This is a genomic window from Sphingomonas panacis (genome assembly GCF_001717955.1).
Taxonomy (GTDB): domain Bacteria; phylum Pseudomonadota; class Alphaproteobacteria; order Sphingomonadales; family Sphingomonadaceae; genus Sphingomonas; species Sphingomonas panacis.
The window spans coordinates 1935975-1991891 of sequence record NZ_CP014168.1 but is presented as its reverse complement, the minus strand read 5'-3'; the positions used below and the strand labels follow the sequence as shown (position 1 = coordinate 1991891).

Sequence of the window (55917 nt, the reverse complement as noted above, 5' to 3'; positions counted from 1 at the left end):
GACAAGACGTTGGTGGTCAACGATCCCGCCAGCGTGCGCAATGCGCCGGAGAAGGTGTTCGTGCTCGATTACGCGCACTTCATGCCGCCCACGCTCGTCACGCGCAGCCTCAACGAAGCGCGCGCCTTCCTCGCCAAGCACGGCGAGATCGTCATCAAGCCGCTCCACGGCAACGGCGGCAAGGCGATCTTCAAGGTCGGCAGCGACGGCGCCAACCTTTCGGCGCTGATCGAGGTGTTCAACACCGCCTGGCGCGAGCCGCACATGGTGCAGGCGTTCCTGCCCGACGTGGCGAAGGGCGACAAGCGCATCGTGCTGGTCGACGGCGTCGTCGCTGGTGCGATCAACCGTTTGCCAGGCGAAGGCGAGATCCGCTCCAACCTCGCGGTCGGCGGCTCGGCGGTGAAGACCGTGCTGACGCCCGAGGAAGAGGCGATCTGCGCCGAACTCGGGCCGGAACTCAAGCGGCGCGGGCTGCTGTTCGTCGGCATCGACGTGATCGGCGGCAAGTGGCTGACCGAGATCAACGTCACCTCCCCCACCGGCATCGTCGCGATCGAGACATTCGACGGCACCGATGTGGCGGGGCTGATCTGGGATGCAATCGAGGCGCGGGTGGCGGCACGCGGCTGACGCCGTTCAGGCGACGATGCCGCCCGCCCGCAACGCGGCAATCGCCGCATCGTCCAGCCCCAGCATCTCGCGCAAAATCGCGTCGCTATGCTCGCCGAGATCGGGCGGGGCGGCTGGCTTCGGCATCGTCTCACCCGGAAACCGGAACGGCCGGTTGACGATCGGGATGCGCCCCAGGGTGCGGTGATCGACCTCGACCACCATCTCGCGCGCCACCGCCTGCGGCTGCGCGAGCGCTTCGCCAACGCCGAGGATCGGCGCGTTCGGCACCTGATGCGCGCTGAACAGCGCGACCAGTTCGGCGACGGACCGCGCTTCGGTGAACGCCGAGATCAAAGCATTGACCTCGCCCCGCGCGTCGCGCCGCCGCTCGGTGGTGGCGTACCGTGAGTCGGTCGCCAGTTCGGGCTGCCCCAGCGCCGCGCAGATCCGTGCCCAAAATGCATCGGTCAGGCAGGCGATGATGATCGACCCGTCGCTCGCGGGAAACGCGCCGTAAGGCACCAGATTGGGATGCTGTGACCCCTGCGGCGTCGGGTCTTCGCCAGTGAAGAAGGCGAGCTGCGCGAGATAGCTCAGCATTCCGAACATCCCGTCGAGCAGGCTGATGTCGATCAGCCGCCCTTTGCCGGTCGCGTGCCGCTCATGCAGCGCGGCGAGGATCGCGATCGGCCCGTTGACCCCGCCAACGAGATCGCCGAGCGGAATCCCCAGCCGGCTCGGCATCGCCCCCGGCTCGCCATTGACGCTGAGCGCGCCCGACAGCGCCTGTGTGACGATATCGAACGAGGGTTTGTCGCGTAAGGGCCCCGTCATGCCGAAGCCGGAGATCGCGCAATAGATCAGCCCCGGGTTGCGCTCGGCAAGCGTCTCGTAGCCGAGGCCAAGCCGGTCCATCACGCCGGGGCGGTAATTCTCGATCAGGATATCGCTCTTCGCCGCCAGCGCCTTGGCCAGTTCGACACCCTCGGGCGTCTTGAGATCGATGACGATGCTGCGCTTGCCGCGATTGTTGGCGAGGAAATAATGGCTCACCCCGTCACGGTGCGGCGGGAAGCCGCGCGTATCGTCGCCGGTGCCGGGCGGCTCGACCTTGATGACGGTCGCGCCGAGATCGGCCAGCGCCATCGCCGCCGCCGGCCCGGCCAGCACGCGCGAGAAATCGAGCACCGTCACGCCGGCGAGCGGGCCTTGCCAGAGCGGCGCGGCGTCAGTCATCGCGCGTGGCCGTCAACGCCCACCCAAGCCCGCATCCGTTCGTCCCGAGCGAAGTCGAGGGACATGCCCAGCGCGCAGGTGCCTCGACTTCGCTCGGCACGAACGGTTGGGAAGATGATCCGAGCACGGCCAAATATCTCAGCCCTGCCGCACGCCGACACCCCTCACCAATTCCACACCATCCCGGTCTCGCTGAACGGCTTGGGTTGCTTGGGCGGGATCGTCGCGTCGTTGAGTTCGCATTGCCAGAACCCCACGTCGATCCACCGGCCGTTCTTGTAGCCAAGCTCGCGCAGCACGCCGGTCCGCTTGAAGCCGACCGATTCGTTCAGCCGGATCAGCCAGTCGTTGGGCAAGGTGATGACACTCACCGCATGGGCGAACCCTTGCGCGCGCACCGTGTCGATCAGCGCGTCGTAAAGCTGGCGGCCATAGCCCTTCCCCTGCGCGGCCTGCACCAGATAGACCGAGGTCTCGACGGTATATTCATACGCCGGGCGGTCGCGGAACGTGCCGGCATAGGCATAGCCGATCACCGTCCCGGCCTCGCCCTCGGTCACCACTAGCCACGGGAAGCGGCCCTCCGAGGCGAGCATGCGGCGGCGCATCTCGTCGGCGTCGGGCGCCTCGGTCTCGAACGAGATCGTCGCGGCCTCGACATAGGGGCGATAGATATCCGCGATCGCCGAAGCGTCGTCGGGCGTGGCGGGGCGAACCGCGATCACCATCCGAAGCGCGCCAGAATCAGGTTCATCAACGTCACGTCCCCTTGTGCCGGTGCGGTCGCGCCCAGTCCTTCGCATTCGAGGCAGCGCGCCTGGATCGCCGCACCCGTGCCGATCCGCTTCACGTCGCCCAGCGCCTGAGCGAACGCCGCGCGGTGCTGCGCGGCGATTCGGGTGAAGGCGTCGCCGTCACTCTTGGCGTCGTCATCGTCGTCGCGCATGAACCGCGCGATCAGCTTGGCGAGCGCGCCCGGCTGCTTCTCCAGATATTCGGCGTGATAGCCGTCGGCCTTCAGCCCGGCCAGCTTCGCCGCCGCCGCGACCGCATCGTCGAGTCCGCCGAACTGGTCGACCAGCCCGATCTGGCGCGCGGTGCCGCCGTCCCACACACGCCCCTGCCCGATCGCGTCGACACGTTGCGGCGTCATGTGGCGTGCGGCGGCGACGCGGGTGATGAACTGGCGATAGCCGCTCTCGATCCCCGCCTGGAAGATCGCGTCGGTCTCGGCGTTGGTGCCCGCATAGATATCGGGCTGGCCCGAGATCGGCGTGGTCTTCACCCCATCGGTGGTGATGCCGATTTTCTTCAAGGTGTTCTCGAAGGTCGGGATGATCCCGAAGATGCCGATCGAGCCGGTGATCGTCGTCGGCTCGGCGAAGATGCGGTCGCCCGCGGTCGACACCCAATAGCCGCCCGACGCAGCGACCGACCCCATCGAAACGACGACCGGCAGCTTCTGCGCCTTCGCCTCCTGGATCGCGCGTCGCATCGTCTCCGAGGCGAGCGCCGAGCCGCCCGGCGAATCGACTCGTACCACCAGCGCCTTGAGGTTCTTCTTGGCGAGCCCGTCGAGCAGCAGCTTGGCGACGGTATCGCCACCGGCACTCCCCGCGGTCGATTTGCCGTCGATGATGTCGCCCGCGACCGTCAGCACGCCCACAGCCGCGCCGCCGGTCGGCAGCGGATTGCGCGAGACATAGCCGTCGTACTTGATCGTGTTGAACGTGCCGGCCGCCTTGCCGCTGGCGACGCCGGCGAGTCCCGCGACGCGCTTGTTGAAATCGAGCCGGGTGCCGAGCTTGTCGACCAGCCCAGCGTCGAGATTGGCCTGCGCGACATTGCCCTGCGCGGCGACGATCACCTTGTCGGGCTGGGTCAGGAACGGCGTGATCTTGGCCTTGGGCCGGGCCTTGGCGATCGCCTCCTGCCATTGTGCGAACAGCACCTGATACAGTTTGACGACCTCCTCCTTCGCCTCGGGCGAAGCGGCGTCGCGCGTATAGGGCTCGACGAACGACTTGTACTTGCCGACGCGGTAGACGTGCGCGGTGACGCCGAGCTTGTCGATCAGGCCCTTGTAGTAAAGCTGCGATCCGCCCGGCCCCATGAACAGCGAACCGCCCATCGGGTTGACCCAGATCTCGCTCGCGTTGGCGGCGAGGCGATAGCCGCTGTCGGTATAGGCGGTGGCATAGGCCAGCACCGGCTTGCCGCTGTCCCGCACGCGCCGGATCGCGTCGGCGACCTCGTTGACCGCCGCCGGATAGCCGCCGCCGAACGAGTCGAGATCGAGCACGACGACCTTGACGTCGCTGTCCCCCTTCGCCTTGTCGAGCGCACGCACCAGATCGCGCAGGCGATATTCGGGCGCGGAGGGCGATCCGCTCAGGCTGGCGAGCGTACCCGGCTCGCTCGGCTGCTCGACGATCGGGCCGTCGAGCTTGAGCAGCAACGCGCCCTGCCGGGTGGTCGAACCGCCGGGCCGCGCCGCGAGCGCGCCGAACAGCACGCCGAAGAACAGCAGCATCGCGATCAGGACGAGCGCGTCCTTGATCCCGACCAGAAGCTTCCAAGCACCCCGAACGAGTTTCACTCTGCCGCTCTCCTGTTGGCGGATGATCCGCCATCGCTAGAGCCCCCGCTAAAGCATCGCCACGGACAGGTAAACACCCGTATTATTCCACCAATACAGACGCAAAATTCGCGTCGCCGTGGTTGACGATCCGGTCACGCAGGCACATATGAGCACCGCTGGCACTCACCTTTGGCGAGTGCTAACAACCATTCCACATGTTCTATGAAAAGGGACAGCGTATGAACTTTCGTCCATTGCACGACCGCGTTCTCGTGAAGCGTGTCGAGGCTGAGGAAAAGACGGCTGGCGGGATCATCATCCCCGACACCGCCAAGGAAAAGCCGCAAGAGGGCGAAGTCGTCGCCGTCGGCACCGGCACCAAGGCGGAAGACGGCAAGGTCACGCCGCTCGACGTCAAGGCCGGCGACAAGATCCTGTTCGGCAAATGGTCGGGCACCGAGGTCAAGGTCGACGGTGAAGACCTGCTCATCATGAAAGAGTCGGACATTCTGGGGATTGTCGGCTGACGCCGACAGGCTCGGCATCGTTTGCTGAGCCGCCCTGTTTTCCGTTTCTCCTCAACTTCTAATCAGAAAGGTCAGCCAACATGGCAGCCAAGGACGTAAAATTCAGCCGTGACGCGCGCGAGCGCATTCTGCGCGGCGTCGACATCCTCGCCGATGCGGTGAAGGTCACGCTCGGGCCGAAGGGCCGCAACGTCGTCATCGACAAGTCGTTCGGTGCCCCGCGCATCACCAAGGACGGCGTCACCGTCGCCAAGGAAATCGAACTCAAGGACAAGTTCGAGAACATGGGCGCGCAGATGGTGCGCGAAGTCGCCTCCAAGACCAACGACGTCGCCGGCGACGGCACCACCACCGCGACCGTTCTGGCGCAGGCGATCGTGCGCGAAGGCATGAAGTCGGTCGCGGCCGGCATGAACCCGATGGACCTCAAGCGCGGCATCGATCTCGCCGTCATCAAGGTCGTCGAGGACATCAAGTCGCGCTCGAAGCCGGTTTCGGGTTCGGCCGAAGTCGCTCAGGTCGGCATCATCTCGGCGAACGGCGACCGTGAAGTCGGCGAGAAGATCGCCGAAGCGATGGAGAAGGTCGGCAAGGAAGGCGTCATCACCGTCGAGGAAGCCAAGGGTCTCGATTTCGAGCTCGACGTCGTCGAAGGCATGCAGTTCGACCGCGGCTACCTCTCGCCCTACTTCATCACCAACCCCGAGAAGATGACGGTCGAGCTCGCTGATCCGTACATCCTGATCCACGAGAAGAAGCTCTCGAACCTGCAGGCGATCCTGCCGATCCTCGAAGCCGTGGTTCAGTCGGGCCGTCCGCTGCTCATCATCGCAGAGGACATCGAGGGCGAGGCTCTCGCCACGCTCGTCGTCAACAAGCTGCGCGGCGGCCTCAAGGTCGCAGCCGTCAAGGCGCCGGGCTTCGGTGATCGCCGCAAGGCGATGCTCGAGGACATCGCCGTCCTGACCAAGGGCGAAGTGATCTCGGAAGACCTCGGCATCAAGCTCGAGAGCGTCACGCTCGGCATGCTCGGCACCGCCAAGCGCGTCACGATCGACAAGGACAACACCACCATCGTCGATGGCGCTGGTGAAGCCGATGCGATCAAGGGCCGCACCGACGCGATCCGTCAGCAGATCGAGATCACGACCAGCGATTATGATCGTGAGAAGCTCCAGGAACGTCTCGCCAAACTCGCTGGCGGCGTGGCTGTCATCAAGGTCGGCGGCGCTTCGGAAGTCGAAGTCAAGGAGCGCAAGGACCGCGTCGACGACGCGCTGCACGCAACCCGCGCAGCCGTTGAAGAAGGCATCGTTCCCGGCGGCGGCACGGCGCTCCTGTATGCCACGAAGGCTCTCGACGGCCTGACCGGCGCGAACGAGGACCAGACCCGCGGCGTGGACATCGTCCGCAAGTCGCTGACCGCGCTGGTTCGCCAGATCGCTCAGAACGCGGGCCATGACGGCGCGGTCGTTTCGGGCAAGCTGCTCGACCAGAACGACACCTCGTTCGGCTTCAACGCTTCGACCGACGTGTACGAGAACCTCGTCGCAGCCGGCGTGATCGACCCGACCAAGGTCGTCCGCACCGCGCTCCAGAACGCGGCTTCGGTCGCCGGCCTGCTCATCACGACCGAAGCGGCCGTGAGCGAGCTGCCGGAAGACAAGCCCGCAATGCCGATGGGCGGCGGCGGCGGCATGGGCGGTATGGGCGGCATGGACTTCTGATTTCGGACGGGAGCAGCGCAAGCTGCTCCCGACACGAAATCAGAACGGCCAGCCGGTCGGCGAAGCCGATCCGGTCTGACGCCCAGCGCGGGCTTTGCCCGCGCCGGTCAACGCAAAAACGAAGGGCCGGGGGAGCGATCCCCCGGCCCTTTGTGCACCTACGCGACACGCGCTATACTCCCCCGAGAGGTGACGATGCGACACGAGCCCGCTTATCAGCCCATCACTGTCGAAACGTTCCTGTCGCTCGATTTCGGCACGGACAAGAAGTTCGAGCTGGTCGATGGCGTCATTCAAATGATGACCGGCGGCACACGGGCGCACGCCCGCGTCGCGATCAATATCATCAGCTATCTTGCCCAGAAGTTGCGCGGCTCAGGGTGCCGACCTTATGGCTCCGACGCTGCGATCCGCATCGATGACATCAACCTGCGCTACCCGGACGTCAGCGTGATGTGCGAGGAACCGCCACTGCCGGAAACCGACACACTAAAACTGTTCGAACGACCGAAGGTCATCTTCGAAGTGCTGTCCCCCTCGACCGAGGCCAACGACGTGGGCAAAAAGCTCGACGAATATCGCCGGCTGGATTCGATCGACACGATCGTGTTCGTCAATCCGGTCAGCGAACTGGCGCGCGTCGTCCAGCGCCTGGGTCCGACCTCATGGCGCGACGACCTGTTCGCACAACCGCAGGATGTCGCGCTACCGTCGCTCGGCATCACCCTGCCCCACGCGGAAATCTTCGCGCGCGATTGAAGGCCCGCCCGAAACGGACGGGCCTCATCGCCCGTTACTGATCCGCCGCCAGCAACTCCGGCCGATCGGCCAGCGCCGCAGCCGTCGGTGCCGCCGGCGCGCGACAGCGCTTCGCCACACCGATACCCTTCAGATAGCCGCGCCGCACCGCGCCGGCATAGACCGCCGCTTCGGCGCGGCGCTGTGCCTTGTCGGCGCCGGTGATGACGCGCACGAGCCCGAGGCCGGGGATCAGCGTACCGAGCACGGCGCGCGCGCCGGCCGCCGCGATCGCGGACCCCTCGCCCTTCTTCTTGGCGGGGGTATCGACATCGGGGCCGAGCGCGCCGTTGAGATCGCGGATCTGCGCGGTGATCGCGGCGCAACTCTGCGTGCCGACCGACGAATAGGGCGCGGACGCGGCGCGTTGCAGCACCGCCGGAATTTTCTCGTCCTTGATCCGCACGTCGCGCAGCGGCTGGGTCACGGTATGGCCGAGGCTATTGTCGTTCTGCTGCGCGGTCGCGGCGGTAACCGGCGCGATGAGCAGACCGGCGATGACGAGAGCGGGGATGACACGCATGATCTAGATCCCTGATGGACGATGTTGATGCTGACCGTCCGAACGCCCGTTCAACCACATTGGTTACACGTCCGACACAAAAATTTGCTTTCCGCCGCCGCGCTGGCGCGCAGTGCCCTACCCTAGCCAAACACCCGGCGCTTTGGCATCATCCGCCGATCACGCCTGTTGAAAGACCGTTTATGCCAGACCTCACCCGCCGCACGGCGATTGCCGCCGCCAGCCTCGCCACGCTCGCCGCCGCTTTGCCCGCCTTCGCGCAGGCGCCTGGAGGCGGCGCGGCATGGGATCTGGCCGACCTGTTCCCCGACGACGCGGCATGGGACGCGGCACGCAAACAGGCGCTCGCCGAACTGCCCGGCTTCGCCAAGTTCAAGGGCACGCTCGGCACCAGCGCCGACGCGCTGGCGGCGGCGCTGTCCGAACAGACCAAGCTCGATCGCACCATCTCGCGCATCTACACCTACGCCAGCCTCAAGGCCGATGCCGATGTGCGCATCTCCGCCAATCAGGAGAAGGAGGCGCTCGCCACCGATCTCTACACCGCGTTCGGCGAGGCGACCTCGTGGGTCGCGCCCGAGATCCTTAGCGTCGGCAAGGCGAAGATCGACCGGTTCGTCGCCGCCAACGCGACGCTCAAACAGCATTTCGACTTCCAGCTCGCCGACGTGCTGCGGCAGGAGGCGCACACGCTGTCGCCCGAGGGCGAAGTGCTCCTCGCCGGCACGTCCGCGCCGTTCAGCGGCCCGCGCGACATCCGCGAGCAGCTCGTCGCGTCGGACATTCCGTGGCCGACCGTCACGCTGTCGACCGGCAAGGCGGTGCGGCTCGACGATCAGGCCTATACGCTCAACCGCGACGCCCCCAACCGCGCCGACCGCAAATTGGTGTTCGACACGTTCTGGGCGCAATATGGCAAGTTCCAGGCGTCGCTCGGAAGCGCCTACCTCAGCCATGTGAAGGCCGACGTCTTCACCAAGAAGGCGCGCAAATACCCGACCTCGCTGGCGATGTACCTGTCGGGCGGCAACGTGCCCGAGGCGGTGTACCGCGCGCTCGTCAAGGAAACCAACGCCGGCCTGCCCCAGCTCCACCGCTATTTCGAGCTGCGCCGCAAGCTGCTCAAGCTGCCCGACATGGCCTATTACGACATCTATCCGCCGCTGGTGCAGCTCGACAAGAAGGTCACCGTGCCCGAGATGCGCACCACGACGATCGAGGCGCTCAAGCCGCTTGGCCGCGAATACGGCGCGCTGTTCGCCGAGGCGACCGCCAAGACATGGATGGACCCGCTGCCGCGCCCCGGCAAGAAATCGGGCGCGTACATGAACCCCGGCGCGGCGTTCGACGTCCACCCGTACCTGCTGCTCAACCTCGGCGAGAATTACGAGGGGATGACGACCTACGCGCACGAATGGGGCCATGCGATGCACACGTTGCTCGCCAACAAAAACAACGTCTACGAAAAGACCAATTACCCGATCTTCCTCGCCGAGATCGCCTCGACCTGCAACGAACAGCTCCTCGCCGCCTATATGGTCGCCCGCGCCAGGACCAAGCAGGAGAAACTGTTCTACCTCGGCCAGCAGCTCGAATCGATCCGCGGCACCTTCTACCGGCAGGCGATGTTCGGCGAATTCGAACTGCTCGTCCACGACAAGGCCGAGGCGGGCGAAGGGCTATCGGGCGAGACGCTGACCAAACTCTATCTCGATCTGCTCCGCCGGTATCACGGCCCCAACGTCGCCGTCGCCGACACCTATGGCTCGGAATGGGCGTACATCCCGCATTTCTATTCGAGCTTCTACGTCTACCAATATGCCACCTCGATCTCGGCCGCGTCCTATTTCGCGCGCTCGATCCTCAAGGGCGGCGCCAAGGAGCGCGATACGTATCTCACGGTGCTGAAGTCAGGCGGATCGGACTATGCCGTCGACATCCTCAAGCGCGCCGGTCTCGATATGGCGAGCGCGACGCCGTATCAGGCGATCATCGCGACCTTCAAGGATACGCTCGATCAGTGCGAAGCGCTGATGGCGTGAGGCGGAAGCGGGACGCCTCCAGCGCCGCGCGTCCGGGGTAGCGGCCGAGTCGCGCGGGGGCGTGTCGAGATGAGCGGGCCGGATCGACCCCGGGGCGATCCTGGAGGTGCCGGGGGATCTCCGCCGGCTTATGAAAGGACGGCTCCGGCGAGATCTGTGTCGCGATACAGGCTCTCGATCCGGCGCAAGCTCGTACGCGATCCCTGCCTACTGAAACGCCGCCGGAGCCCCATAAGCAATGTGGCGTTTCGCCCAAAGTCGGACGAGGCGGGTCACCTGCTAATTGCTTGATAGCCGACATTCGATCTGTTCACTCGCTGGACGGTATCACGCTATGTTTAGCGAGGGTGTCGATCTGGCTGAGTGAGCTGCTGCCGGTCCCATGGACACCAAGTTAGGCTACATGAGCCTGCCTCTCGAAGTCCATGGGACTGAGATACCCCAAGGTCGAGTGCCTGCGCGTGGGATTGTAGAAGCGTTCGATGTAGTCGAACACGTCCTGCCTTGCCTGATTGCGCGTGCGGTAGGTTTTGCGCGCGATCCGTTCGGTCTTCAGCGATGAGAAGAAGCTCTCCATCGCAGCGTTATCCCAGACGTTACCGGACCGGCTCATCGAGCAGGTGACGCCATTGTCGGCCATCAGTCGCTGGAACTGCTCACTGGTATATTGGCTGCCCTGGTCGGAGTGATGCAGCAGCGCATCGGGCTTGCCGCGCCGCCAGATCGCCATGACCAGCGCATCGGTGACGAGCTGCGCCGTCATCGTGTCGCTCATCGACCAGCCCACGACGCGCCTCGAGAACAGGTCGATCACCGCGGCCGCGTACAGCCATCCTTCGGCGGTCCAGATGTAGGTGAAGTCGGCCACCCACTTCTGATTCGGCGCGTCGGCGCTGAACTGCCGATCGAGCACGTTGCCCGCGATCACCGAGCGTTCGCCATGATCCTTGGGCAGACCGCGGCGCCGCGGCCGCGCCATCAGGCCGTGCACACGCATCAGCCGTTCGACCCGATGGAGGCCACATGAAAGGCCTTCGGCCAGGAGATCGTGCCAGACGCGACGCGCGCCATAGGTTCGGTAGCTGGAGAGGAAGCTGGCGCGGATCTTCCTTGCATACGCTTCATCGCTGCGCGACCGGGCACTAGGCGCACGCACGAGCCAGGCGTGGAAGCCACTGCGCGAGACATCGAGCGCCTCGCAGATCCACGATACCGGCCAGATCCCTCGATGCTTTGCGATGAACCCGAACTTCATATCGAGTCCCTGGCAAAGTAGGCTGCGGCTTTTTTTAATATGTCACGTTCGGCCTTCATCCTGGCCAACTCGCGGCGCAGCCGCTCAATCTCCTGCTGCTCGGGCTTCATCTGACCGTTGCCTGGGAATGCCGACTGGGGATCAGCTTCCGCTTCGCGGACCCATTTGCGCAGCACGTTCTCGTGCAGGTCCAGGTCCCGCGCGGCCTGCGCTACCCCCACGCCCCGATCTCGGACCAACTTCACCGCCTCAAGCTTGAACTCTCGGCTGAACTTCCGTCGTTGCATTTACACCCTCCGGTTCCGAAAACACCTTATCTTGGTGTCCACGAAACCGGCAGCAGCTCAGAGCCAGCAAACTGGCCGCAGCCACCCTCGTCGCTTGGGTAAAGTTATCTTTCGCCTCAACAGGCATCCACTTTTCGGGAATTTGTTGGATTGCGCCTACGAGAGCGGTGGCGACGGCAGAAATCTTGTTTGCCGGTAGACGGGATGAGAATGCGACATAGTCAGCTTCAAAAGTCGACCAAAACTCTGAGCTGCTCCGTTTAAGACTCGTGCCGTTCCCTATTCCCGCCATTTCGGGGGGCAGACAGACGATTGCTAAGACTATGGTCTCAGACGGTCCGTAATTCGCTTCATCGAAATTGAAATTGACCCCCATCGCATAGACGAACTCATTTCCCCAGTCTTGGAGTGAGCGGCCGAACTCGGCGTCGCCAAAGGTGAGCAGACTGATTGGCATAGGACGTAGATCTCTGCTTTTTATCGCGCATTGCACGAACACGGCGGCGGCTTCCCTCCTTGAATCGCCCAGAAGCGGTCAGTCCGCAATCTACCCGCAAATCCCCGTTCCACGCTGCCCCCGCCCCCAACCTCACTCGCCACGAACGGGCACAGGCGAGGTCACCGCGCCGGAAACGCTCCGGCGATAGCGGCGGCGCAGCAGGCGCCATCGCGGTCGCATCGCCCGGCGTGCGTCGATCATCGGCAGCATCGTCACCAGCAGCAGCCAGCCCGGCGCGAAGCAGGCGTTCACCTCTGAGATGCTCTCGACCAGCATCGCCGCGAGCAGCGCCGCCAGCAACGTCTGCGCCGACGACGCGCGCCGGCTGAACAGCACCCAAGCCGCCGCGCCGCCCGCCCACAACAGGAACAGCGCCACCGCACCCCAGCCGAGTTCGAGCGCGAGGTTGAGGTACCCGCTCTGCACGCTGAGGTTGATCGCGCGGTGCATGCGCTTCTGCAGCTCGATCGACACCTGCGATCCGCCGCCGGTGCCATAGCCGGTGCCGAACGGGCGTTCGACCGTCAGCGGCAGCGCCTGTTCCCACATCGCCGCCCGACCGCTCATCGTCGTGTCGCGGCCGAGCAGTTCGCCCGTCACCGCCGGTTGCATCAGCAGCACGCCGCCGAGCAGACACGCCACCACGACCGACCCACCCCGCCACAGCGTCCGCACCGCGCGGTTGGGGATCGGCAGCAGCGCGATGCCCGCGATGATGCCGGCGGCGGCGGCGATGTCCGCCGTCGCGGAATTGGCGAAGAACAACGCGACGAGATCCACCGCCACCATCGCGAAGACGAGCACGGCCGGCAGCTTGAGGCTCGCTTGCGCGAACAAAGCTATCAGCAGATTGACGACGAGGAACGGGCCGAAGCTGTTCTTGTGCGCGAACAGCCCGCGCCAGCGCCCGCCGTGCATTCCGCCCATCACCGCATGCGCCTCGCCGACAGCCGCGAACACGACCGAGAGCAGGATCAGCGCGGTACTCAACCACCAGACCAGCCGCAGCGCGCGCGCGAAGCCGAGCAGCCGATGCGCCAGCATCGTCGCGGCGAGCAGCAGCGTGAGATTGGCTACCGCGAACAGCACCGTGCCGACATTGCTCGCCCACAGCACCGAGGCGAGCGCGAGCAGCCAGAACAGGCACAAGGCGCCACCCAGCGACCGCAGCGGGTTGCGCAGCGCCGGCAGATACACGCCGACCAGCGCCAGCCCGGTCACCAGCCCAAGCTTGCCGCTGAACACGCCGATCGCGGTATCGCCGCCGGCATCCGCCACCACCTGCGAATCCGCCAGCGACCACGTCACGCCCGAGAAGACGAGCAGCACGAACAGAAATACCGGAATGTACATCGTCGCAATCGTCACGACCGACCGCACGCTACGAGAGCGGAGCGGAACGTTCCCCACGTAAGACAACAGCCGTGCGGATCGATCGGGTTCGCGCAACAGCGCAGGTATCGCGGCGGAAACGAACCGCGTGTGCCGGTCGGCTACTCGGACGCGAAGGAGCCAGGGCATGTGGGACCATTGGCTATGCGATAAAAGCTGGCGTTGCTATCGCTTTTTTGTTCCGCCTGCTTCATCTGACTCCAATAGGGTTGGGGAACACTTCAAAACCACTCCGTTCGTCCTGAGCGAAGTCGAAGGACGTGCCGCAAACACGGCGCTCGTGGCGCGCACTTCGACTTCGCTCAGTGCGAACGGGATTGATTGTTTCTGATCGCCCATCGACACCATCGCGCGACGAACGGGGGGGAGCGCCGTGAAGATTGCGTTCTTCTACGAAGGGCTGAAGCCGGGCGGGGTCGAGCATATGATCGCCAACCTGTCGCACGACCTGATCGCGCGCGGGCATAGCCTCACGCTGATCCTCGCCGGGGCACCAACCCCGCGCGACTATCCGGTTGCCCCCGGCGTGGGCGTCCACTGGCTGCGCCACCCGACCAGCAGCGCACGCGGCACGATCGTCACGCTCGCGCGGATGCTCCGCGCGGGACGCTACGACATCGTGCTGAGCGCGATGCCGCAGTTCAACAACGCGGCGGTGATCGCGAGGCTCCTGTCGGGCACGAAGGCGCGCAACGTGCTGACCGAACGCACCAATCCGCAGGCCGATTACGCTCGCCTCGTCGGCTGGAAGCAGAAGGCGTGGCACAAGGCGGCGATGCTCGCCTACCCTTTCGCCAGCGAGATCGTCGCGGTCTCCGCCGGCCTCGCCGATTCGCTCGCGCGCTTCGCCCGGCTCGATCGGAATCGCATCACCGTGATCCACAATCCGGCCTATCGCCCGCACGTCCACGGACCCGAGGCCGCGCACCCGTGGACGCGCGACGCCAACGGCCCGGTGATCGTCGCCGCCGGCCGGCTGGTCGAACAGAAGGATTTCGCCACCCTGCTGCGCGCGCTCGCGCTGGTCGAACGTCAAGACGTTCGCGCGGTGATCTTCGGCGACGGCCCGCTCCGCGCCGAATTGGAGGCACTGATCGCCCAGCTCAACCTCACCGAGCGCGTCGCGCTGCCGGGGTTCGTGCCCGACATCACCCCGTCGATCGCCGCCGCCGGCTGCTTCGTGTTGAGCTCGGCGTGGGAAGGCTTCGGCAACGTGCTGATCGAGGCGCTCGGCGCGGGCGCGAGCATCGTCACCACCGATTGCCCAGACGGCCCGCGCGAGATCGTCGCGGATGGGCGGTTCGGCGCGCTCGTGCCGGTCGGCGACGCGCCTGCGATGGCGCACGCGATCGACGCGATGCTCCGCGCGCCCGCAGCCCCCGAACGCCAGGTCGCCCGCGCGCGCGACTTCTCGGTGGCGATCGCCTGCGACAGGTACGAGGCGGTGTTCCGCCGCGCGCTCGGCGCATGAGCGACGCGCGCAAATCGGTCCGCTGGGCGGCGGCCGGGAACATCCTGCGCGCGGTGCTCGCCACGCTGCAATTGCTGATCGTCGCGCGGCTGCTCGGCGTCGCCGATTTCGGGCTCATCATCCTGATGATGTCGCTGCTGCAACTCGCGCAGGGCCTCTCCGACGCCGGCCTGTCGAGCGCGCTGATCCGCTTCCGTGACGTGACCGCGGACGAGGCATCGTCGCTTTACTGGCTCAACGTCATGGTCGGGGTGGCGATGGCGGTGGCGACGGTGGCGGCGGCGCCGCTGCTGGCGGGCCTCTACGCCGCCCCGCGCCTCATGCCGATGCTGTCGATCGCCAGCGGCATGTTCGTCGCCAACGGCTTCTACCTACAGCTCCGTGTCCTTGCCGAGCGCGACTTGCGGTTCGAAGCCGTCATCAAGATCGAGGTCGCCGCCTCGGCGGTCGGCTTCCTCGTTGCGGTCGGTCTGGCCGTCGCGCACGCCGGCCCGTTCTGCGTGGTCTGGGGCCAGCTCGCCACCTCGGCAAGCCTGCTCGCGCTGTCGTGGAGGATATTGGCGGGCGAATGGCGGCCACGGCTGCATTTCGCGTGGGCCGACGTGTCTCGGTTCGTGTCCTACGGGTTCGACATGCTGCTGGTGAACATGGCGATCTCGCTCACCACGCAGCTCGATCTGCTGATCGGGGGATTCGTCTTCGCCAAGCCGGTGTTCGGCAGCTTCGGCCAGCCGCGCGATCTCGCCGCCAAGATCATGACCGCGATCAACCCGGTCATCCTGCGCGTCGGCCTGCCGCTGATGGCGCGCGATCAGCACGATCCGGCCCGCGTCGGCGCGCTGTATCTGCGCGTGCTGCGCATGTCCGCCTCGGTATGTTTCCCGGTCTATGCGGCGCTCGGGCTGTCCGGCGCCGATCTGCTGCCGCTGCTGCTCGGCGAACGATGGCGCGGCGCCGGGCGCCTGCTGCCCTATATCGCTTTGTGGTTCGCGCTTCGCGCCACGGTCAATCCGCTCGGCACCTATCTGTCCGCACTCGGCCGGAGCCGCGCGGCGCTGTACTACCAGCTCGGTTTCGCCGCGCTGGTGGCGGGCGCGGCGTGGGCCGGCGCAATCGCCGGCCCGGTCGCGCTCTCGCTGGCGATGGCAGCGGCGTATCTCCTGTTCATCGAGGTCGCCTGGCTAACCGTGCTGCGCCCGCTCTCCGCCGTGAGCTTCCTCGCCTATCATCGCCAGATCGTCGCGCCGGCCGTGCCCGTGATCGCGGCACTCGCGCTGTTCTGGCTGACACGGATGCTGTTCGGCAGCACCGCGCTGGCGCTCGTGCCCGGTGCTGCCGGGTTCCTGCTGTTCAGCCTTGCGCTCAACCGGCGCGGCGTTGCGGAGATCCTGGGCCTGCTGGGCCGCCACGGGGGGGTGCAGCCCGCATGAGACCCGTACCGCGACGATTTGCGCTTGACGATCCGCCACGTGCCGGGGATCAGTCCAGCCGAGTTCCCATGAGATCGGCGCCTTCATGATCGGCCAGTCCCTTACCCCGGATCACGCGCTGTCCCGCGCCTGGTCGGCACCGCTCTCGCAGAGCCAGCGCCTGCTCGCCTCGGCCCGGTCGAACCCGTCGGTCTTCTACTGGCTCTACGTTCTCCTCATCATCACCAACATCGCCTCGCCCAAGGCCGGCGTCGAGGTGTACGGCTTCCCGCTGACCTTCGGCTATATGCTGCTCGCGGCGATCGCACCGGTCGGGCTGATCGGCCTCGCCCGACGCCCGACGCTCTCGCCGGCGGCGATCGGCAATTTCGTCGCTTATCTCGCCGTCGGGTTCATCGGCGTCTATAAAACCGTCCTGTACGGCTCCGCCGAGTCATCGGTCGTGCTCAATCTCGCGCTGTTCATCGCGCTGCCGGCGATCATGCTGATCGCGCTGTGCGCGCATCTGGAATATCTCACCGAAAAGCAGATCGGCACGGTGCTGCGCTGGAGCATGCGGTTCGTCATCGTGTGGGGCCTGATGAATTTCGTGATGTTCCTCTTGATCAAGCACATCATCGAAATCCGCTACATCACGATCAACGCCGGCGAACTTTCGAGCGTGTTCAACAAGAACAACCGTCGCGGCGCGCTGATGAAGCTCTTCAGCACGTACAATAACGGCAACATCTTCGGCGCCTGCATGATCATGCTCGCGCCCGTCTATATCTACTTCGAGAAATCGCGCGCCTGGGTGATCGCCTTCCTGATCTCCGTGGTGCTCAGTCTCAGCCGATCGACCTGGTTCGGCCTCATCATGGTGGGCATGTTCATGACCGTGTCGGGCCAGGTCAAGCTGTCGCGGATCTCGTTCTGGATCGCCGCGCTCGCCTCGCTCACGCTCGCGATCGTGATGATGGCGACGCTCGGCTGGTCGAGCAACTCGCTGCTCGATACCAATCTCGGCGGCCGTACCGAGCAGTGGACCACTCTGACGCTGTCGCCCTTCGGCGAAAACACCTTCCGCATCGCCGAGATCCTGTACGCCGGTTTGCTGCGCAGCTTCGGCGTGATCGGCTTCCTGATCGCGCTCGTCGCCTTGCTCTATCCCGTCGGCTACGCGCTCACCCGCGCATCGCGGCTTTCGAACCTGCGCCGCGCGGCGGCGGCGGGCTGCGCCGGATACTTGCTGGTGTCCTTCTTCGATGCCGCCTTCATCTACCCGCCGACGATCGTCATCTATCTGTTCGTCAGCACATTGGTGTACCGGCGCGGTTTCCGCCTGCCCTCGGGCGATCCGCTGCGCGCCGCGCAGGCCCAATGATCGCGAGATCGTCCGCAGCCGGTGCTTGACGCCACATCGCCAAACGGAGAGAGTGACACTATAACGATCTGGTCATGATGGTTCGCGCGTGTCCAGATGCGTGATCCGGGTGACGAGGAAAAGGGAAGAGGAAAGCCACTCAGGGTCAAACGGGGCGTTTCATATCCTTTTTGAAACGGCTATCGCTCGGATACCCTGCCCTGCCCGTTCCTATATTAGCATGAGAGTAGCGCAAATTCGAGTTTCACCCAGAATTGCGTTGGTTGGAGGGCTACCAACCGTATGCGCGACCCGCGCGGAAATGGCTGAAGCCATGGCGCAGGACACCGCCATGGCGCGGGCGGGTGAACTTGCGGTGCCGCGCGTGATCGTATCCTCGAACGGGTTCGTGATCGCGCTCTATCACCGCAGCGCCGAGTTCCGGGCGACGATGGACGCGGTCGATGTCATCGACGCGGACGGCATGCCGCTCGTTCTGTTCACGCGCGCTTTCTGGAAACACCCGCTGCCTGAGCGGCTGGCCACCACCGATTTCATTCATGACGCCGCCGCCAAGGCGGTCGAGACGGGCGTGAAGTTCTACTTTCTCGGCGCCCGCCCCGGCATCGCCGCCGCCGCCGCCGAATCGCTGTGCGCCGAATATCCCGGCCTTCAGATCGTCGGCGCGCGCGACGGCTATTTCAGCGAAGCCGAGGAGGACGCGATCTGCGACGATATCCGGGCCTCGGGCGCGGAGGTGCTGTGGGTCGGCATGGGCACGCCGCGCCAGGAGAGCTTCGCCATCCGACGCCGCGCGCAACTCCACGGCCTAGCGTGGATACGCACCTGTGGCGGGCTGTTCGATCATGTCGGCGCGCATGTGCCGCGCGCGCCGATGTGGATGCAGAACGTCGGCCTCGAATGGCTTCACCGCACGATGATCGAGCCACGCCGGCTCGCGCCGCGCTATTTCTCGACCAATTTCTCCGCGCTCTACCATCTGATCGCCAAGTCGCGCGAGCGGCCCTGACGCCACAGCCGTCATGCCAGCGCAAGCTGGCATCTCCCGGTAACGCGCGTTCGCCCTGCCGCAAGAGACTCCAGCGTGCGCTGGGGTGACGAAGATCGCCCTACAGCGCTGCCAGATCGATCGGCTGGTGGCGATCGAGTGTCTCGCTTGCGTCCGGCATCGGATATTTGAGGCCCGTCGCGCAGTTGAACAGCACCGCGCTGTCCTCCTCATCGACCAGCCCGAGCCGCAGCGCCTCGCGATACGCCGCCAGCGTCGCGCCGCCCTCGGGGCAGAGCAGCAGACCATCCTTGCGCGCGCAATCGTCCACGGCCCTCAGAATGGCGGGGTCGCCCACCGCCATCGCCCGTCCGCCGCTCTCACGCACCGCGCGCAGGATCAGGAAATCGCCGACCGCGCGCGGCACGCGGATACCCGCTGCCACGGTCGATGCATCCTCCCAGCGCTCGGCATGTTCCTCGCCCGCCTCGAACGCGCGCACGATCGGCGCGCAACCGCTCGCCTGCACCGCGAACATTTTCGGCCGCTTGGCGCCGATCCAGCCGAGCGCCTCCATCTCGGCGAACGCCTTCCACATGCCGATCAGCCCGGTGCCGCCGCCGGTCGGGTAGAAGATCGCGTCCGGGAGCGTCCAGCGCAGTTGCGCGGCAAGCTCCAGCCCCATCGTCTTCTTGCCCTCGATCCGATACGGCTCCTTGAGCGTCGAGAAATCGAACCACAGCCCCTCGGCCGCGCCCTTGGCGACGATCGCCCCGCAATCGTCGATCAGCCCGTTGACGCGGTAGACGCGCCCCCCTTGCGCGGCGATCTCGCGCACGTTGATCTCGGGCGTATCGTCGGGGCACAACACGATCGTCTCGATCCCGCAGCGCGTCGCATACGCGGCGAGCGCCGCGCCGGCGTTGCCATTGGTCGGCATCGCGATCTTGGCCACGCCGAGCGCCTTGGCCATCGACACCGCCATGACGAGCCCGCGCGCCTTGAACGATCCGGTCGGCAACCGCCCCTCGTCCTTGACCAGCACGTTCGGCCCGCCCGATTTCAGGATCGGCACGAGCGGCGTCTCGATCTCGCCAAGGCTGACGATATCGCGCACCTGCCGCACCGGCAGCAGCTCACGCCACCGCCACAGATCGGTCGGCCGCGCCTCGATCATGGCGCGCGGAACGGCGGCGCGGACAGCACCCAGATCATAGCGCACCAGCAGCGGCTTGCCGGCCCGCGAAAGATTGTGAAGCTGGTCGGCGGGATAGCGCTCGCCCGTCATCGAACATTCGAGGTGCGTGACGAACGTCGGCCGATCGGCGACGAGATTGAGGTTCGGATTCACCATTTGCCGCCAGCCTCCTCGATTGCCTTCAACAGCGCGCGCTTGCTGGCGGTACGGCGGAGGCCGGAGTTGCGGGGTAGTTCGGTGATGCCGGTTTCGATACGGCGGCGCTCGATATAGGCCGCGAGATCATCAAGCGAAATCGGCTTCGAACGATTCAAGGTCATAATCGCCTGCCGTTTCCTCGAAAATTCTGCGAGATAGATACGATCGATCGACATGACTGTGAAGTGCAAGCAAGGCTCGGGCCTGCTCCAACATCTCCGGCGCCGACCCGGACGCGAACTGTGCGACGCGGTCTGCGATCATATCTTCAATCGACACGAACGCTGCCGTTCCGTCATCGTCGAGATTCACGATCAAGAGACGCTCGCGATCTGCCAGACCGTCGAACAGGTTCGACGCGACGACTTCGAAGCCCAATTGCAAGTCGGGATGAAGCCAACCTCGCGTGAGCTTTCCAGCGCCGCTCGGCCTCACGAAACCCAGCGCTTGAAGCGCCTCTTCAAACACTGCCTGCCGCGCAGTCGAGATGTCGAAGTCGCCGGTCATCACAGCACTGCGAGAATATAACTCGACGGCCGCGCCACCCACCACGATTGGCGGATCATAGCCGCGATCGGTCAACATTCCGCTCGCACGGGCGAACAGGCGAAGCGCGGCCTCGAACTCGGGCCGATACTTCGCCCTTCCACTCACCCCGCCTTCGCCACCGCCACCAGCGCCGGCCGCAGCAGCCGGTCCTTGATGACATACCCCGCCTGCATTTCCTGCACGACGGTGCCCGGCTCCTGGTCGCTGGGCATTTCCAGCATCGCCTGGTGGAAATTGGGGTCGAGCTTCTCGCCGAGCGCGACGATCTTCTTCACGCCGTGGCGCTGGAACACCGCTTCCAGCTCGCGGCCGGTCGCCTCAAGCCCCGTCACCAGCGCCTTGAACTTGTCGTCGGCGCGCAGCTCGGAAGGAATCGCGCTCAGCCCGCGCTCCAGATTGTCGGCGACCGACAGCAAATCGCGCGCGAACGAGGTCGCGGCATAGGCGCGCGCGTCGGCGGCTTCCTTCTCGGCGCGGCGGCGGACGTTCTGCGCCTCGGCGTGCGCGTAGAGAATCGCCTTCTTCGCCTCGGCGAGTTCGGTCTCGAGCGCGCTCGTGCGATCCGCCTCGGCCACTTCGGGCGCCGCCTCGGCGGTCTCTTCACGCAGGTCGGCGGTGTCGATTTTTTCGTCTTCGGTCATCATCATACAGTCCCGGTTTTCTAACCCATCAGCCGCGCCAGCGTCGCGGCGGTAAAATCGACCATTGGCACAACGCGCGCATAGTTCAACCGAGTCGGGCCAATCACGCCCACGACCCCGATGACACGCCCGTCGAGACCACGAAACGGCTTGGCGATCACCGACGATCCCGACAGCGAGAACAATTTGTTCTCGGCGCCAATGAAGATCCGCGTCGCATCGCCCGCGCTCGCGCTGTCGAGCAGCCGGGCGATCTCCTGCTTGCCTTCGAGATCGTCGAGCAGATCGCTGATCCGGTCGAGATCGGCGGCGGCGGCGGCGTCGATCAGCCGCCCCTGCCCGCGTACGATCAGCACCGGGCGGCGGTCGCTGTCCTCGCTCCACACCGCCAGACCCTGCTCGATCAGCGCGCGCGAGGCGCTGTCGACCAGCGCCCGCTCCTCCGCCATCTCGCGCTCGATCCGCGCGCGCGCCTCGGCAAGCGTCAGCCCGCCGAGCGTCGCCGTCATGTAATTGCCCGCCTCGATCAGCGCCGGCACGCTCACCCCCGGCGGCAGATCGACGACGCGGTTCTCGACCGATCCGTCGCCGCCGACCAGCACCGCTAAAGCCTTTTCAGCCGAGAGCGGCACGAAACTCATCTGCCGCAGCACGAATTCGCGCTTGGGCACCATCACCAGCCCAGCACACGCCGACAGGCCGGAGAGCGCGGCGGTGGTCGCCGCCAGCGCCTCCTCGACCGGCCCGGCCTGCTGGACGCGCGATTCGATCGCGGCGCGCTCCTCGATCGAGGGCTCCATCGCGTGCATCATCCCGTCGACGAACAGCCTGAGGCCGATCTCGGTCGGCATCCGCCCCGCGCTGGTATGCGGCGCGGCGAGCAAGCCCAACTCCTCGAGATCCTGCATCACGTTGCGGATCGAGGCGGGCGACAGGTTCAGCCCCGACAGATGCGCGATCGTGCGCGAGCCGATCGGCGCGCCGGTGCTCAGATAACTTTCCACCACGACGCGAAACACGTCGCGCGCGCGATCGTTGAGGTCGGTGACGGGTGGCGCGTGCATGCTGCTTATCTAGGCTGGCGTGCGCCGAAGTGAAAGACTAGGCACCCCGCGACGCTTATCACGAAGGAAATTCCCATGCGCCCATCCGGCCGCACCCCCGATCAAATGCGCGAGATCACCATCACGCCGCGCTTCACCAAGCATGCCGAAGGATCGGTGCTGATCGGCTTCGGCGAGACCAAGGTGCTCGTCACCGCTTCGGTCGAGGAGAAGGTGCCGCCGTTCCTGCGCGGCAAGGGCGAAGGCTGGGTGACGGCCGAATATGGCATGCTCCCCCGCGCCACCCACACGCGCGGCAATCGCGAGGCGGCCAAGGGCAAGCAATCGGGGCGCACGCAGGAAATCCAGCGGCTGATCGGCCGATCGCTCCGCGCCGTGACCGATCTCAAGCTGCTCGGCGAGCGCCAGATCGTGCTCGATTGCGACGTCATCCAGGCCGACGGCGGCACCCGCACCGCCTCGATCTCGGGCGCGTGGGTGGCGCTTCGGCTCGCGATCGACGGGCTGATGGCGCAGGGCAAGCTCACCGCCGATCCGCTCACGCAGAAGGTCGCGGCGATTTCGTGCGGCATCTACAACGGCACGCCAGTGCTCGATCTCGATTACGACGAGGATTCGAACGCCGACGCCGATGCCAATTTCGTGCTGCTCGAAAACGGCAACATCGCCGAGGCGCAGGCCACCGCCGAGGGCGCGACCTATGACGAGGAAGCGTTGCTTCGCCTGCTCCGCCTCGCCCGCATCGGCTGCACCGACATCTTCGCCGCGCAAGCCCGCGCGGTCGCCAAATGAGCGCGCCGGCGGAGGACGGGGTCACCCCCCAGGCGATCCGCAAGCTCGCCCCCGGCAAGCTCGTCATCGCCAGCCATAACGAAGGCAAAGTGCGCGAAATCCGCGCGCTGCTCGCGCCCTATGGCATCGACGCGGTCTCGGCCAAGGAACTCGACCTGCCCGAGCCCGAGGAGACCGGCACCACCTTCGTCGCCAATGCCGAACTCAAGGCGCTCGTCGCCGCCGATCTGTCCGGCCTGCCCGCACTCGCCGACGACAGCGGGCTGTGCGTCGAGGCGCTGAACGGCGATCCCGGCGTCTACACCGCCAATTGGGCCGAAACCCCGACCGGGCGCGACTGGGGGCTGGCGATGCAGAAGGTCGAGGACGCGCTCGCGACGAAGGGGCCAGACGCCTCGCGCGACGCCCATTTCGTCTGCACGCTCGCACTGGCCTGGCCCGACGGCCACGTCCAATGGTTCGAAGGCCGCGCCGAAGGCCACCTGACCTGGCCGCCACGCGGCACGGTCGGGTTCGGCTACGATCCGGTGTTCGTCCCGTTCGGGCACGAGCAGACCTTCGCGGAACTGCCAGCGGAGGAAAAGGCGGCGATCAGCCACCGCACGGCGGCGTTCAAGGCGCTGGTGGCGGCGGTGTTCTGAGGGGGGCTGGAATCGGGAGCACGCGCCCAGTTGTAGACGTTCATCGACACGCTATGCTTTGGGGATGTTCTTTATAGCTATCCTCGCCTTGGCCCATCCAGCACCGTCATATACCTGCAATTACGCCAAGATCAGAGCGCCTCGCCAGCAAGGCAGCGTGACCGTTCATGCGGCACCAAGCAAAATCGCGCGGCAGGTGAAGGTGCTGAAATCAGGAACGAATGTCTACATCTGCGATGAAACAAGAGAATGGGTGGAGGTCTGGTTCCAAGCCGATCGTCATCCCTGTCCGGGAACCGCCAACGGCCTACACGTACAACGGACAACTACCTGTAAGCGGGGGTGGGTTCGCCAAGCGCAGGTTGACGTGCTGTCGGGCTGAACGTCCGTTTTCCACCAAGTCGCGACATTTGCGATTGGGGAAGCCGACACCAGCAGCGGACGTTGGTCAGAGCGGCGATATCAGGCATAATCCGCACGCAGGCCTGATTCCAAACGCGAAGAGAGTGCGGCATGAACCAACTGGCTTTGATCGCACTACAGGCTGCTGCCGCAATGGGTCCAGCTCGTGATCCAAACCGTAATCTGACGATCAATCTCGCGTTCGATGACGCGTTTGTGCAGCGTTACGACGCGGATCTAAGCGGGACGCTGACGCCGGAGGAATTCAAGGCCGGCGTTCGTGCGAGACTTCGGGAGGCCGTGGATTCAAATCCCGCCGCGAAGGCAAAAATCACCCCGGAAAATATAGAGCGGCTGGTCAAGTCGCTCAGCGATCAAACCTTCACGCGATATGACGTAAATCACGATGGCGCCTTGAGTGCGGCAGAGTTGAAGCCCTCGCTTCGAAAGAATGTCGCCTAGCTATCTTGCTGGTAAGGAGAGTCGCGCTTCGCGATTGAGCATCGGGAACAAGCCTGTCGCTCTTTGTCCGATCAGCGCCGCTGCCGCGCCTGTCCTACAGACATCGCCTTTGGCATACTGCCGCCCCCCGCTCTTTGACAGTGCCAGCCCCAATCGTAACGGCTCCCACTCGCGGCTTGCGAGGGACGGCCCCGGCCGTCAGCCACGCCCAAAAGTGACACTCCCGCACGGTGCCTCCAGTGGACAACCTTTGCTATCTTTCCCCCAGCCCTAAAACGCCACCTCACCCACCACGTTGCCCGGCGGCGTGTAGCGGCACACCAGATAATCGTCGCGCGCGTTGCTCGCCAGCGCGCAGCCGAAGCGGGTGGTGCCGCGCCACACGATCTGCGTGTAATGCGCGACATCCTCCCATTTGCCGGTCGTGCTGAAATCGGGCGTCACGCCGTTGCGGAAGAAGCGCTTCTCATCGACGAAGCCGCCGACCATCTCGTCATAGCGATACGCGCCGCGCGTGCCGGTCCACAGGTTCTCGCCCTCGCGGCCCGGCCCCATCGGTTGCACGGCATGTTCGAAGCGATGTTCGGCGGCGAGCGTGCGCGCATAGCTGAGCGCATGCGCCGCGAGCGTGTCGTCCCACACCAGCGGCGCGACGCCGACCGCCGCGCGCGCGCGATTGTGGCCGTCGAGCATCGCCTGCCGGAGCAAACTCAGCCCCCGCGCCGGCTGCTCCTTGAGCCGCGGCTCGACGATCCGCGGCGGCCCGGACGGCGAACACGCCGCGAGCAGCAGCGCCAACATCACGACGATCCGCATCTTTCCACTTCCTCCGCAGGCGCGCATAGGCCGCCCGATATGACCGACCCAACGCCGCCACTCGCCCTATATGTCCATTGGCCGTTCTGCGTCTCGAAATGTCCGTATTGCGATTTCAACAGCCATGTCCGCGAGAGCGTCGATCAGATCGCATGGCGCGACGCGCTGCTCGCCGATCTCGCGTACGAGGCGCAGGCGTTGCCGGGGCGGCGGCTCGGGTCGATCTTCTTCGGCGGCGGCACGCCCTCGCTGATGCCGCCCGCGACCGTCGCGGCGATCCTCGCGGCGGCGGAGAGTGCATGGGGCTTCACCGACGATATCGAGATCACGCTGGAAGCGAATCCCTCCTCGGTCGAGGCGGCGCGCTTCGCCGATCTGGCGGCGGCGGGGGTCAACCGCGTCTCGCTCGGGTTGCAGGCGCTCGATGACGCGGCGTTGCGCTTCCTCGGTCGCGCGCACGGCGTCGATGAAGGGCTGGCCGCGCTGGCGACCGCGCAGGCCGCGTTCGCGCGTGTCAGCTTCGACCTGATCTACGCTCGCCCCGGGCAGAGCCTCGCCGTCTGGGAAGCGGAACTGCGCCGCGCGCTCGGCTTCGGCACCGAGCATCTGTCGCTTTACCAACTCACCATCGAACCCGGCACACGCTTCGCGACCGAAGCAGCGGCGGGGCGCCTGACGATCCCCGACGACGACACCGCCGCCGACCTGTTCGAGACGACACGCGCGATCACGGCGGCGGCGGGGCTGCCGGCCTACGAGATATCGAACCACGCCCGACCGGGCGCGGAGAGCCGCCACAACCTCGTCTATTGGCGCTATCAGGATTACGCCGGCATCGGCCCCGGCGCCCACGGCCGTCGCGCCGGTCTCGCCACCGCGCGCCACAAGAAGCCGGAGAACTGGCTCGGCGCGGTCGCGCGCAACGGCCACGGCGCGCAGATCGAGGATGCGCTCGCGCCGAGCGAGCGCGCCAAGGAGGCGCTGTTGATGGGCCTGCGACTGCGCGAGGGGATCGATCTCAGGCGAATCGCGCAACTCGGCGCGGTGCCGATCGCCGAACTGATCGACGAACCCGCCACAGCGCGGCTGGTAGCCCAAGGGCTGCTCATCCGCGCCGGCGACCGGCTTGCCGTCAGCGAGGCCGGAATGCTGCTGCTAGACGCGATCCTGCCCGCGATCGTGCAGCCCTGAAGCCACGCGTCAGGCGCGAGCGCTCTCGACCACGCCGTCCGAATTGTAGCGCAGCGCCTTGAGCACCGAATCGACGATCGCGTCGGCATCGAGACCAGCCTGAGCATATTGCACTTCGGGCTTGTCCTGATCCTGGAACATATCGGGCAGGCGCAACGTGCGCAGCTTTAGGCCCGCGTCGATCAGGCCGTTGTCCGATGCGAAGGTCAGCACATGCGCGCCGAACCCACCGATCGCACCTTCTTCGATCGTGATCGCAACCTCGTGCGTGGACAGCAGCTTACGGATCAGTGCCTCGTCAAGCGGCTTGGCGAAACGCAGATCGGCAACGGTGGTCGACAGCCCACGCGCATCGAGGGCATCGGCCGCCTTGAGCGCCTCACCGAGTCGCGTGCCCAGCGAAAGGATCGCGACCTTCTGGCCCTGCCGGACGATGCGGCCCTTGCCGATCTCCAGCACCTCGGGCGTTGCAGGCAGTTCAACGCCGACGCCGTTGCCGCGCGGATAACGCACCGCGATCGGGCCACTGTCATGCGCGACGGCGGTGTGGACCATATGAACCAGTTCGGCCTCGTCCGAGGGCGCCATCACCACGAAATTGGGCAAGGTCGCCAGATACGACACGTCGAAGCTGCCGGCATGAGTCGCACCGTCCGCGCCGACCAAACCGGCGCGATCGATCGCGAAGCGAACCGGCAGGTTCTGGATAGCGACGTCATGCACGACCTGATCATAGGCGCGCTGAAGGAAGGTCGAATAAATCGCGCAGAACGGCCGCATCCCCTGTGCGGCGAGTCCGGCCGCAAAGGTGACGGCATGCTGCTCGGCGATGCCCACGTCGAAGAAACGCTCTGGATAGGCACTCGCGAACTTGTCGAGCCCGGTGCCCGAGGGCATCGCTGCGGTGATCGCGACGATGGTCGGATCGGTCTTCGCCGCTTCGACGAGTGCCTGACCGAACACGTTCTGATATTGCGGCGGCCCCGGCGGCGCCTTGGCCTGCGTGCCGGTGATGACGTCGAAACGCTGGACGCCGTGATATTTGTCGGGCGCCGCCTCAGCAGGCGCATACCCTTTGCCCTTCTGGGTCACGACATGCACGAGGATCGGGCCATCCGCCGCATCGCGGACGTTTTCGAGCACCGGGATGAGCTGGTCGAGATTGTGCCCGTCGACCGGGCCGACATAGTAAAAGCCAAGTTCCTCGAACAAGGTGCCGCCCATGGCCATCCCGCGCGCGAACTCGTCGGTCTTCTTGAGGCCGGTGGCGAGTGGCCTGGGAAGGCGCTTGACGACGCGCTTCGCGAGATCGCGCAGCCCCAGGAACTCCTTGCTCGACGCCAGCCGCGCCAGATAGGCGGACAGGCCGCCGACCGGCGGCGCGATCGACATGTCATTGTCGTTGAGGATCACGACGAGGCGGTTGCCCGCAGCTTCGGCGTTGTTCATCGCCTCATAGGCCATGCCCGCCGACATCGCGCCATCGCCGATCACCGCGATCGCCTTGCCCGGCTGCGCGGCGATCTTGTTGGCGATCGCGAACCCGAGGCTCGCCGAGATCGATGTGGACGAATGCGCCGCGCCAAACGGATCGTATTCGCTCTCGCTGCGCTTGGTGAAGCCAGACAGGCCACCGCCCATGCGCAGCGTGCGGATGCGATCACGCCTGCCGGTGAGGATCTTGTGCGGATAGCATTGATGGCCGACGTCCCAGACCAGCCGGTCGCGTGGGGTATCGAACACATAGTGGATCGCCACGGTCAGTTCGACCACGCCCAGGCCCGAACCGAGGTGACCGCCGGTCACGCCGACAGCGGCGATCGTTTCCTGGCGCAACTCGTCGGCGAGCTGGCGAAGATCGGCGGGTGCGATCTTGCGGAGATCGGCGGGCGTGTCGACGGTGTCGAGAAGCGGCGTGGTGGAAGCGTCAACCATCGGCCGTCATTAGCGAAGCCCGGCGCGACTGTCGATTGTTGCGATCGTTGTCCACGTGACTTGACGTGCGGTGCGTTGCAATTGGACAACGGCTGCATGTCCGATCCATCACACCGCATCGCCACCGCCGACGATATTCCCGCGATCGCCGCGCTGATGGACCGCGCGATCGCTGCGCTCCAACACGATTTCCTGACCCCAGAGCAGGTTGCGGCGAGCCGGCTGAGTATGGGGCTCGATACGCAATTGATCGAAGACGGCACCTATTTCGTCGTGATCGCGAACGATCGACTCGCCGGCTGCGGTGGCTGGAGTTTTCGCGCGACCTTGTACGGCGGCAATCATAGCGTTTCGTTGCGCGACGGTACGGTGCTCGATCCCGCCATCGATGCCGCCCGTATCCGGGCGATGTACACCGATCCCGATTTCACCCGGCGCGGGATCGGCCGGATGATCCTGCGGATTTGCGAGAACGCCGCGCGGGACGCCGGCTTTGCGCGCGCGGAGATGATGGCGACGCTCGCGGGCGAGCCGCTGTATCGCGCGTGCGGTTACGACGTGATCGAGCGGGTCGACAAGATGAACGGCAGCGGCGTGCCGGTGCCGGGCGTTCGCATGGGCAAGGTGCTTTAGGCTCAGCTTGCCGCGTCGCACTCGGCACATTTGCCGCGCACTTCGATCACCGGACGCTCGGGCGCGAAACCGGCCTTCTCCGCCGCAGAGCGCACGCCGTTGGTGATGCGGTCGTCGTCAAGGTGAGTCGTCTGCCCGCACGTGTCACAGACGAGGAAAATGCAGTCGTGCAGGCAATCGGGATGCGCGTTGGCGATATAGGCGTTCGAGCTCTCCACCCGCCGCGCGAGATTGGCCGCCACGAACAGATCGAGGATACGGTACACGCTGTTGGCGGCGACACGGCGTCCCTCCGCTTTCGACACCGCCTCGGCGATGTCATAGGCGGACGCCGGCTTGTCGAAGCCCGCCAGCGCGGCGAAGATGTGCGCGCGCATCGTCGTCCATTGCTCGCCGGATCGCTCGAGCGCGTCCTGTGCAGCGCGGGCGAGATCTTCGCCGTGCGGTTCCTGATGATGATGAAGGCTCGCCATACGCGGTGAAATAGGCCTTGCGGGACTGAGGAGCAAGGTGCTCGGCCCGTCGCACTCTCGTCGCGGCCTGCCGATACGGGATTGAGCCGGGTGGCGATTCGCTCCATTGCAGTGCAGCATGGCATGATCCGTGAAAGATTGAGCCCCTTCAGGCTGAACAAATTGACGAGGCAAGTGTTCGACCTAGATGTTAGCCCGCTTTCTCAACCGTCGCCGCGAGCGACAGCCCGAGCGGCGAACGGTGGCTGCCTCTTATGGCGCACGTTTGTACGCGATCGGTGACATCCACGGCCGATGCGATCTGCTCGACGACGTGTTGCAGCAGATTGCCGCACAGGACGCGAAGAACGCCGGCAATCCATCCGAGATCATCTTTCTAGGCGACCTGATCGACCGCGGCCCCGAATCGGCCGAGGTGGTCGAGCGCGTCGTCGCGCTGCGCGCGAGCGGGCGCAGCATCAGCGTCCTGCTGGGCAACCATGAGGAAGTGTTCCTGCGCATCCTGCAGGGCGAGGCCAACCTCCTGCCGATGTTCATCAAGATCGGCGGCCGCGAGACGCTGTTCAGCTACGGCATCACGCGCCACGAATACGACACGCTTTCGAACGAGGCGCTCGCCGAACGGATCCGGGAGCTGGTACCGCCCACACATCTCGCTTTGCTGAACGACTGCGACGAAATGGTGTTTCGCGGCGACTATGTCTTCGTCCATGCCGGGATCAGGCCCGGCATACCGCTCGCCGAGCAATCCGAGAACGATTTGCGCTGGATTCGCAACCCGTTCCTCGAAAGCAATGCCGATCATGGCCGGATCATCGTCCACGGCCATACCGTAACCGAAGAAGCGGAATTGCGCACCAACCGTATCGGTATCGATACCGGAGCGGTGTATAGCGGGCGGCTCACCGTGCTCGGCATCGACGGCACGCGCCGGTGGCTGTTCGAATCGGCCGCGAAACCGGCAGCCGAAACCGCGCGCCGCAGCGCGGCCTGATCCACTCCGTTCGTCCTGACCTTGTCGAAGGACGTGCGATAAGCGTAGCGCTCTAGGCACGCCCTTCGACAAGCTCAGTGCGAACGGTTGGGGGTATAGTCGCAGTTCCTCGAACTAATCGGTGGACTGCGATCTCACCCCCGTATCCGGTGCTTACTTTGCCAGCAATTCCGTAGCGAACGCGCGAACGCTCGGGCCGATGTCGGCATGCGCCAGCGCGATCGCGAGGTTGGCCTGAATGAAGCCGGCCTTGTCGCCACAATCGTAACGTTCGCCCGAGAAGGTGAAGCCGTGGAACGGCTGCTTGCCGATCAGTTGCAGCATCGCATCGGTCAACTGGATCTCGCCACCGGCACCGGTTTCCTGCTTCTCCAAAATCCGCATCACTTCGGGCTGGAGGATGTAGCGGCCCGGAATCATCAGGTTCGAGGGCGCACTGCCCTGCGCTGGCTTCTCGACCAACGCCTTGACCTCGGTCAGCCGGCCATCGACCTTGCCCGGCGAGATGATGCCATATTTGTGCGTTTCCGACGGCGCCACTTCGAGCGCGCCCACCACATTGCCGCCGACCGTCTGATACGCCTCGACCATCTGCTTCATGAAGCCGGGCGTGCCGGCCATCAACTCGTCCGGCAGCAGCACCGCGAACGGTTCGTCGCCGACGATCTCGCGCGCGCACCACACCGCATGGCCCAGGCCCAGCGGCTCCTGCTGGCGGACATAGACGGGCGAACCCGGCTTCATACGAATGCTCTCGACCACGGCGAGCGATTTGCCGCGACGGCGCATCGTGTCCTCAAGCTCGTAGGAAATATCGAAATGGTCTTCCAACGCCGATTTGTTGCGGCCGGTGACGAAGATGATCTGCTCGATCCCCGCTTCGAGCGCTTCCTCGACCGCATATTGGATCAAAGGCTTGTCAAGAACCGTGAGCATTTCCTTCGGCATCGCCTTGGTCGCTGGTAGAAACCGCGTACCCAGACCCGCCACCGGGAAAACCGCCTTGCGCACCGGCTTGATCGTCATGCCTGTTTAACTCCGAAATTGCGATGGAATCCATGAAATGCGCCGCCGGAAACAGGGCCGCTGCCGCCATGCCTATACCGGGGCGCGTGTCGCCTTGTCGATTGGCATACAACGCCGATCCGGCACCAAATGCCGCGATTTCGCTGCGATGCGAAAATGGTCATCGACGCAAATATGCTGCCAGAAAGCGGGCGACCTACTTAAAAAGCGTTGCGGTGCATCAGCACCTTGAACGTCTGCAAAACCAGAATCACGTCGCGCCACACCGTCCAGGATTCGAGATAGGCGAGATCAGCCTGAAGCCGGTTGAGCAGATCGGCACCTGTCTCGGTATTGCCGCGAAACCCGCGTACCTGTGCCAGCCCGGTCAGCCCCGGCTTGACGGCGTGACGGTTCCAGTAATGCGCCGACACCTCCCAGTAGAGCGCCCTGCCCGCCAGCGCGCCGGTCGCGTGCGGGCGCGGGCCGACGATACTCATCTCGCCGCGCAGAACGTTTAGAAGCTGTGGCAATTCATCGATGCTGGTCTGGCGAATGAACCAGCCGACCCGCGTCACACGCGGATCGCCACGCGTGACGAGGCGGCTGGCGCTCGCGTCCGCCTGCGCGACGTGCATGCTGCGGAACTTGAGCATCCTGAACAGCCGGTTGCCCTGCCCGACACGCTGTTGAGCGAACAGAACCGGTCCGCGCGAATCGCATTTGATCGCGATCGCGACGATCAGCAGCAGCGGCAGCAGCCCGATCAGCATGCCGCCTGCCACGACGAGATCGAATATCCGCTTGGTAACCCGATCGATACCGCTGAGGGGGCCGACCGCGACCACCGCGGTAGCAAAGCCATGATACTGGCTGGTGCCGATCGCGCCCAATGCGTCGAGCTCAGGCGCGAGTACCTCGACCTGAACGCCCGCGCCCTTGAGCGCCAACGCCCATTTGCCCCGTCGCTCGGGCGGACAGGAAATGATGACGCGATCGGCCTGAAACACACATTCGCCGATGCGATGCAGCATCATCGGATCGCTGAGATTGGGAATGATGCCAGCCCCCTGCACGTCGACACGGGTCGCGGTGCATTGCGGGGGAGGCTCGACGCCATCGACGATGACGATCTCGGTCGCCGGGGTTCCACCGAGCGCGCGCGCCGCCAGATCGGCGAAGATCCCGCGCGCGAGGATCAGGGAAAAGCAGCTCAGCAGACAGCCGGTCGCCACCAGCACACGCGACAATTCCTCGTTCGAGCGCGTGGCGAAGGTGATCGCCAGGCCGATCGCATAGGCTCCGAGCAATGCGGAGAACGCCTTGCGCATGCTACGCGGCGGCTTGATGATGTTGCGGAGCGAAAACGCCTTTATCTGCAAGGCGATGAGATAATAGAGCGGCAGCACCAGAATGAGCAGGCTGACCACGCGCACGCCGAAGAAATAGCCGAGATGCACCCATGCGGCGAGCACGATCGGCGCGACGATCGCGACCAGATCGACCGCCAGCACCGAGAGCACCAGCCGACCGCGAATCATTTGCTTGGATATGCCGCGCGGTGCGAGCGGGACCGGATCAAACGACACGCGTTCGCTCTCCCCCTGCTTGCTCTCGAACGTGGCCACGCGAATCGATCCCCTTCTCTCGATGTCGATGGGGCGACAGGATTGCTGTGGGACGATGCCATAAATGGTGCAATGCATCAACTCGTTCCAATATGGCGGTTGTTCTCCTATCGAACGCCGCTATGCTTCCGCTGCGGGGCGCCCACTGGGTAGACGGTGAAGATGAGCGGTATCGCAGACTTCGAAGCGCTGAAAAATCTCGTCGCACCCCGAGGCGAATTGGGCCGATCGATCCTCCACATCCATCTTGGCATCGCCATCTATATCGTTTTGCGGCTGGCGACGCGGCGGCGCCTTGGGCCGCTATGGGCCTTGGCGGGCGTTGCGCTGCTCGAAGCGCTCAACGAGGCAATGGATCTCGCCGCGACATGGCCGGTTCTGCAAAACTGGCAGATTCGCGATACGCAGCAGGATGTGTTCAACACGATGCTTTGGCCGTGCCTGCTGTGCGGACTGGCGTTGTGGGATGCGCGCAGGCGGCGCGGCTAGGCGCGTCGGCGCGGATATGCCAACGGGCAAATGCAGGAGTCTCTTCGATGCGTGACCTCGACCTTCCGAAGCTCAGTCGCCGCGCCGTGTTGCCGCTGCTCGGCGTCGCCGGGGGCGCATTGTGCGTGCGCGCGACGCTTGCCCAGCATGGCACCACCGAAGACGCCAGCTGGCCGAAATGGGCGCCGACGCGCACCGCTTTCTATGCCGAGATCGCGCAGTGGCGGGCCAAGGGGAAGGATATCCGCCAGTTCGGCGCGAAGCTCGACGGGCAGGCCGACGATACGCTCGCGCTTCAGCAAGCCATCGCATCGGGGGTGGCGGTGCTGTTGATCCCGGCCGGCACGTTGCGGCTGACCCGGCCGATCGCACTGACCGCGCCGATCGCGATCCTCGGCGCAGGCGATGCCACGGTGCTACGTTGGGAGGGGCGGCAGCGTGATCCCTTCATCGCGATGCCGGCGGACAAGAACCCGGCAAGCTTCCTTACCGGCGTTCACATCGATTCGCTACGGCTGGTGCGGCCAGCGCCACTGCCGTCGAACGGCACGATTCTGCGCGGCCTCAACGTGCGCAAGGTGTCGGTCACACGCTGTTCGACCGACCGGTTCGGGGCGTTGTTTGTCGGGCACCTGCGCAAGTTGACGCGCGACGATCGCAAGGACATCCACGACCTCGCGCTCGACGCCGGCTTTTCGCCGCGCGGCGACGATCTCAATGAGGATATCCTCGCTTACGACAACAGGGTCGATGGCGGCGCCTACATGAGCCAGATCCTGCGGGTGAATTATGGCCGGCGGATCATCGCGGTGGGCAACACCGGGCGCTTCGCCAACATCAGCTGGTTCGGCGGATCGGCCAAGATCACCATGGGCGGAGCGCCGCAATATCTGCGCCGCGCGCGCGATATCTACGTGACGCACAACAAAGTGCACGGCGCCAACGGCGGCATTTATGGGAACAATGGCGACGGCATCCTCGTCGCCCACAACGAGGTCAGCGAGATGCTCGACGTCGGCATCGACTTCGAGGGCTGCTTCAACGCGCTGGCGCACGACAATATCGTGCGCAATGCCTCCAATTACGGTCTGGCGACCTTCTACGCCGCCAAGAACATCGTGTTTCGCAACAACCAGGTCTATCAGGACGGCAGCGCCGCGCAGCTACCCGCCCGCTATGGCAAGCGCTATGGCAAGAGCGGCGGGCGCGCGCTGTTCGCGCTGCGCAGCGCCGGCTTCGGGCGCTCGCCGGGCGCGATCGACGTGTCGTTCATCGGCAACCGTTTCGTCTTTGCCGGCAAGACCGGGAGCGGCGTGTGCCTGCCCAGCTATTTCTCGCGGCTGGTGCTCGACGGGAACACATTCGAGAACGTCGCGTGCGACCTCACCTGCGGTTCCACCGGTACGCTCGTGGTGACGCGCAACAAGCTCAGCTTCGATCGGGCGATCGTGGCGCCCTACCGTGTGCTCGGCGACAGTGCGGTGCAGGCGACCTTTACCGACAATGAGATACGCGTGACCGCGGCCCAAACCCCCGGCACGATCGCGATCGCCGATACCGCACCGGCCGCCGGCGAGCACCGCGCCGAGATTTCGCGCAACAGTGTGATCGACACGGGCAAGGACACCGCGTTGCCGATCGTGCTGTTCGGGACGGCGGGGCATGCCACCGTCACCGGCAACACGGTCAGCGCAGTTTATGTGGAAGCCAAAGCGCTGGGTGTTGTTTCGGGCAACCGCACGCGCGGCGGGGCGGCGGCAGCGGTGGCGGGGCTGCCGCCGGCATTCGTGCCTACGGCGACTGAACCCGAGCCTCTGCCGGAGCGGGCGCCGACTGACGATACGCCGTGATGCCCCGAGCGCCTGCGTGAAGATCCTGCATGTCGCGCAGAAGACGAAGGGCGGCGTCGCGACGCATATGGCGCAACTCGTCGTGGCGCAGGCGGCTGAGCACGGCGTCGGCAACGTCGTGATCGTCGTCGGCGAGGACGAGAGGCACTTTTTCGAAGCGATCCCGCAATCGACCTTGCGCCTGTTCCGCAGTTCCGCGCGTCGGCCGGGCGCGTTCGCGGGCATGGCGCGGTTCGCGCACCGCGTCATCGCGGCGGAGCGGCCCGATATCCTCCACATCCACAGCACCTTCGCCGGCGTGCTGATCCGTGCGCGCTACCTGTTCATGCGCGCCGAGCGGCGGCCGGCGATCGTCTATTGCGCGCACGGCTGGGCGTTCAACATGCAGATCCCCGCGTGGCAGAAGCGGATTTACGTCGCCATCGAGCGGCTGCTCGCGCGGGTTACCGATCGCATCCTGTGCATCTCACGCTTCGAGCAGGACAGTGCCATCGCGGTCGGACTGCCGGCGGCGAAGCTGGCGATGGTATACAACGGCCTGCCGCCGCTCGATGGCGATGTGGCGCCGGCGGCGGGGTTCGAGTCCACCACGCTCAACCTGTTGTTCATCGGGCGGACCACGCCGCAAAAGGGCTTGCCGGACCTGTTCGCGGCGATGGCATTGCTTGGCGACCGGGCGATCCATTTGCACACCGTCGGCGACAGGATGGACGAAACGCGGTCCGCCCGGTCCAATATCACCGAGCACGGCTGGAAACCACGCGAACTGCTGCCGGGCTATATCGCCGCGGCCGATGCGATCGTGATGCCGTCGCGTTGGGAGGGCTTCGGACTCGCCGCGATCGAGGCGATGCGGCAGGCGCGGCCGGTGGTGGCGAGCGACGCGGATGCGCTGCCGGAGATCGTGCGCCCCGGCATTTCGGGCTATTTGTATCCGCGTGGGAACGTAGCAGCGTTGGCGGACGTTCTGGCGGGGCTTGATCGCGCTGAATTGCGCGCGCTCGGGCGGAGCGGGCGCGATCTGTTCCTGGCGGAGTTTACTGAAGAACGTATGATCGCGAAGGTTGCGCATCTCTACCGCGGCATCGCGGCCACCCAACCGGCAAAGAAAGTTGACTCTTTGTTGGATTTGACTAAGTAATACGTAGGTTTCAGATATTCAGGGAGGCAGATCATGAAGACGTTCGTTGCGATCGCAACCGCCAGTTGCATGCTCATGGCTACCTCCGCGCCCGTGATGGCCGCGCCGGTGGCGCAGCCCGCCGTCGCTATGCAGGATGCGCCGACGACCGGCGTTCGCGCCAAGCTGGTCGAGCGCGCGGCGTATACCCCGCGCAAGAAGTCCAAGAAATTCCTCGAGGTCGGCACGATTCTGGTCGGAATCGGCGCGCTGTTCGCGATCTCGACCGGGACTTGCGCCGCCGCCGGCGGTTGCTACAGCGACCACCCCGCCAGCTCCTGATTTTTCCGCGTTTTAGCGGCAGCGGATTGAACCCCGGCGATACACGGTATCGCCGGGGTTTTTCACGTCTGGACGCAATCAGGCGATCGTCGGCACCATGCCGCCCTCGACGCGGATCGCCGCGCCGTTGGTGACCGCCGCGAGCGGACTGGCGAGGAACGCGGTCATCGCGGCGACTTCCTCAGCTTCGATCAGGCGGCGGATCAGCGACAGGGGACGCAGCTTTTCGAAGAACTCGGCCTCGCGCTCGGCTTCCGACGCGTCCTTGTTGGAGACGGTCGAGCGGATGAACTCGACGATCCCTTCCGAGCGAGTCGGCCCGGGCTGCACGGTGTTGACCGTAACGCCGGTGCCGCGCGTCTGCTCGGCAAGCCCGCGCGAGATCGCGAGCTGGGCGGTCTTGGTCATGCCGTAATGGACCATCTCCGCCGGGATGAGCTGCGCGCTCTCGCTGGCGATGAAGATCACGCGGCCCCAATTGGCCTCCAGCATCTTCGGGAAATAATGGCGCGACAGACGGATGCCGCTCATCACGTTGATCTCGAAGAACCGGAACCAGTCGGCGTCGGTGATGTCGACGAAGGGCTTGGCCTCGTAGATGCCGAGATTGTTGACGAGAATGTCGACGGCGGGCACCGCCGCGATCAGCGCCTCGCAGCCCTCCGCCGTGCCCGCATCGGCGAGCACCGCGCGGGTGGCGCCGACCTTCGCGGCGGCGGCATCGAGCTTGTCCTGGGCGCGGCCGGTGACGATCACCTCGGCACCCTCGGCGGCGAGCCGCTCGGCGATGGCGAGGCCGATACCGGCGGTCGAGCCGGTGACGAGTGCCGTCTTGCCCTTGAGTTGCAGGTCCATTGTCCAAAACCTCCGTTGGAATGACGAAGGAGGAGATATGCCGGCGCGGCATTGATGATTAGCCGGCAGCAGCGCACAATAGAAGTGATCTGCGATCATGAGGGCGCGACATGGACAACCGCATCGGCGACATGCAGACCTTCCTCGCTGTCACCGAGGGCGGCAGCTTCGCCGCCGCCGCCAAGGCACTGCGCCTCACGCCATCGGCGGTGAGCCGCAGCATCGCGCGGCTCGAAGCGCGACTCGGCGTCCTGCTGGTCCAGCGCACCACGCGCTCGCTTTCGCTGACGCCGGAGGGGGAATCGTACCGCAGCCGCATCTCGGCGCTGCTCGCCGAGGTCGATGCCGTTGAACAAAGCCTCGGGCGCGAGCAGGACCGGCCGCGCGGCTTGCTGCGCGTCAACGCCGCCGTGCCATTCGGCGTGCATTGCCTGCTGCCGATGCTGCCGCGTTTCCTCGACGCCAATCCCGAGGTGACGGTCGATCTTGCCCTCTCCGACACGCTGGTCGATCTGATCGAGGAGCGTGCCGACATCGCGATCCGAATCGGCCCGTTGCGCGACACGCGGCTGCGCGCGAAGAAGCTCGGCCATAGCACGATGGTGCTGGTGGCCAGCCCCGGTTACCTCGCGCGGCGCGGCATGCCGCGCGACCCCGGCGCGCTATCGCAGCACATCTGCCTCAAGTTCAGCTTCCGCCGCAGCGTCGATTCGTGGCCGTTCCTGAGCGGCGGGCGAGTCGTGCAGCGGCCGGTCGATGGGCCGTTCCTCGGCAATTCGGGTGAAGTCGTGCGGCTGATGGCGATGGCCGACGGCGGCATCGCGCGATTGGGCCGCTTCCATGTCGCGGGGGATCTTGCCGCCGGGCGGCTGGTCGAGGTTCTGGCGGAATCCAATCCGGGCGACGGCGAGGATATCCATGCGCTCTACAGCGGGCATGACCGGCTGGCGCTGCGGGTGCGGGCGTTTCTCGACTTTCTCGATGCGGAGTTGCGCCTGGCGGAATGAGCGTCGCCCCGGCGGAGGCCAGGGCCGTTCTGAAATTTGGCGGGCGGGTGGCCTACATGCAGCGGCCTCGGCCCCTTCGACTGGCTGGCAAGCCAGCTGCTCAGGACAGGCTTCGCCGGGGCGACGATGCAATACCTTGCGCCGACGCCGCGCGCCGGTATGAAGGCGGTACTCACATGGACCCGGTGCGATTCCGGGTGGCTATTCCGGCCGCCGATCCGCCGGACAATGACAGGCGTCCGCCTCGCGACGCCTGCCTCATGGTATTTCCAATGACTCACATTTTGTCCCGCTGGCGCGGCGAATGGTTCGCCGACGCCACCGAAGCCCGGCGCGAGATGCTCGCCGGCATCGTCGTCGCGCTTGCGCTGATCCCGGAAGCGATCGGCTTTTCCGTCATCTCGGGTGTCGATCCGCGCGTCGGCCTGTATGCCTCGGTCGCGATCGCGATCGTGTCCGCCTTCATCGGCGGGCGGCCGGCGATGATCTCGGCCGCGACCGCTGCGGTCGCGGTGCTGGTGACGCCGCTGGTGCGCGATCACGGCCTGCAATATCTGTTCGCGGCGACGATCCTGATGGGCGTGTTCCAGATGATCGCGGGCGCATTGCGGCTCGACCTGCTGATGCAGTTCGTGTCGCGCTCGGTCATCACCGGCTTCGTCAACGCGCTCGCGATCCTGATCTTCATGGCGCAGCTTCCGCAGTTCGTGGGCGTGACGTGGCACACCTATGCGATGGTCGCGGGCGGGCTCGCGATCATCTACCTGCTGCCGCGCATCACCAAAGCGGTGCCCTCCCCGCTGGTCGCGATCCTCGTGCTGGCGGCGATCGGCATCGCTTTGGGGCTGCCGGTGCGGACCGTCTCCGACATGGGCCGCTTGCCGGAGGGTCTGCCGAGCCTGACGTGGCCGCAGGTGCCGCTGACGCTGGAGACGCTGCGAATCATCCTGCCCTATGCGCTGACGATGGCGGCGGTCGGGCTGCTCGAATCGATGATGACCGCGCAGATCGTCGACGACATGACCGGCACCGGCAGCGACAAGCGCCGCGAATGTTTCGGCCAGGGCAGCGCCAACATCGCCGCCGCATTGGTCGGCGGGATGGGCGGCTGCGCGATGATTGGCCAGTCGGTGATCAACGTCACCTCGGGCGGGCGCAAGCGGCTGTCGACCTTCACCGCCGGCGCGTTCCTGCTGTTCCTGCTCGCGGTGCTGGGGCCGTGGGTGGGGCGAATCCCGATGCCCGCGTTGGTCGCCGTGATGGTGATGGTGTCGATCGGCACGTTCAGTTGGAATTCGATTCCCAATTTGCGCCGCCACCCGCCGACATCTTCGGTGGTGATGCTGGCGACGGTCGCGGTTGTCGTGGCGACTCACGATCTCGCGCGCGGCGTGCTGGTGGGCGTGCTGCTGTCGGGCATCTTCTTCGCCGGCAAGGTGCGGCGGATGTTCGCGGTCGAGCGGATCGCCGACGGCGACGCCGCGACCTACCGCGTGACGGGTCAGATCTTCTTCGCCTCGGTCGATCGCTTCACGCGCGCGTTCGCCGGGGATGAGCCGGCGCCGCGCGTGACGATCGACGTGTCGGCGGCGCATTTCTGGGACATTTCGGGCGTGGGCGCGCTCGACAAGGCGGTGGCGCGGCTGCGGCAGGGCGGCGCGCAGGTCGCGGTGATCGGCTATAATCAGGCGAGCGCCGATCTGGTCGATCGTTTCGCGCTCCACGACAAGACCGGCGTCGAGATGGGCGTGGTGCCGCATTAACGCTTGCTCCCCCTGCCCGCTTTCCGCCATTCGGCGCCCATGACATTCCGTGTGGACATGGGCACCGACGCGAACGGCGGCGCGGTGACGATTGACCTTGAGGAACTGCTCGCGACGCGGCTGCTGGTGCAAGGCAATTCGGGTTCGGGCAAATCCTATCTGCTGCGCCGTCTGCTGGAAGGCAGCGGGCGCGAGGTTCAGCAGATCATCATCGATCCCGAGGGTGATTTCGTCACGCTTTCGGGGCCGTATGGCCATGTCGTGATCGAGGCGGTCGACTATTCGATCGCCGAGATCACGCGCTTCGCCGCGCGCGCGCGCGAGCATCGCTCATCGGTGGTGTTGAGTCTCGAGGGTCTCGAGATGGAGGGACAGATGCGCTGCGCCGCCGCCTTCCTGATGGGATTGTTCGATGCGCCGCGCGAACATTGGTATCCTGCGTTGGTGGTGATCGACGAGGCGCAGATCTTCGCGCCCGCCGCCGGTGCTGAAGTGACCGAGGAGGTGCGCCGCGCCTCGCTGTCGGCGATGGCGAATTTGATGTCGCGCGGGCGCAAGCGTGGCCTCGCCGGCATCATCGCGACTCAGCGACTTGCCAAATTGTCGAAGAACGTCGCGGCGGAAGCGTCGAACTTCCTGATGGGACGGACCTTCCTCGACATCGACATGGCGCGCGCGGCCGATCTGCTCGGCATGGAGCGGCGGCAGGCGGAACAGATCCGCGACCTGACGCGCGGCACCTTTCTGGGGCTGGGGCCGGCGATCGCGCGACGGCCGATCATGGTCAGGATCGGGCAGGTACTCACCTCGGCGCGCAGCAGCAGCCCGGTGCTGACGCCGCTTCCGCAAGCGCAGGGCACCGACATGCGCGACCTGCTGATGACCGAGGTCGAGGTCGACGAGCCGACCTTGTTCATGCACGCCGCCGCCAACCCGCCGCCGCCGCGCCCGGCCGCATCGGCCGACCTGATGGACAGCGTGATCGCGCGCCCCGAGCCGGTTCGCGCCGAGCCGGAGCCGGAGATCACGCCCGAGGAGCGCGAGCAGATCATCGTCGATGTGCTGCGCGCGATCGCGGAAGACCCCGAATCGGGCGGGCGCGCGGCGGCGGTGCTGTATCAGGATTTCCAGGTGCGCTGCCGGATGGTCGGGGTGCGGCGCGCACCGCTCGATCCATCGGCGTTCGCACGCCGGCTGGCAGCGGCGCGGGCGGGGATTTTCGAGGGGCTCGACGGCGAATGGGCGCAGGCGCTCGCCGTCGCGGCGACCTTGCCCGACGACATGCTCGGCGCGTTCCTGCTGGTGGCGCGCGCGGCGCGCGAGGGCACGCCCTGCCCGACCGACGAGCAGATCGCGCGAATCTACGGCACGAGTTCGCTGGGCCGGGCGCGGCGGGTGATGAGCTATATCGAGGGGCGCGACATCTTCGTGACTCGGGTGGACCTGTCGGGGCGACGATCGATCACGATTCCCGGGCTGGGCTGGACGACCGAGTCGACCGAGGCTTGAAGAAATAAGAATTCGCGCAGAGGCGCAGAGGACGCAGAAAGAAGAGATAGAGAAGAGATGTAGCGGCCGAAGGCCGCAGGAGCATGAACCGGACGACCGGCGCGCGCCGTCGCGGATCGCGTTACCGCCTCTGCGTCCTCTGCGCCTCTGCGCGAACCAGACTTCTTTAGGCCAGGTGCGACGGAAACTCACACCGCCCAGGCGGCGACGTCCTCTTCCTGTCCGATCAGCGCGAGGCCGTTGGCGATCGAGGTGAGTTCGCCGCCGCTTGCGATCCGGTCTTCGCCGAAGCGCTGGGTGAACAGCGCACGCACGCTCGGGATCAGCGAGGTCCCGCCGGTCAGGAAGACTCGGTCGATGCCGCTTTCGTCCACGCCGGCCTGGGCGAGCGCGCGGTCCACCGTCGCCTTCATCCGGGCGAGATCGGCGGCGATCCAGCCTTCGAACTCGGCGCGGGTGACGGTCGCGTCGATCCGCACGTCCTCGCCGTCGAAGTGGAAATCGGCGGCGTCGTCGCGTGACAGCGCGCGCTTGAGCTGGCCGACCGAATCGTAGAGCCGGTAACCCTGTTCCTGCTCGATGATCGCGATCATCCGCCCGATCGCCTCGGGATCGAGCGCGGAGCGTTGCAGCTTGCGCAGTTCCTCCAGCGTGCGGCGGTTGCGCATCAACGCGAGCCGCGACCAATCACTGAAATCGGCGAAATAGCCGCGCGGGATTTCGAGCTGCTTGTCGAACGAGCGATAGAGGCCGCCGAAGCCGAGGATCGGCAGTACGAGCTTGTCGACGATTCGCGAATCGAACTGGTCCCCGGCGATGCCGATGCCGGCGTGGCCCAGCGGGGTGCAGCGCTTGGGCGAACCCGGCGGCGCGACTCGCACCACCGAGAAATCGCTGGTGCCGCCGCCGAAATCCGCGACGAGGATGGTCGCGCTGTCCTCAAGCCGGGCGGCGTAGCTGAATGCGGCGCCGAGCGGTTCGTAGACGTAATGGATCTCGGCGCCGAAGCCGGCGAACATCGCGTCGTAGCGCTGCCGCGCGAGCGCCTCGTCGGGGCGCGCGCCGGCATAATGGACCGGACGCCCGACGACGACGCGGCTCGGCGGTGTGGCGAGCGCGCCGCCGGCGTGGGCCGACAGCTTGGCGAGGAACAGCTTGCCGAGTTCCTCGAAGCGGAAGCGTTTGTCGAACACCGAGGCGTGTTCGAAGGTCGCGCTGGCGGCGACCGACTTGAACGATTGCAGGAAGCGGCTGCCCTGCGGGTATTCGAGATAGTCGGCGATCGCCCACGGCCCGGCCTCATAGGCGAGGCCGTCCTCCTCCCAGAAGCACAGCGCCGAGCGGAACACCGCGCTGGTTTCCTCGGGCGCGGCGAAGTCGACCAGATGCGGCTGCCCGTCGGCACGCACGCGCGCGACGACGCTGTTGGTCGTTCCGAAATCGAGGCCGATCGCGTCTTGCACTGTGCTGTCCTCATCGGCTGGCCGGGCCGGCGGCTAATGCCGATCTGGCCGCGAAACGCAAGTGTGCTACACGTCAGCGCATGGCCGAGATCATCAACCTGAGGACCGCCCGCAAGGCGAAAGCGCGCACGCAAGCCGCCGCCACCGCCGCGCAGAACCGCACGCTGCACGGGCGCACGCTGGCGCAGAAGCGGGCCGAGGAGACCGAAGCGGAGCATCGCGAGCGCACGCTCGACGGCGCGAAAATCGCGGAATGAGGCTCGACGATCTGTTCGTGCGCTATTTCGGCAGCGATGATCTCGACTCGGTCTCGCCGGATGCGTTGCAGGCTGGCGCGGAACGGTTGCGCGTCGAGTTCGGGCTGGAGACCGATCGCGGGCGGCGCTTCGGCATGTGGGCGCTGATGCAGATGCTGGGGGTGGCACCCGATCTCGACGTGGCGTTCAAGGATGCGGCTGACCGCGATGCGGCGCGGACGCTGATGGAGCTGTCGGAGCGGGCGGAGGAATAGCTCTCCCTGCTCTCAAAACGTCATGCCAGCGCAAGCTGGCATCTCCCCCTGGCTGTCGCAGCGCCCGCCCCAGAGAGACCCCAGCTTGCGCTGGGGTGACGACGCGGGAGGCGTCACGCCATTTCGAGGATCACCGCGTCCACCGCGAGGCTTTCGCCCGGCGCTGCATTCACCGCCTTTACCACACCGGCCTTTTCAGCGCGCAGGATGTTCTCCATCTTCATCGCCTCGACGACCGCGAGCGGCTGGCCGGCTTCGACAGAATCGCCTTCGGCCACGTAGAGCTTCTGGAGCAGCCCCGGCATCGGGCAGAGCAGGAACTTCGACAGATCGGGCGGCACCTTGACGAGCAGGTGCCTGGCATAGGGCGCGACATGCGCGGGCAGGACGCGGGCGATGTGGATCGCGCCGCGCGCGTTGAGCCGGAAGCCGGTGCGGGTCTTCGCGATCTTGACGAACAGCGGCGTGCCATCAACCTCCGCCTCGATCACGCGGTCGCCCGGCGTATATTCCATCGCGATGTCGATCTCGGTGCCGTCGACGGTGATCGCATCCTCCGACACCGCGACCGTGTGGTCCTTGCCCGCGATCCGCACCACCCAGTCGGCCGGCGGATCGAGCCGCTGGCCGAGCTGGCCGTCGGTGCGGCGGGCGCGATCGGCCTCGGCCGTCGCCGCGAATGCCGCCACCGCCGCCAGGTCGGCGAGCAGAGCGGGCGCGGCCGGCGCGCCGGTGAAGCCGTCGGGATATTCCTCGGCGATGAAGCCGGTGGTGATGTTGCCTGAGCGGAAGCGATCGTGCTGCATCAGCGCCGACAGGAAATCCAGATTGTTGCCCGGCCCGTCGATCTCGAACCGGTCGAGTGCGGCGATCTGGAGGTCGATCGCGCCCTCGCGGGTGTCGGCATGAGTGATGAGCTTGGCGATCATCGGATCGTAGAACATGCTGACCTCGCCGCCTTCCGTCACGCCGTCATCGACGCGGACGTATTCGGCGCCCTTCTGCACCGGGCCGTAGGCCGGGCGGTCGTCGGCGGGCGGATCGTAATGGACGAGCCGGCCGATCGAGGGAAGGAAGCCGCGATACGGGTCTTCGGCATACACGCGGTTCTCGATCGCCCAGCCGGTCAGCGTCACGTCCTTCTGCTGGAAGGGCAGCTTCTCCCCGGCGGCGACGCGGATCATCAGCTCGACCAGGTCGAGCCCGGTGATCGCCTCGGTAACGGGATGCTCGACCTGAAGCCGGGTGTTCATTTCGAGGAAGTAAAAGCCCTTCCCCGTCTTGTCCGCGCCCGACACGATCAGCTCGACCGTGCCGGCGCTGTAGTAACCGACCGCGCGGGCGAGCGCGACCGCCTGCTCGCCCATGCTTTTACGCATCGCGGGCGTGACGAACGGCGAGGGCGCTTCCTCGACGACCTTCTGGTGACGGCGCTGGATCGAACATTCGCGCTCGCCGAGATAGACGATGTTGCCGTGCTGATCGCCCATCACCTGAATTTCGATGTGGCGCGGGCTTTCGATGAACTTCTCGATGAAGACGCGGTCATCGCCGAAGCTGGCGAGGCCTTCGCGTTTGGTCGCCTCGAAGCCTTCGCGAACGTCCTTCTCGCTCCAGGCGAGCCGCATACCCTTGCCGCCGCCGCCGGCCGAGGCCTTCATCATCACCGGATAGCCGATGTCGGTGGCGATCTTCACCGCCTCCTCGGTATCGGCGATCTCGCCGAGGAAACCGGGGACGACGTTGACGCCCGCCGCCTTGGCCAGCTTCTTCGATTCGATCTTGTCGCCCATCGCCGCGATCGCTTTCGGGGGAGGTCCGACGAAGGCGATGCCGGCCTCGGCGCAGGCACGCGCGAAGCTCTCGCGTTCGGAGAGGAAGCCGTAGCCGGGGTGGATACAGTCGGCGCCGGTTTCCTGGGCGGCGAGCAGGATCAGTTCGGCCTTGAGATAGCTCTCCGCCGCTGGTGCCGGCCCGAGCCGAACCGCCTCGTCCGCCATCAGCACGTGCGGGGCGCGGGCGTCGGCGTCCGAATAGACCGCGACGGTGGCGATGCCCATCGCCTTGGCGGTGCGCATCACGCGGCATGCGATTTCGCCACGGTTGGCGACCAGGATTTTCTTGAACATTATTGCCCGGACCTCTCAAGTACCTGCTTGACGGCCCGTCGTGCGAGCCAATGACAGAAAACCAACGTAAAGACGGCGTAGAGCGAGGCCGGAACCGAATTGGCGAGCATCACCATCCAATATGGCGCAGCGTCGATGCCGGCTATCGGATTGATGATCGACCAGAACCAGGCAATGCCCTCCCAGTAAATCGCAGATGCTACTGCGAACAGAATTGAAAGACGGCGAACTCGTATCATTCGTTAGCCATCAGCCCCTTGAGCTGGAGCCGCCGCGCATTGGTGAGCGCGGTCTTGCACTGTGCGACGATCAGCGCCTGCCGCACGTCACCGGCGTGGACGCCGCCTTCGACCCGGCAGGCGGCATCGCGATAGCTGATCCACGCGCGCTGGCTGGTGAGCAGCGCGTCGGCATAAGCGAAGTGGCTGCGGCGGTGGTCCTGCGCGTCCTTGCCCTTCATGAAGGCGTTGGTGATGCGCCACTGGTTCGCCATCGCGCTATCGGCCGCTTTGTAGTCGGCGAGCGCGCGCTGGGTCTGCGGGCCGGGCGTGGCGGTCGGTTTGGGTGTCGGAGGCGCCGTCGCGGCGGCGAGCGCGAACATCAGCACGCGGTGCAGCCCCCCGCCGACGCCTTCGCGGCGCGCGCCGGCTCCTCGCCCTGCATCGCGACGACGCCGAGCTTGGCGAACAGCGCGGCGTCGGCGCTGTCGCCGCGATTGCCGGTGGTGAGCAGCCGATCGCCGGTGAAGATCGAGTTGGCGCCCGCCATGAAGCACAACGCCTGCGTGGCCTCGCTCATGCTCTCGCGGCCCGCCGACAAGCGCACCATCGATAGCGGCATGGTGATGCGCGCGACCGCGACCGTGCGGACGAATTCGATGTCGTCGATCTGCGCGAGCGGGGTGTCGGCGAGCATGTCGCCGAGCACGGTGCCCTTGACCGGCACGAGCGCATTGACCGGGACGCTCTCGGGGTGGCGCGGCAAGGTGGCGAGCGCGTGGACGAAGCCGACGCGATCCCCGCGGGTCTCGCCCATGCCGACGATACCGCCGCAGCACACGTTGATGCCCGCCTCGCGCACGTTCTCCAGCGTATCGAGCCGGTCCTGGAAGGTGCGCGTGGTGATGACCTCGCCGTACTTCTCGGGCGAGGTATCGATATTGTGGTTGTAGTAATCGAGCCCGGCGTCGGCGAGCTGCGCGGCTTGGCCCGGCGTCAGCATGCCGAGCGTCATGCAGGTTTCCATCCCCATCTGGCGCACGCCCTTCACCATCTCGACGATGGCGGGCATGTCCTTGTCCTTCGGGTTGCGCCACGCCGCACCCATGCAGAAGCGCTGCGAGCCGGCGTCCCGCGCCTGCGCCGCCGATTGCAGCACCGCGCGGACGTCCATCAGCTTCGACGCCTTGAGCTCGGTTTCGGCCGAGGCGGACTGGTTGCAATAGCCGCAATCCTCGGGGCAGCCGCCGGTCTTGATCGACAAGAGCGTGCAAAGCTGCACCTGCGAGGGGGTGTGGTGCGCGCGGTGGACGGTCTGCGCGCGGAACATCAGTTCGTCGAACGGGAGCGCGAACAGGTCGGCGATTTCGGCGCGGGTCCAATCCGTCCTTACGCTCCCCTCCCTGGAAGGGAGGGGCTGGGGGTGGGTCGGTGTGGGGGGTACGGACTCGTTCTCCAACGAGCCGATCCACCCCCGGCCCCTCCCTTCCAGGGAGGGGAGATCAATGACATCACGCATTACGCAACTTCCTCGACTGGTGGCATATTGTGCCCGAGCAACTTCAACACCTCGCCCGCGGCGTCCACCAGATTCGTGCCGGGGCCGAAAATCCCCTGCACGCCCGCATCGCGCAGGCCCTGATAATCCTGCGCCGGGATCACGCCGCCCGCGATCACCTTGATATCGCTGCGCCCGGCCTCGCGCAGATGGCCGATCAGTTCGGGAATCAGCGTCTTGTGGCCGGCGGCGAGGCTGGATGCGCCGACCACGTCGACATCGCTCGCGATGGCGAGATCGGCGGCTTCCTTGGGCGTCTGGAACAAGGGCCCCGGCACCACCTCGAAACCGAGATCGCCGAACGCCGAGGAGACGAGGTTGGCGCCGCGATCATGCCCGTCCTGCCCCATCTTGGCGACGAGCAGGCGCGGACGGCGGCCCTTGGCGCGCGTGACCGAGCCGACGCCGTCGATCAGCCCCTGCCACTTGGCGTCGTCGCCATATGCGCCGCCATAGATGCCCGAGACCGGGGTCGGCTTGGTGCCGTAGCGACCGAACACATCCTCCATCGCCTGGCTGATCTCGCCGAGCGTGGCGCGCTGGCGGGCGCATTCGACCGCCAGTTCGAGCAGGTTGGCGGTGCCGCGCGCGCCCTCGCGCAGCGCATCGAGCGCGGCCTGGCATTTCGCCTCGTCGCGACCCGCCTTGGAGGTCTTGATGCGCGCGATCTGTGCCTCGCGCACGGCATGGTTGTCGACATCGAGGAAATCGATCGGATCTTCCTGCGCCAGCTTGTACTTGTTGACGCCGACGATCACGTCCTCGCCGCGATCGACGCGGGCGGCGCGGCCGGCGCTCGCTTCCTCGATCATCGCCTTGGGCCATCCCGCCGCGACCGCCTTGGCCATGCCGCCCTCGGCCTCGACGCGCTCGATGATTTCCCACGCCTTGTCGACGAGCTGCTGAGTCAGGCTCTCGATATAATAGCTGCCGCCGAGCGGATCGACGACCTTGGTCATCCCCGTCTCTTCCTGAATCACGATCTGCGTGTTGCGCGCGATGCGGGCCGAGAAATCGGTCGGCAGCGCGATCGCCTCGTCGAGCGCGTTGGTGTGAAGGCTCTGCGTCCCACCGAGCATCGCCGCCATCGCCTCGATCGTGGTGCGCATGACGTTGTTGTAGGGGTCTTGCTCGGTGAGGCTGACGCCGCTGGTCTGGCAGTGGGTGCGCAGCATTTTCGAGCGCTCGTCCTGCGCGCCCAATTGCGTCATCACGCGGTGCCACAGCACGCGCGCGGCGCGCAGCTTGGCGATCTCCATGAAGAAGTTCATGCCGATCGCGAAGAAGAAGCTGAGCCGTCCGGCGAACTTGTCGATATCGAGGCCCGAGGCGACGCCGTATTTCACATATTCCATGCCGTCGGCGATGGTAAAGGCAAGCTCCTGCACCTGCGTCGCGCCGGCTTCCTGCATGTGATAGCCGCTGATCGAGATGCTGTTGAACTTGGGCATCTCGCGGCTGGTGTAGCCGAAAATGTCCGAGATGATCCGCATCGAGGGTTCGGGCGGGTAGATGTAGGTGTTGCGGACCATGAACTCCTTGAGGATGTCGTTCTGGATGGTCCCGTCGAGCTGCGCGCGCGGCACGCCCTGCTCCTCGCCCGCGACGATGAAGAAGGCGAGGATCGGGATCACCGCGCCGTTCATCGTCATCGAGACCGACATCTGATCGAGCGGGATGCCGTCGAACAGGATCTTCATGTCGTCGATCGTGTCGATCGCCACGCCGGCCTTGCCGACATCGCCGGTGACGCGCGGATGGTCCGAGTCATAGCCGCGGTGCGTGGCGAGATCGAACGCGACCGACAGGCCCTTCTGCCCGGCCTTGAGGTTGCGGTGGTAGAAAGCATTCGATGCCTCGGCGGTCGAGAAGCCGGCATATTGGCGGATCGTCCACGGCCGGCCCGCGTACATCGAGGCGCGCACGCCGCGCGTGAACGGCGCGAAACCGGGCAGGCCGGGGTCGAGATCGGCGACGTCCTCGGCGGTGTAGAGCGGCTTGACGTCGATCCCCTCGGGCGTTTGCCAGGTGAGATCCTTGCCCTTCACCTCTTTCGCGGCGGCGGCGGACCATTGGTCGAGCGTGGGTTTATCGGTCACCGCTAATACTCCGTTCTTTCCCGCGCATCCGGACCCGTTCGCCCCGAGCGAAGTCGAGGGACAGGCCCCGAGCGCTGTCGTTCGTTGCCCATGCCTCGACTTCGCTCGGCACGAACGGTTGAGCGAGGCACCAGATCACAGCGGAATGTTGTCGTGCTTCTTCCACGGATTCTCGAGGCTCTTGTTCTTGAGCTTGCGCAGGCCGAGCGCAATCCGCCGCCGCGTGGAATGCGGCTGGATCACCTCGTCGATGAAGCCCTTGCTCGCGGCGACGAACGGGTTGGCGAAGCGCGCCTCATATTCGGCGGTCTTCTCGGCAATGCCGTCGGCGTTGAGGCCGCGGAAGATGATCTCGACCGCGCCTTTCGCGCCCATCACCGCGATCTCGGCGGTCGGCCAGGCGTAGTTGAGGTCGCCGCGCAGATGCTTCGAGCTCATCACGTCATAGGCGCCGCCGTAAGCCTTGCGCGTGATGACCGTGATCTTGGGGACGGTCGCCTCGCCATATGCGAACAGCAGCTTGGCGCCGTGCTTGATGATGCCCGAATGCTCCTGCCCGACGCCGGGCAGGAAGCCGGGCACGTCGACGAAGGTGACGATCGGGATCTCGAACGCGTCGCAGAAGCGCACGAACCGCGCCGCCTTCTTGGACGAATTGATGTCGAGACAGCCGGCCAGCACCATCGGCTGGTTGGCGACGATGCCGATCGTGCGGCCTTCGATCCGGCCGAAGCCGGTGATGATGTTGCCCGCGTGCGCGGGCTGGACCTCGAAGAAATCGCCTTCGTCGACGGTTTTGCGGATCAGCTCGTGCATGTCGTAGGGCTGGTTGGCGGAGGCCGGGATCAGCGTGTCGAGGCTGTCCTCGATCCGGTCCCACGGGTCCGACGTAGGCCGTTCTGGCACCGGCGACTGGTTCGACGACGGCAGGAAATCGATGAAGTCGCGCGCGGCGAGCAACGTCTCGATATCGTCTTCGAGCGCGAGATCGGCGACCGAGGATTTGGTGGTGTGGGTGATCGCGCCGCCCAGCGCCTCCTGCGTGACGACCTCGTTGGTGACGGTCTTCACCACGTCGGGGCCGGTGACGAACATGTACGACGAATCCTTCACCATGAAGATGAAGTCGGTCATCGCCGGCGAATAGACCGCGCCGCCCGCGCACGGCCCCATGATGAGGCTGAGCTGCGGCACCACGCCGCTCGCCAGCACGTTGCGCTGGAACACCTCGGCATAGCCGGCCAGGCTGGCGACGCCCTCCTGGATTCGCGCGCCGCCCGAATCGTTGATGCCGATAACGGGGGCGCCGACCTTCATCGCCATGTCCATGACCTTGCAGATCTTGGTCGCGTGGCGTTCGGACAGCGAGCCGCCGAACACGGTGAAATCCTGGCTGAACACGAAGACGAGCCGGCCGTTGATCGTGCCCGATCCGGTGACGACGCCGTCGCCCGGCACGATCTGGTCCTGCATGCCGAAGTCGGTGCAATTGTGCTCGACGTACATGTCATATTCTTCGAACGAGCCGTGATCGAGCAGCACGTCGAGCCGTTCGCGCGCGGTCAGCTTGCCCTTGGCGTGCTGGGCGGCGACGCGCTTCTCACCGCCACCGGCTTTCGCGGCGGCGCGCTTGCGGTCGAGTTCGGCGATCGTTGCGGACATCAGGGTCTCCTGTAGGCATGCCCTCTCTTCGCGCTCGGCGGCGTGCGCGCAACTGTGATCTTGCAAAGTTGTGCGAGACCCGTTTGCAAACTATGCGATACCCAGCCCGTTCGCCCTGAGCCCGTCGAAGGGCGTGTTCCAAGCGGTACCGCCTGGGGCACGTGCTTCGATAAACTCAGCACGAACGGCAGGGGAATTGCAGCCGGACGGAATTGATGGCGACCAGACGAATCTATGCCGGCCACGAACTGCGCGCCTTGCGCGACCGGCTCGGCATCAGCCAGGCGGCGATGGCGGCGCGGATCGGGCTGTCGGTGAGCTACCTGTCGCAGATCGAGAGCGGCCACCGCCCGCTCACCCCGCGCGTGCTGGCGGCGTTGTCGAGCGAGGCGCCGGCGCATTGGGCGCCGCTCGACCCCAACGACGATCGTCGGCTGTTCGCCGAAGCGCTCGACGCCGCCGCCGATCCGAGCGTGCCCGCCGAACCGATCGACGAGGCGACCTTGCGCCGGGCGACGCAGCAGCAGCCACGCCTCGCCCGCCGGCTGGTCGCCACGCACCAGGCGCTCCTGCGCGCGCAGGAGCAGTTACGTATCCTCGACGATCAGCTCGATTCGAGCGCGAGCGCGACCGACCATCTGCCGTGGAACGCGGTGCGCGACTGGTTCAACGACGCCAGCAACTATGTCGACGCGATCGACCGCCGCGCCGAGGCGCTCGCCGCACGGATCGACGATCGCGACCCGGCGGCGGCGATCGCCGCGCGGCTACACACGGACTACGGAATCGCCACCGAATATGTCGATGCGCCCGATCTGGTACGCGCGTTCGATGCCGAGGCGCGCGTGCTGCGGATCGACGGCGGCCAGCCGCCCGAAACGATCCGCTTCGCGCTGGCGGACCGCTATATGCGGCTCGCGGCGACCGATCTGGTCGCCGAGATCGTCGATACGTCCGACATCGGTTCCGATTCGGGGCGGCAATTGCTGACGGCGGGCCTGTTCAACTATGCGGCGGGCGCGCTGCTGATGCCGTATGAGGTGTTCCGTACCGCCGCGCGCGCGATGCGCCACGATATCGACCGGCTCCGGCGCCGGTTCGGCACCAGCTTCGAACAGACCTGCCACCGCCTCTCGACGCTGCAACGCCCCGGTGCGCTCGGCATTCCGTTCTTCTTCTGCCGCGTCGACATGGCGGGCAACATCACCAAGCGTCATTCTGCGACGCGGCTCAAGTTCGCGCGGTTCGGCGGCGCGTGCCCGTTGTGGATCGTCCACGAAGCCGTGGCGATTCCCGACCGAATCCTCGTCCAACTCGCCGAGACGCCCGACGGGGTGCGCTATATCTCGATCGCGCGCGGGCTGGTGAAGCCAACCGAGGATTATGGTCAAGTGCCGCGCCGGTACGCGCTCGCGCTTGGCTGCGAGGCGTCGTTCGCGGCGGATTTCGTGTATGCCGACGGCCTGCGCATCGACGGCGCGGCGACGCCGATCGGCACCTCCTGCCGGATCTGCACGCGCCGCGACTGCGATCAACGCGCCTTCCCGCCCGCCGCCGGGCGGATCGTGGTCGATCAGGACCGGCGCGGCGCGGTGTCGTATGAACTGGAATAAACTGCGTGGTTCCTTCGGCTTTCTCGGGCGAACGGCTCGGCGCGTGCGCAGCACTCCTTGACCCTCGTCATGCGCCTCGCGCATAGCGGCGCGATGGATCGACCGATTGAAGATTTGACGTTCGAGGATGCGCTACGCGAGCTCGAAACCATCGTTTCGCAGCTCGAGACCGGCACCGCGCCGCTCGACGAGGCCATCCGCCTCTACGAGCGTGGCGACCGGCTACGCCGCCGCTGTGCCGAGCGGCTCGACGCCGCGCAGGCGCGGATCGAGGCGATCCGGCTCGACGCGGAAGGACGCCCCGCCGCCGTGCAACCCTTCGCTGCGAGTTCCTGATGATCCCGCTTGCCCCCCTTTCGCTCGGTGATGCCCTTGCCGAAGTCGGTGCCGATATCGATGCGCGATTCGATACATTGCTCGCGCTACCCGACGATCCGCGCCGCGACCTGTACGCGGCGATGCGCCATGCCGCGATCGGCGGCGGCAAGCGGCTTCGCCCGCTGCTGACCTACGCCACGTCACGGCTGTTCGGCGTCGATCGCGACTGCGCGGGCCGTGCCGGTCTCGCGATCGAGTGTATCCATGTCTATTCGTTGATCCACGACGATCTGCCGGCGATGGACGACGACGACATGCGCCGGGGCAAGCCGACCGTCCACAAGCTCTACGACGAGGCGACCGCGATCCTCGCCGGCGATTCGCTCCACGCGCTCGCTTTCGAGGTGCTGGCCGATCCCGAGACTCATACCGATCCGTTCGTGCGAAGCGAACTGGTGCTCGATCTCGCCCGCGCCGCCGGCCCCGCCGGTATGGCGGGCGGACAGATGATGGACATCGAGGCGGAGAAATCGAGCTTCGACCTGCCGACGATCACGCGGCTTCAGGCGATGAAGACCGGCGCGCTGATCGCCTGTTCGGTCGAGGCCGGCGCGATCCTCGGGCGGCTCCCCGCTGAGGGCCGTGCGCACCTGCGCGGCTATGCGCGCGACATCGGCCTCGCCTTCCAGATCGCCGACGATATCCTCGACGTCGAGGGCGACGAGGCGGCAGTCGGCAAGAAGCTTGGCAAGGATGGCGACGCCGGCAAGGAGACCTTCCTGTCGCTGCTCGGCCTGCCGCGCGCGCGCGAACAGGCGCGCATGCTGGTCGATCAGGCGATCGCGCATCTCGGCAGCTACGGCGCCGAGGCCGATCTGCTGCGCGACATCGCCCGCTTCATTCTGGAGCGCGACAGATAATCGTCGCCCCGGCGGAGGCCGGGGCCGCTGCAATGTGAGGCAGCCGGTTCGTACCCCTTCCAGCGGCCCCGGCCTCCGCCGGAGCGACGGAGAACCATCATGGTGCGAACCGGCGTCTATCCCGGCACCTTCGACCCGATCACGCTCGGCCATATGGATATCATCCGGCGCGGCGCGAAGCTGGTCGATCGGCTCGTCATCGGCGTCACCACCAACGCGTCCAAATCGCCGATGTTCAGCCTGCCCGAGCGGCTCGCGATGGTGCAACGCGAGGTGGCGCAGATCGAAGGTGACGTTCAGGTCGTCAGCTTCGATTCGCTGCTGATGGATTTCGCCGAGCGCGAGGGCGCGCGCGTGATCGTGCGCGGTCTGCGCGCAGTCGCCGATTTCGAATATGAATATCAGATGGCCGGCATGAACCAGCAGATCAACCCGCGCATCGAAACGGTGTTCCTGATGGCCGACGTGTCGTTGCAACCGATCGCCAGCCGGCTCGTCAAGGAAATCGCGCTGTATGGCGGGCCGATCGGGCGCTTCGTGACGCCGATGGTGGCGGAGGAAGTCGCGGCGCGTGTGGAGACGCTGGGGCGCAAGGGTTCGTAACTGTCGCGCCGGCGCAGGACGGGGCCGCTGGGTTTGTGGCACTCACATCGCCAAATTACGCGACGGCCCCGGCCTCCGCCGGGGCGACGTTTTCCTCGCGTAGGTTCAGATTGGCGCAAGCGGGGATTTGCTTTAAGCGCTGGCGCCACCATCTGCCTATCGCGGGGACATAATGCGTTTTCTTGTTCGGTTCGTCGTGTTCCTCCTCGCCATCCTCGCTGCCCCGGCATTCGCGCAGGTCATCGATACCCCCATCGCCGGCCGCCCGCCGATCCCGTCCATCACCGACCCCGAAAACCTGTGGTATCTCGATCTGTCGACCGGCGGCCGAGTCATCATCTGGCTGCGCCCCGACGCCGCGCCGAAGACGGTCGAGCGAATCAAGATCCTCACCCGCCAGCATTTCTATGACGGCCTGCCCTTCCACCGCGTGATCGAGGGCTTCATGGCGCAGGGTGGCGACCCCAAGGGCGACGGCACCGGCGGCTCGACGCTCCCCGATCTCAAGGCGGAGTTCAATTGGCTGCCGCAT

53 protein-coding genes and 1 other annotated feature (2 of these 54 running past the window's edge) are annotated in these 55917 nt (G+C 66.0%); of the genes, 29 read left to right on the top strand and 24 right to left on the bottom strand.

What is annotated here, in order from left to right; all coding sequences use genetic code 11:
- A protein-coding gene (gshB, locus tag J0A91_RS09055) for a glutathione synthase (protein WP_069204644.1) crosses the window boundary here: on the top strand, positions 1–633 show its 3' portion. The gene continues 324 nt to the left of window position 1, outside the view; the window shows 633 of its 957 coding nt (coding positions 325–957); the start codon falls outside the window, past its left edge; the stop codon is at positions 631–633.
- 6 nt (positions 634–639) lie between these two features.
- On the opposite strand, the gene J0A91_RS09050 is transcribed toward gshB, so the two are convergent.
- The 3 genes from J0A91_RS09050 to sppA form a co-directional block, all read right to left on the bottom strand.
- Positions 640–1851: a CaiB/BaiF CoA transferase family protein gene (locus J0A91_RS09050; protein WP_069204643.1), complete on the bottom strand. Its 1212-nt coding sequence runs from the start codon at positions 1849–1851 to the stop codon at positions 640–642.
- 164 nt (positions 1852–2015) lie between these two features.
- A complete protein-coding gene (locus J0A91_RS09045) occupies positions 2016–2579 on the bottom strand; it encodes a GNAT family N-acetyltransferase (RefSeq protein WP_069204642.1) in 564 nt (187 codons plus the stop codon).
- A complete protein-coding gene (sppA, locus tag J0A91_RS09040; protein WP_069204641.1) occupies positions 2573–4450 on the bottom strand; it encodes a signal peptide peptidase SppA in 1878 nt (625 codons plus the stop codon). Before sppA ends, J0A91_RS09045 begins: the two co-directional genes overlap by 7 nt.
- 221 nt (positions 4451–4671) lie before the next feature.
- Here sppA and groES point away from each other — a divergent pair, with 221 nt between their 5' ends.
- The 3 genes from groES (at position 4672) to J0A91_RS09025 (ending at position 7445) form a co-directional block, all read left to right on the top strand.
- On the top strand, positions 4672–4959 hold the full coding sequence (gene groES / locus J0A91_RS09035) for a co-chaperone GroES (RefSeq protein WP_069207177.1): 288 nt from the start codon (positions 4672–4674) through the stop codon (positions 4957–4959).
- 80 nt (positions 4960–5039) lie between these two features.
- Entirely contained in the window at positions 5040–6686 is a 1647-nt protein-coding gene (gene groL, locus J0A91_RS09030; RefSeq protein WP_069204640.1) for a chaperonin GroEL, read from the top strand.
- A 195-nt stretch (positions 6687–6881) separates the two neighbouring features.
- Entirely contained in the window at positions 6882–7445 is a 564-nt protein-coding gene (locus J0A91_RS09025; RefSeq protein ID WP_069204639.1) for a Uma2 family endonuclease, read from the top strand.
- Positions 7446–7479: 34 nt separating this feature from the next.
- Here the strand turns inward: J0A91_RS09025 and J0A91_RS09020 are convergent, their stop codons facing one another.
- Positions 7480–8007: a hypothetical protein gene (locus J0A91_RS09020; protein WP_069204638.1), complete on the bottom strand. Its 528-nt coding sequence runs from the start codon at positions 8005–8007 to the stop codon at positions 7480–7482.
- A 182-nt stretch (positions 8008–8189) separates the two neighbouring features.
- Here J0A91_RS09020 and pepF point away from each other — a divergent pair, with 182 nt between their 5' ends.
- On the top strand, positions 8190–10049 hold the full coding sequence (pepF, locus tag J0A91_RS09015; RefSeq protein ID WP_069204637.1) for an oligoendopeptidase F: 1860 nt from the start codon (positions 8190–8192) through the stop codon (positions 10047–10049).
- Positions 10050–10443: 394 nt separating this feature from the next.
- Here the strand turns inward: pepF and J0A91_RS09010 are convergent.
- The 3 genes from J0A91_RS09010 to J0A91_RS09000 all read right to left on the bottom strand — a co-directional run bounded on the left by J0A91_RS09010 (position 10444) and on the right by J0A91_RS09000 (position 13443).
- Positions 10444–11591, bottom strand: a protein-coding gene (locus J0A91_RS09010; protein ID WP_150126867.1) for an IS3 family transposase whose coding sequence is annotated in 2 segments (ribosomal slippage) — positions 10444–11333 and positions 11333–11591 — 1149 coding nt in all. Because the reading frame shifts where the segments join, the coding sequence is not laid out codon by codon here.
- Positions 11554–12048, bottom strand: coding sequence for a hypothetical protein (locus J0A91_RS09005; protein WP_150126866.1), 495 nt, complete (start codon positions 12046–12048; stop codon positions 11554–11556). Before J0A91_RS09005 ends, J0A91_RS09010 begins: the two co-directional genes overlap by 38 nt.
- A gap of 132 nt (positions 12049–12180) precedes the next feature.
- The gene (locus J0A91_RS09000) at positions 12181–13443 is read right to left on the bottom strand and encodes an O-antigen ligase family protein (RefSeq protein ID WP_069204634.1); all 1263 of its coding nucleotides are present in this window, start codon (positions 13441–13443) and stop codon (positions 12181–12183) included.
- A gap of 412 nt (positions 13444–13855) precedes the next feature.
- Here J0A91_RS09000 and J0A91_RS08995 point away from each other — a divergent pair, with 412 nt between their 5' ends.
- The 4 genes from J0A91_RS08995 to J0A91_RS08980 all read left to right on the top strand — a co-directional run bounded on the left by J0A91_RS08995 (position 13856) and on the right by J0A91_RS08980 (position 18755).
- Positions 13856–14953, top strand: a complete 1098-nt coding sequence (locus tag J0A91_RS08995; protein WP_083224585.1) for a glycosyltransferase — start codon at positions 13856–13858, stop codon at positions 14951–14953.
- Entirely contained in the window at positions 14950–16383 is a 1434-nt protein-coding gene (locus J0A91_RS08990) for an oligosaccharide flippase family protein (protein WP_069204632.1), read from the top strand. The genes J0A91_RS08995 and J0A91_RS08990 overlap by 4 nt, the downstream gene beginning before the upstream one ends.
- Before the next feature lie 85 nt (positions 16384–16468).
- Complete coding sequence (locus J0A91_RS08985) at positions 16469–17746, top strand: hypothetical protein (protein WP_069204631.1); 1278 nt, start codon at positions 16469–16471, stop codon at positions 17744–17746.
- A gap of 313 nt (positions 17747–18059) precedes the next feature.
- Positions 18060–18755, top strand: a complete 696-nt coding sequence (locus J0A91_RS08980) for a WecB/TagA/CpsF family glycosyltransferase (RefSeq protein ID WP_083224931.1) — start codon at positions 18060–18062, stop codon at positions 18753–18755.
- 100 nt (positions 18756–18855) lie between these two features.
- Here the strand turns inward: J0A91_RS08980 and J0A91_RS08975 are convergent, their stop codons facing one another.
- The 5 genes from J0A91_RS08975 to hrcA all read right to left on the bottom strand — a co-directional run bounded on the left by J0A91_RS08975 (position 18856) and on the right by hrcA (position 22384).
- Entirely contained in the window at positions 18856–20088 is a 1233-nt protein-coding gene (locus tag J0A91_RS08975; protein ID WP_069204629.1) for a threonine synthase, read from the bottom strand.
- The gene (locus tag J0A91_RS08970; RefSeq protein ID WP_276204611.1) at positions 20082–20252 is read right to left on the bottom strand and encodes an uL15m family ribosomal protein; all 171 of its coding nucleotides are present in this window, start codon (positions 20250–20252) and stop codon (positions 20082–20084) included. The genes J0A91_RS08975 and J0A91_RS08970 overlap by 7 nt, the downstream gene beginning before the upstream one ends.
- A complete protein-coding gene (locus J0A91_RS08965; RefSeq protein WP_240502244.1) occupies positions 20218–20715 on the bottom strand; it encodes a hypothetical protein in 498 nt (165 codons plus the stop codon). Before J0A91_RS08965 ends, J0A91_RS08970 begins: the two co-directional genes overlap by 35 nt.
- A gap of 65 nt (positions 20716–20780) precedes the next feature.
- Positions 20781–21320: a nucleotide exchange factor GrpE gene (gene grpE, locus J0A91_RS08960; RefSeq protein WP_069207176.1), complete on the bottom strand. Its 540-nt coding sequence runs from the start codon at positions 21318–21320 to the stop codon at positions 20781–20783.
- A 20-nt stretch (positions 21321–21340) separates the two neighbouring features.
- Positions 21341–22384: a heat-inducible transcriptional repressor HrcA gene (gene hrcA, locus J0A91_RS08955; protein WP_069204627.1), complete on the bottom strand. Its 1044-nt coding sequence runs from the start codon at positions 22382–22384 to the stop codon at positions 21341–21343.
- A 75-nt stretch (positions 22385–22459) separates the two neighbouring features.
- Here hrcA and rph point away from each other — a divergent pair, with 75 nt between their 5' ends.
- From rph to J0A91_RS08940, 3 genes are all read left to right on the top strand, one after another.
- Positions 22460–23176, top strand: a complete 717-nt coding sequence (gene rph / locus J0A91_RS08950; RefSeq protein ID WP_069204626.1) for a ribonuclease PH — start codon at positions 22460–22462, stop codon at positions 23174–23176.
- Entirely contained in the window at positions 23173–23817 is a 645-nt protein-coding gene (gene rdgB, locus J0A91_RS08945; protein ID WP_069204625.1) for an RdgB/HAM1 family non-canonical purine NTP pyrophosphatase, read from the top strand. Before rph ends, rdgB begins: the two co-directional genes overlap by 4 nt.
- 513 nt (positions 23818–24330) lie before the next feature.
- A complete protein-coding gene (locus J0A91_RS08940) occupies positions 24331–24681 on the top strand; it encodes an EF-hand domain-containing protein (protein ID WP_083224584.1) in 351 nt (116 codons plus the stop codon).
- Between the two features lie 270 nt (positions 24682–24951).
- Here J0A91_RS08940 and J0A91_RS08935 read toward each other — a convergent pair whose 3' ends face one another.
- Entirely contained in the window at positions 24952–25497 is a 546-nt protein-coding gene (locus J0A91_RS08935; protein ID WP_083224583.1) for a CAP domain-containing protein, read from the bottom strand.
- Positions 25498–25536: 39 nt separating this feature from the next.
- Between J0A91_RS08935 and hemW the strand changes: the two genes are divergently transcribed.
- On the top strand, positions 25537–26688 hold the full coding sequence (gene hemW / locus J0A91_RS08930) for a radical SAM family heme chaperone HemW (RefSeq protein ID WP_069204622.1): 1152 nt from the start codon (positions 25537–25539) through the stop codon (positions 26686–26688).
- Positions 26689–26697: 9 nt separating this feature from the next.
- Here hemW and dxs read toward each other — a convergent pair whose 3' ends face one another.
- Positions 26698–28623: a 1-deoxy-D-xylulose-5-phosphate synthase gene (dxs, locus tag J0A91_RS08925; protein ID WP_069204621.1), complete on the bottom strand. Its 1926-nt coding sequence runs from the start codon at positions 28621–28623 to the stop codon at positions 26698–26700.
- A 96-nt stretch (positions 28624–28719) separates the two neighbouring features.
- Here dxs and J0A91_RS08920 point away from each other — a divergent pair, with 96 nt between their 5' ends.
- Positions 28720–29256 carry a GNAT family N-acetyltransferase gene (locus tag J0A91_RS08920; RefSeq protein ID WP_069207175.1) on the top strand — a complete coding sequence of 179 codons (537 nt, stop codon included), beginning with the start codon at positions 28720–28722 and terminating at the stop codon, positions 29254–29256.
- Between the two features lie 2 nt (positions 29257–29258).
- Here the strand turns inward: J0A91_RS08920 and J0A91_RS08915 are convergent, their stop codons facing one another.
- The gene (locus J0A91_RS08915; protein ID WP_069204620.1) at positions 29259–29729 is read right to left on the bottom strand and encodes a Fur family transcriptional regulator; all 471 of its coding nucleotides are present in this window, start codon (positions 29727–29729) and stop codon (positions 29259–29261) included.
- Positions 29730–29970: 241 nt separating this feature from the next.
- Between J0A91_RS08915 and J0A91_RS08910 the strand changes: the two genes are divergently transcribed.
- On the top strand, positions 29971–30723 hold the full coding sequence (locus J0A91_RS08910) for a metallophosphoesterase family protein (protein WP_169833110.1): 753 nt from the start codon (positions 29971–29973) through the stop codon (positions 30721–30723).
- A 153-nt stretch (positions 30724–30876) separates the two neighbouring features.
- Here J0A91_RS08910 and galU read toward each other — a convergent pair whose 3' ends face one another.
- A complete protein-coding gene (gene galU, locus J0A91_RS08905; RefSeq protein WP_069204618.1) occupies positions 30877–31749 on the bottom strand; it encodes a UTP--glucose-1-phosphate uridylyltransferase GalU in 873 nt (290 codons plus the stop codon).
- Positions 31750–31949: 200 nt separating this feature from the next.
- Positions 31950–33317 carry an exopolysaccharide biosynthesis polyprenyl glycosylphosphotransferase gene (locus J0A91_RS08900; RefSeq protein WP_169833109.1) on the bottom strand — a complete coding sequence of 456 codons (1368 nt, stop codon included), beginning with the start codon at positions 33315–33317 and terminating at the stop codon, positions 31950–31952.
- Positions 33318–33518: 201 nt separating this feature from the next.
- Here J0A91_RS08900 and J0A91_RS08895 point away from each other — a divergent pair, with 201 nt between their 5' ends.
- From J0A91_RS08895 to J0A91_RS08880, 4 genes are read left to right on the top strand one after another with little or no spacing between them, the layout of a single operon-like run.
- Positions 33519–33845 carry a hypothetical protein gene (locus tag J0A91_RS08895; protein WP_069204616.1) on the top strand — a complete coding sequence of 109 codons (327 nt, stop codon included), beginning with the start codon at positions 33519–33521 and terminating at the stop codon, positions 33843–33845.
- Positions 33846–33892: 47 nt separating this feature from the next.
- A complete protein-coding gene (locus J0A91_RS08890; protein WP_069204615.1) occupies positions 33893–35695 on the top strand; it encodes a right-handed parallel beta-helix repeat-containing protein in 1803 nt (600 codons plus the stop codon).
- Positions 35696–35711: 16 nt separating this feature from the next.
- A complete protein-coding gene (locus J0A91_RS08885) occupies positions 35712–36836 on the top strand; it encodes a glycosyltransferase (protein WP_069204614.1) in 1125 nt (374 codons plus the stop codon).
- Positions 36837–36869: 33 nt separating this feature from the next.
- Positions 36870–37157, top strand: a complete 288-nt coding sequence (locus J0A91_RS08880; RefSeq protein ID WP_069204613.1) for a hypothetical protein — start codon at positions 36870–36872, stop codon at positions 37155–37157.
- Between the two features lie 78 nt (positions 37158–37235).
- Here J0A91_RS08880 and J0A91_RS08875 read toward each other — a convergent pair whose 3' ends face one another.
- On the bottom strand, positions 37236–38012 hold the full coding sequence (locus J0A91_RS08875) for an SDR family NAD(P)-dependent oxidoreductase (protein WP_069204612.1): 777 nt from the start codon (positions 38010–38012) through the stop codon (positions 37236–37238).
- A 110-nt stretch (positions 38013–38122) separates the two neighbouring features.
- Here J0A91_RS08875 and J0A91_RS08870 point away from each other — a divergent pair, with 110 nt between their 5' ends.
- The 3 genes from J0A91_RS08870 (at position 38123) to J0A91_RS08860 (ending at position 42291) form a co-directional block, all read left to right on the top strand.
- Positions 38123–39019, top strand: coding sequence for a LysR family transcriptional regulator (locus J0A91_RS08870; protein ID WP_069204611.1), 897 nt, complete (start codon positions 38123–38125; stop codon positions 39017–39019).
- A gap of 175 nt (positions 39020–39194) precedes the next feature.
- Positions 39195–39250 (top strand) — a sequence feature (sul1 is cis-regulatory element that is thought to sense ions involved in sulfur or methionine metabolism; They are found in Alphaproteobacteria).
- Positions 39251–39291: 41 nt separating this feature from the next.
- A complete protein-coding gene (locus J0A91_RS08865; protein ID WP_069204610.1) occupies positions 39292–40782 on the top strand; it encodes a SulP family inorganic anion transporter in 1491 nt (496 codons plus the stop codon).
- Positions 40783–40821: 39 nt separating this feature from the next.
- Positions 40822–42291 carry an ATP-binding protein gene (locus J0A91_RS08860; protein WP_069204609.1) on the top strand — a complete coding sequence of 490 codons (1470 nt, stop codon included), beginning with the start codon at positions 40822–40824 and terminating at the stop codon, positions 42289–42291.
- Positions 42292–42479: 188 nt separating this feature from the next.
- Here J0A91_RS08860 and J0A91_RS08855 read toward each other — a convergent pair whose 3' ends face one another.
- On the bottom strand, positions 42480–43754 hold the full coding sequence (locus J0A91_RS08855) for an Hsp70 family protein (protein WP_069204608.1): 1275 nt from the start codon (positions 43752–43754) through the stop codon (positions 42480–42482).
- Positions 43755–43834: 80 nt separating this feature from the next.
- Here J0A91_RS08855 and J0A91_RS08850 point away from each other — a divergent pair, with 80 nt between their 5' ends.
- Together J0A91_RS08850 and J0A91_RS08845 are read left to right on the top strand one after the other, a co-directional pair.
- Positions 43835–44011: a DUF4169 family protein gene (locus tag J0A91_RS08850; protein ID WP_069204607.1), complete on the top strand. Its 177-nt coding sequence runs from the start codon at positions 43835–43837 to the stop codon at positions 44009–44011.
- Positions 44008–44265, top strand: coding sequence for a hypothetical protein (locus tag J0A91_RS08845; protein WP_069204606.1), 258 nt, complete (start codon positions 44008–44010; stop codon positions 44263–44265). The genes J0A91_RS08850 and J0A91_RS08845 overlap by 4 nt, the downstream gene beginning before the upstream one ends.
- Positions 44266–44378: 113 nt before the next feature.
- Here the strand turns inward: J0A91_RS08845 and J0A91_RS08840 are convergent, their stop codons facing one another.
- From J0A91_RS08840 to J0A91_RS08820, 5 genes are all read right to left on the bottom strand, one after another.
- Entirely contained in the window at positions 44379–46397 is a 2019-nt protein-coding gene (locus J0A91_RS08840) for an acetyl-CoA carboxylase biotin carboxylase subunit (RefSeq protein ID WP_169833223.1), read from the bottom strand.
- 232 nt (positions 46398–46629) lie between these two features.
- Entirely contained in the window at positions 46630–46995 is a 366-nt protein-coding gene (locus J0A91_RS08835) for a lysozyme inhibitor LprI family protein (protein ID WP_240502286.1), read from the bottom strand.
- Positions 46995–48131, bottom strand: coding sequence for a biotin synthase BioB (bioB, locus tag J0A91_RS08830; RefSeq protein WP_240502243.1), 1137 nt, complete (start codon positions 48129–48131; stop codon positions 46995–46997). The genes J0A91_RS08835 and bioB overlap by 1 nt, the downstream gene beginning before the upstream one ends.
- Complete coding sequence (gene scpA / locus J0A91_RS08825; protein WP_069204602.1) at positions 48131–50269, bottom strand: methylmalonyl-CoA mutase; 2139 nt, start codon at positions 50267–50269, stop codon at positions 48131–48133. Before scpA ends, bioB begins: the two co-directional genes overlap by 1 nt.
- 135 nt (positions 50270–50404) lie before the next feature.
- Positions 50405–51931, bottom strand: coding sequence for an acyl-CoA carboxylase subunit beta (locus J0A91_RS08820; protein ID WP_069204601.1), 1527 nt, complete (start codon positions 51929–51931; stop codon positions 50405–50407).
- A 215-nt stretch (positions 51932–52146) separates the two neighbouring features.
- Here J0A91_RS08820 and J0A91_RS08815 point away from each other — a divergent pair, with 215 nt between their 5' ends.
- From J0A91_RS08815 to J0A91_RS08795, 5 genes are all read left to right on the top strand, one after another.
- The gene (locus tag J0A91_RS08815; protein ID WP_069204600.1) at positions 52147–53544 is read left to right on the top strand and encodes a helix-turn-helix domain-containing protein; all 1398 of its coding nucleotides are present in this window, start codon (positions 52147–52149) and stop codon (positions 53542–53544) included.
- Positions 53545–53637: 93 nt separating this feature from the next.
- Complete coding sequence (locus tag J0A91_RS08810) at positions 53638–53880, top strand: exodeoxyribonuclease VII small subunit (protein ID WP_069207173.1); 243 nt, start codon at positions 53638–53640, stop codon at positions 53878–53880.
- Positions 53880–54782 (top strand): polyprenyl synthetase family protein, encoded by a 903-nt coding sequence (locus J0A91_RS08805; RefSeq protein ID WP_069204599.1) that lies wholly within the window; start codon positions 53880–53882, stop codon positions 54780–54782. The genes J0A91_RS08810 and J0A91_RS08805 overlap by 1 nt, the downstream gene beginning before the upstream one ends.
- Before the next feature lie 102 nt (positions 54783–54884).
- A complete protein-coding gene (coaD, locus tag J0A91_RS08800) occupies positions 54885–55385 on the top strand; it encodes a pantetheine-phosphate adenylyltransferase (protein WP_476749575.1) in 501 nt (166 codons plus the stop codon).
- A gap of 172 nt (positions 55386–55557) precedes the next feature.
- Positions 55558–55917, top strand: the start of a protein-coding gene (locus tag J0A91_RS08795) for a peptidylprolyl isomerase (RefSeq protein ID WP_083224579.1). The gene runs 393 nt beyond the window's last position; only the first 360 of its 753 coding nucleotides appear in the window; it begins with the start codon at positions 55558–55560; its stop codon lies off the right edge, out of view.

Excerpts from the sequence above, each read along its gene's own strand:
- hemW (WP_069204622.1), top strand. The coding sequence starts at position 25,537 with ATGACCGACCCAACGCCGCCACTCGCCCTATATGTCCATTGGCCGTTC.
- J0A91_RS08815 (WP_069204600.1), top strand. The coding sequence starts at position 52,147 with ATGGCGACCAGACGAATCTATGCCGGCCACGAACTGCGCGCCTTGCGC.
- J0A91_RS08965 (WP_240502244.1), bottom strand. The coding sequence starts at position 20,715 with ATGTTGACCGATCGCGGCTATGATCCGCCAATCGTGGTGGGTGGCGCG.
- groES (WP_069207177.1), top strand. The coding sequence starts at position 4,672 with ATGAACTTTCGTCCATTGCACGACCGCGTTCTCGTGAAGCGTGTCGAG.
- J0A91_RS09020 (WP_069204638.1), bottom strand. The coding sequence starts at position 8,007 with ATGCGTGTCATCCCCGCTCTCGTCATCGCCGGTCTGCTCATCGCGCCG.
- J0A91_RS09050 (WP_069204643.1), bottom strand. The coding sequence starts at position 1,851 with ATGACTGACGCCGCGCCGCTCTGGCAAGGCCCGCTCGCCGGCGTGACG.
- J0A91_RS09005 (WP_150126866.1), bottom strand. The coding sequence starts at position 12,048 with ATGCCAATCAGTCTGCTCACCTTTGGCGACGCCGAGTTCGGCCGCTCA.
- J0A91_RS08820 (WP_069204601.1), bottom strand. The coding sequence starts at position 51,931 with ATGTCCGCAACGATCGCCGAACTCGACCGCAAGCGCGCCGCCGCGAAA.
- J0A91_RS08890 (WP_069204615.1), top strand. The coding sequence starts at position 33,893 with ATGCGTGACCTCGACCTTCCGAAGCTCAGTCGCCGCGCCGTGTTGCCG.
- hrcA (WP_069204627.1), bottom strand. The coding sequence starts at position 22,384 with ATGCACGCGCCACCCGTCACCGACCTCAACGATCGCGCGCGCGACGTG.
- bioB (WP_240502243.1), bottom strand. The coding sequence starts at position 48,131 with ATGCGTGATGTCATTGATCTCCCCTCCCTGGAAGGGAGGGGCCGGGGG.
- grpE (WP_069207176.1), bottom strand. The coding sequence starts at position 21,320 with ATGACCGAAGACGAAAAAATCGACACCGCCGACCTGCGTGAAGAGACC.
- J0A91_RS08980 (WP_083224931.1), top strand. The coding sequence starts at position 18,060 with ATGGCGCAGGACACCGCCATGGCGCGGGCGGGTGAACTTGCGGTGCCG.
- J0A91_RS08975 (WP_069204629.1), bottom strand. The coding sequence starts at position 20,088 with ATGGTGAATCCGAACCTCAATCTCGTCGCCGATCGGCCGACGTTCGTC.
- J0A91_RS08985 (WP_069204631.1), top strand. The coding sequence starts at position 16,469 with ATGATCGGCCAGTCCCTTACCCCGGATCACGCGCTGTCCCGCGCCTGG.
- J0A91_RS08875 (WP_069204612.1), bottom strand. The coding sequence starts at position 38,012 with ATGGACCTGCAACTCAAGGGCAAGACGGCACTCGTCACCGGCTCGACC.
- J0A91_RS09000 (WP_069204634.1), bottom strand. The coding sequence starts at position 13,443 with ATGTACATTCCGGTATTTCTGTTCGTGCTGCTCGTCTTCTCGGGCGTG.
- rdgB (WP_069204625.1), top strand. The coding sequence starts at position 23,173 with ATGAGCGCGCCGGCGGAGGACGGGGTCACCCCCCAGGCGATCCGCAAG.
- J0A91_RS08990 (WP_069204632.1), top strand. The coding sequence starts at position 14,950 with ATGAGCGACGCGCGCAAATCGGTCCGCTGGGCGGCGGCCGGGAACATC.
- groL (WP_069204640.1), top strand. The coding sequence starts at position 5,040 with ATGGCAGCCAAGGACGTAAAATTCAGCCGTGACGCGCGCGAGCGCATT.
- J0A91_RS08850 (WP_069204607.1), top strand. The coding sequence starts at position 43,835 with ATGGCCGAGATCATCAACCTGAGGACCGCCCGCAAGGCGAAAGCGCGC.
- J0A91_RS08895 (WP_069204616.1), top strand. The coding sequence starts at position 33,519 with ATGAGCGGTATCGCAGACTTCGAAGCGCTGAAAAATCTCGTCGCACCC.
- dxs (WP_069204621.1), bottom strand. The coding sequence starts at position 28,623 with ATGGTTGACGCTTCCACCACGCCGCTTCTCGACACCGTCGACACGCCC.
- J0A91_RS08915 (WP_069204620.1), bottom strand. The coding sequence starts at position 29,729 with ATGGCGAGCCTTCATCATCATCAGGAACCGCACGGCGAAGATCTCGCC.
- J0A91_RS08805 (WP_069204599.1), top strand. The coding sequence starts at position 53,880 with ATGATCCCGCTTGCCCCCCTTTCGCTCGGTGATGCCCTTGCCGAAGTC.
- J0A91_RS08810 (WP_069207173.1), top strand. The coding sequence starts at position 53,638 with ATGGATCGACCGATTGAAGATTTGACGTTCGAGGATGCGCTACGCGAG.
- J0A91_RS09045 (WP_069204642.1), bottom strand. The coding sequence starts at position 2,579 with ATGGTGATCGCGGTTCGCCCCGCCACGCCCGACGACGCTTCGGCGATC.
- J0A91_RS08940 (WP_083224584.1), top strand. The coding sequence starts at position 24,331 with ATGAACCAACTGGCTTTGATCGCACTACAGGCTGCTGCCGCAATGGGT.
- J0A91_RS08880 (WP_069204613.1), top strand. The coding sequence starts at position 36,870 with ATGAAGACGTTCGTTGCGATCGCAACCGCCAGTTGCATGCTCATGGCT.
- J0A91_RS08870 (WP_069204611.1), top strand. The coding sequence starts at position 38,123 with ATGGACAACCGCATCGGCGACATGCAGACCTTCCTCGCTGTCACCGAG.
- galU (WP_069204618.1), bottom strand. The coding sequence starts at position 31,749 with ATGACGATCAAGCCGGTGCGCAAGGCGGTTTTCCCGGTGGCGGGTCTG.
- rph (WP_069204626.1), top strand. The coding sequence starts at position 22,460 with ATGCGCCCATCCGGCCGCACCCCCGATCAAATGCGCGAGATCACCATC.
- J0A91_RS08865 (WP_069204610.1), top strand. The coding sequence starts at position 39,292 with ATGACTCACATTTTGTCCCGCTGGCGCGGCGAATGGTTCGCCGACGCC.
- J0A91_RS09025 (WP_069204639.1), top strand. The coding sequence starts at position 6,882 with ATGCGACACGAGCCCGCTTATCAGCCCATCACTGTCGAAACGTTCCTG.
- J0A91_RS08970 (WP_276204611.1), bottom strand. The coding sequence starts at position 20,252 with ATGACCTTGAATCGTTCGAAGCCGATTTCGCTTGATGATCTCGCGGCC.
- J0A91_RS08835 (WP_240502286.1), bottom strand. The coding sequence starts at position 46,995 with ATGTTCGCGCTCGCCGCCGCGACGGCGCCTCCGACACCCAAACCGACC.
- pepF (WP_069204637.1), top strand. The coding sequence starts at position 8,190 with ATGCCAGACCTCACCCGCCGCACGGCGATTGCCGCCGCCAGCCTCGCC.
- J0A91_RS08860 (WP_069204609.1), top strand. The coding sequence starts at position 40,822 with ATGACATTCCGTGTGGACATGGGCACCGACGCGAACGGCGGCGCGGTG.
- J0A91_RS08845 (WP_069204606.1), top strand. The coding sequence starts at position 44,008 with ATGAGGCTCGACGATCTGTTCGTGCGCTATTTCGGCAGCGATGATCTC.
- J0A91_RS08920 (WP_069207175.1), top strand. The coding sequence starts at position 28,720 with ATGTCCGATCCATCACACCGCATCGCCACCGCCGACGATATTCCCGCG.
- J0A91_RS08935 (WP_083224583.1), bottom strand. The coding sequence starts at position 25,497 with ATGCGGATCGTCGTGATGTTGGCGCTGCTGCTCGCGGCGTGTTCGCCG.